This window comes from Methylobacterium sp. J-026 (genome assembly GCF_022829585.1).
Lineage (GTDB): Bacteria > Pseudomonadota > Alphaproteobacteria > Rhizobiales > Beijerinckiaceae > Methylobacterium.
Genome location: NZ_JAKSYC010000117.1, coordinates 1 through 56,214, shown reverse-complemented (window position 1 = coordinate 56,214; position 56,214 = coordinate 1). Strand labels below are relative to the sequence as shown.

At 70.7% G+C, this 56,214-nt stretch carries 51 protein-coding genes, 1 tRNA gene and 1 pseudogene (1 of these 53 only partly in view); 33 read left to right on the top strand and 20 right to left on the bottom strand.

Features of this window, described 5'->3' with window-relative positions; all coding sequences use genetic code 11:
• On the top strand, positions 1-1,016 hold the 3' portion of the coding sequence (locus tag MKK69_RS11550) for an amidase (RefSeq protein WP_243967984.1). Its footprint begins 376 nt before the window's first position; 1,016 of the gene's 1,392 nt are visible here — the last part of the coding sequence; its start codon lies beyond the left edge, outside the window; its stop codon occupies positions 1,014-1,016.
• 106 nt (positions 1,017-1,122) lie between these two features.
• Here MKK69_RS11550 and MKK69_RS11545 read toward each other — a convergent pair whose 3' ends face one another.
• Positions 1,123-1,827: a sigma-70 family RNA polymerase sigma factor gene (locus MKK69_RS11545; RefSeq protein WP_243967983.1), complete on the bottom strand. Its 705-nt coding sequence runs from the start codon at positions 1,825-1,827 to the stop codon at positions 1,123-1,125.
• A 316-nt stretch (positions 1,828-2,143) separates the two neighbouring features.
• Between MKK69_RS11545 and nthA the strand changes: the two genes are divergently transcribed.
• The 3 genes from nthA to MKK69_RS11530 are packed head-to-tail and all read left to right on the top strand — an operon-like array spanning position 2,144 to position 3,767.
• Positions 2,144-2,791: a nitrile hydratase subunit alpha gene (nthA, locus tag MKK69_RS11540; protein WP_243967982.1), complete on the top strand. Its 648-nt coding sequence runs from the start codon at positions 2,144-2,146 to the stop codon at positions 2,789-2,791.
• Positions 2,788-3,447: a nitrile hydratase subunit beta gene (gene nthB / locus MKK69_RS11535; RefSeq protein WP_243967981.1), complete on the top strand. Its 660-nt coding sequence runs from the start codon at positions 2,788-2,790 to the stop codon at positions 3,445-3,447. The genes nthA and nthB overlap by 4 nt, the downstream gene beginning before the upstream one ends.
• Positions 3,444-3,767 (top strand): nitrile hydratase accessory protein, encoded by a 324-nt coding sequence (locus MKK69_RS11530; protein WP_243967979.1) that lies wholly within the window; start codon positions 3,444-3,446, stop codon positions 3,765-3,767. The genes nthB and MKK69_RS11530 overlap by 4 nt, the downstream gene beginning before the upstream one ends.
• On the opposite strand, the gene MKK69_RS11525 is transcribed toward MKK69_RS11530, so the two are convergent.
• Complete coding sequence (locus MKK69_RS11525; protein ID WP_243967977.1) at positions 3,755-4,630, bottom strand: MBL fold metallo-hydrolase; 876 nt, start codon at positions 4,628-4,630, stop codon at positions 3,755-3,757. The two genes, MKK69_RS11530 and MKK69_RS11525, sit on opposite strands and share 13 nt — an antisense overlap.
• A 57-nt stretch (positions 4,631-4,687) precedes the next feature.
• Positions 4,688-5,698 (bottom strand): SDR family oxidoreductase, encoded by a 1,011-nt coding sequence (locus tag MKK69_RS11520; protein WP_243967976.1) that lies wholly within the window; start codon positions 5,696-5,698, stop codon positions 4,688-4,690.
• A gap of 181 nt (positions 5,699-5,879) precedes the next feature.
• Here MKK69_RS11520 and MKK69_RS11515 point away from each other — a divergent pair, with 181 nt between their 5' ends.
• The 5 genes from MKK69_RS11515 (at position 5,880) to MKK69_RS11495 (ending at position 13,525) form a co-directional block, all read left to right on the top strand.
• Positions 5,880-6,131, top strand: coding sequence for a hypothetical protein (locus MKK69_RS11515; protein WP_243967975.1), 252 nt, complete (start codon positions 5,880-5,882; stop codon positions 6,129-6,131).
• A 149-nt stretch (positions 6,132-6,280) separates the two neighbouring features.
• On the top strand, positions 6,281-9,694 hold the full coding sequence (locus MKK69_RS11510; protein ID WP_243967974.1) for an acyl-[ACP]--phospholipid O-acyltransferase: 3,414 nt from the start codon (positions 6,281-6,283) through the stop codon (positions 9,692-9,694).
• 152 nt (positions 9,695-9,846) lie between these two features.
• Positions 9,847-10,062 carry a hypothetical protein gene (locus MKK69_RS11505; protein ID WP_243967973.1) on the top strand — a complete coding sequence of 72 codons (216 nt, stop codon included), beginning with the start codon at positions 9,847-9,849 and terminating at the stop codon, positions 10,060-10,062.
• Positions 10,063-10,152: 90 nt separating this feature from the next.
• The gene (pbpC, locus tag MKK69_RS11500; RefSeq protein ID WP_243967972.1) at positions 10,153-12,339 is read left to right on the top strand and encodes a penicillin-binding protein 1C; all 2,187 of its coding nucleotides are present in this window, start codon (positions 10,153-10,155) and stop codon (positions 12,337-12,339) included.
• Between the two features lie 142 nt (positions 12,340-12,481).
• On the top strand, positions 12,482-13,525 hold the full coding sequence (locus MKK69_RS11495; protein ID WP_243968053.1) for a cytochrome-c peroxidase: 1,044 nt from the start codon (positions 12,482-12,484) through the stop codon (positions 13,523-13,525).
• Between the two features lie 19 nt (positions 13,526-13,544).
• On the opposite strand, the gene MKK69_RS11490 is transcribed toward MKK69_RS11495, so the two are convergent.
• Positions 13,545-13,988 carry a hypothetical protein gene (locus MKK69_RS11490; RefSeq protein ID WP_243967971.1) on the bottom strand — a complete coding sequence of 148 codons (444 nt, stop codon included), beginning with the start codon at positions 13,986-13,988 and terminating at the stop codon, positions 13,545-13,547.
• Positions 13,985-14,818, bottom strand: a complete 834-nt coding sequence (locus MKK69_RS11485) for a hypothetical protein (protein ID WP_243967970.1) — start codon at positions 14,816-14,818, stop codon at positions 13,985-13,987. Before MKK69_RS11485 ends, MKK69_RS11490 begins: the two co-directional genes overlap by 4 nt.
• Positions 14,819-15,873: 1,055 nt before the next feature.
• Here MKK69_RS11485 and MKK69_RS11480 point away from each other — a divergent pair.
• Positions 15,874-16,926 (top strand): hypothetical protein, encoded by a 1,053-nt coding sequence (locus MKK69_RS11480; RefSeq protein WP_243967968.1) that lies wholly within the window; start codon positions 15,874-15,876, stop codon positions 16,924-16,926.
• Between the two features lie 25 nt (positions 16,927-16,951).
• Here MKK69_RS11480 and MKK69_RS11475 read toward each other — a convergent pair whose 3' ends face one another.
• Both MKK69_RS11475 and MKK69_RS11470 read right to left on the bottom strand, forming a co-directional pair.
• The gene (locus tag MKK69_RS11475) at positions 16,952-17,665 is read right to left on the bottom strand and encodes a MarC family protein (RefSeq protein ID WP_243967966.1); all 714 of its coding nucleotides are present in this window, start codon (positions 17,663-17,665) and stop codon (positions 16,952-16,954) included.
• 107 nt (positions 17,666-17,772) lie between these two features.
• A complete protein-coding gene (locus MKK69_RS11470) occupies positions 17,773-18,507 on the bottom strand; it encodes a class I SAM-dependent methyltransferase (protein WP_243967964.1) in 735 nt (244 codons plus the stop codon).
• 140 nt (positions 18,508-18,647) lie between these two features.
• Here MKK69_RS11470 and gloB point away from each other — a divergent pair, with 140 nt between their 5' ends.
• The 11 genes from gloB (at position 18,648) to lpdA (ending at position 31,334) form a co-directional block, all read left to right on the top strand.
• Positions 18,648-19,424: a hydroxyacylglutathione hydrolase gene (gene gloB / locus MKK69_RS11465; RefSeq protein WP_243967962.1), complete on the top strand. Its 777-nt coding sequence runs from the start codon at positions 18,648-18,650 to the stop codon at positions 19,422-19,424.
• Between the two features lie 351 nt (positions 19,425-19,775).
• Positions 19,776-20,351 (top strand): TetR family transcriptional regulator, encoded by a 576-nt coding sequence (locus tag MKK69_RS11460; protein ID WP_243967961.1) that lies wholly within the window; start codon positions 19,776-19,778, stop codon positions 20,349-20,351.
• A 405-nt stretch (positions 20,352-20,756) separates the two neighbouring features.
• A complete protein-coding gene (mdh, locus tag MKK69_RS11455) occupies positions 20,757-21,719 on the top strand; it encodes a malate dehydrogenase (RefSeq protein ID WP_243967960.1) in 963 nt (320 codons plus the stop codon).
• A gap of 114 nt (positions 21,720-21,833) precedes the next feature.
• Positions 21,834-23,030 (top strand): ADP-forming succinate--CoA ligase subunit beta, encoded by a 1,197-nt coding sequence (gene sucC / locus MKK69_RS11450; RefSeq protein ID WP_243967959.1) that lies wholly within the window; start codon positions 21,834-21,836, stop codon positions 23,028-23,030.
• Positions 23,031-23,032: 2 nt separating this feature from the next.
• Positions 23,033-23,917 carry a succinate--CoA ligase subunit alpha gene (gene sucD / locus MKK69_RS11445; protein WP_243967958.1) on the top strand — a complete coding sequence of 295 codons (885 nt, stop codon included), beginning with the start codon at positions 23,033-23,035 and terminating at the stop codon, positions 23,915-23,917.
• 170 nt (positions 23,918-24,087) lie between these two features.
• Complete coding sequence (locus tag MKK69_RS11440; RefSeq protein WP_243967957.1) at positions 24,088-27,078, top strand: 2-oxoglutarate dehydrogenase E1 component; 2,991 nt, start codon at positions 24,088-24,090, stop codon at positions 27,076-27,078.
• 92 nt (positions 27,079-27,170) lie between these two features.
• Complete coding sequence (gene odhB / locus MKK69_RS11435) at positions 27,171-28,505, top strand: 2-oxoglutarate dehydrogenase complex dihydrolipoyllysine-residue succinyltransferase (protein ID WP_243967956.1); 1,335 nt, start codon at positions 27,171-27,173, stop codon at positions 28,503-28,505.
• Positions 28,506-28,549: 44 nt separating this feature from the next.
• Positions 28,550-28,804 (top strand): DUF4160 domain-containing protein, encoded by a 255-nt coding sequence (locus tag MKK69_RS11430; RefSeq protein WP_243967955.1) that lies wholly within the window; start codon positions 28,550-28,552, stop codon positions 28,802-28,804.
• Positions 28,801-29,115 (top strand): DUF2442 domain-containing protein, encoded by a 315-nt coding sequence (locus MKK69_RS11425; RefSeq protein WP_243967954.1) that lies wholly within the window; start codon positions 28,801-28,803, stop codon positions 29,113-29,115. The genes MKK69_RS11430 and MKK69_RS11425 overlap by 4 nt, the downstream gene beginning before the upstream one ends.
• Before the next feature lie 8 nt (positions 29,116-29,123).
• Positions 29,124-29,873 (top strand): SDR family oxidoreductase, encoded by a 750-nt coding sequence (locus tag MKK69_RS11420; protein WP_243967952.1) that lies wholly within the window; start codon positions 29,124-29,126, stop codon positions 29,871-29,873.
• A 60-nt stretch (positions 29,874-29,933) separates the two neighbouring features.
• On the top strand, positions 29,934-31,334 hold the full coding sequence (lpdA, locus tag MKK69_RS11415) for a dihydrolipoyl dehydrogenase (RefSeq protein WP_243967950.1): 1,401 nt from the start codon (positions 29,934-29,936) through the stop codon (positions 31,332-31,334).
• A 197-nt stretch (positions 31,335-31,531) separates the two neighbouring features.
• Here lpdA and MKK69_RS11410 read toward each other — a convergent pair whose 3' ends face one another.
• Together MKK69_RS11410 and MKK69_RS11405 are read right to left on the bottom strand one after the other, a co-directional pair.
• A complete protein-coding gene (locus MKK69_RS11410) occupies positions 31,532-32,407 on the bottom strand; it encodes a response regulator (protein ID WP_243967949.1) in 876 nt (291 codons plus the stop codon).
• Between the two features lie 121 nt (positions 32,408-32,528).
• Positions 32,529-33,512 carry a tyrosine recombinase XerC gene (locus MKK69_RS11405; RefSeq protein ID WP_243967947.1) on the bottom strand — a complete coding sequence of 328 codons (984 nt, stop codon included), beginning with the start codon at positions 33,510-33,512 and terminating at the stop codon, positions 32,529-32,531.
• Between the two features lie 104 nt (positions 33,513-33,616).
• Here MKK69_RS11405 and MKK69_RS11400 point away from each other — a divergent pair, with 104 nt between their 5' ends.
• Complete coding sequence (locus MKK69_RS11400; protein ID WP_243968051.1) at positions 33,617-33,937, top strand: YnfA family protein; 321 nt, start codon at positions 33,617-33,619, stop codon at positions 33,935-33,937.
• A gap of 10 nt (positions 33,938-33,947) precedes the next feature.
• Here the strand turns inward: MKK69_RS11400 and MKK69_RS11395 are convergent, their stop codons facing one another.
• On the bottom strand, positions 33,948-34,520 hold the full coding sequence (locus MKK69_RS11395) for a peroxidase-related enzyme (protein ID WP_243967945.1): 573 nt from the start codon (positions 34,518-34,520) through the stop codon (positions 33,948-33,950).
• An 87-nt stretch (positions 34,521-34,607) separates the two neighbouring features.
• On the opposite strand from MKK69_RS11395, the gene ruvC reads away from it, so the two are divergent.
• Positions 34,608-35,231, top strand: coding sequence for a crossover junction endodeoxyribonuclease RuvC (gene ruvC, locus MKK69_RS11390; protein ID WP_243968050.1), 624 nt, complete (start codon positions 34,608-34,610; stop codon positions 35,229-35,231).
• Between the two features lie 16 nt (positions 35,232-35,247).
• Here ruvC and MKK69_RS11385 read toward each other — a convergent pair.
• A tRNA-Tyr gene (locus MKK69_RS11385) sits at positions 35,248-35,331 on the bottom strand.
• Positions 35,332-35,528: 197 nt separating this feature from the next.
• Here MKK69_RS11385 and MKK69_RS11380 point away from each other — a divergent pair.
• The 3 genes from MKK69_RS11380 (at position 35,529) to MKK69_RS11370 (ending at position 38,805) form a co-directional block, all read left to right on the top strand.
• A complete protein-coding gene (locus MKK69_RS11380; protein WP_279598320.1) occupies positions 35,529-37,379 on the top strand; it encodes a DEAD/DEAH box helicase in 1,851 nt (616 codons plus the stop codon).
• A 91-nt stretch (positions 37,380-37,470) separates the two neighbouring features.
• Complete coding sequence (locus MKK69_RS11375) at positions 37,471-37,794, top strand: hypothetical protein (protein WP_243967940.1); 324 nt, start codon at positions 37,471-37,473, stop codon at positions 37,792-37,794.
• 597 nt (positions 37,795-38,391) lie between these two features.
• Positions 38,392-38,805: a DUF3597 domain-containing protein gene (locus MKK69_RS11370; RefSeq protein ID WP_243967939.1), complete on the top strand. Its 414-nt coding sequence runs from the start codon at positions 38,392-38,394 to the stop codon at positions 38,803-38,805.
• Between the two features lie 243 nt (positions 38,806-39,048).
• Here MKK69_RS11370 and MKK69_RS11365 read toward each other — a convergent pair whose 3' ends face one another.
• Together MKK69_RS11365 and MKK69_RS11360 are read right to left on the bottom strand one after the other, a co-directional pair.
• Entirely contained in the window at positions 39,049-40,134 is a 1,086-nt protein-coding gene (locus MKK69_RS11365) for a polyamine ABC transporter substrate-binding protein (RefSeq protein ID WP_243968049.1), read from the bottom strand.
• A 20-nt stretch (positions 40,135-40,154) separates the two neighbouring features.
• Positions 40,155-40,511 carry a RidA family protein gene (locus MKK69_RS11360; RefSeq protein ID WP_243967938.1) on the bottom strand — a complete coding sequence of 119 codons (357 nt, stop codon included), beginning with the start codon at positions 40,509-40,511 and terminating at the stop codon, positions 40,155-40,157.
• Positions 40,512-40,692: 181 nt separating this feature from the next.
• Between MKK69_RS11360 and MKK69_RS11355 the strand changes: the two genes are divergently transcribed.
• Entirely contained in the window at positions 40,693-40,956 is a 264-nt protein-coding gene (locus MKK69_RS11355; protein ID WP_243967937.1) for a GlsB/YeaQ/YmgE family stress response membrane protein, read from the top strand.
• Between the two features lie 76 nt (positions 40,957-41,032).
• On the opposite strand, the gene MKK69_RS11350 is transcribed toward MKK69_RS11355, so the two are convergent.
• The 3 genes from MKK69_RS11350 to rpsO form a co-directional block, all read right to left on the bottom strand.
• The gene (locus MKK69_RS11350) at positions 41,033-41,254 is read right to left on the bottom strand and encodes a YgaP-like transmembrane domain (RefSeq protein ID WP_243967936.1); all 222 of its coding nucleotides are present in this window, start codon (positions 41,252-41,254) and stop codon (positions 41,033-41,035) included.
• A gap of 380 nt (positions 41,255-41,634) precedes the next feature.
• Positions 41,635-43,854: a polyribonucleotide nucleotidyltransferase gene (gene pnp / locus MKK69_RS11345; protein WP_243967935.1), complete on the bottom strand. Its 2,220-nt coding sequence runs from the start codon at positions 43,852-43,854 to the stop codon at positions 41,635-41,637.
• A 210-nt stretch (positions 43,855-44,064) separates the two neighbouring features.
• On the bottom strand, positions 44,065-44,334 hold the full coding sequence (gene rpsO / locus MKK69_RS11340; protein ID WP_243916762.1) for a 30S ribosomal protein S15: 270 nt from the start codon (positions 44,332-44,334) through the stop codon (positions 44,065-44,067).
• A 262-nt stretch (positions 44,335-44,596) separates the two neighbouring features.
• Between rpsO and MKK69_RS11335 the strand changes: the two genes are divergently transcribed.
• From MKK69_RS11335 to MKK69_RS11325, 3 genes are all read left to right on the top strand, one after another.
• The gene (locus tag MKK69_RS11335; RefSeq protein WP_243967934.1) at positions 44,597-46,597 is read left to right on the top strand and encodes a hypothetical protein; all 2,001 of its coding nucleotides are present in this window, start codon (positions 44,597-44,599) and stop codon (positions 46,595-46,597) included.
• Positions 46,590-47,237 carry a hypothetical protein gene (locus MKK69_RS11330; protein ID WP_243967932.1) on the top strand — a complete coding sequence of 216 codons (648 nt, stop codon included), beginning with the start codon at positions 46,590-46,592 and terminating at the stop codon, positions 47,235-47,237. Before MKK69_RS11335 ends, MKK69_RS11330 begins: the two co-directional genes overlap by 8 nt.
• Before the next feature lie 103 nt (positions 47,238-47,340).
• Positions 47,341-48,735 carry an amino acid permease gene (locus tag MKK69_RS11325; protein ID WP_243967931.1) on the top strand — a complete coding sequence of 465 codons (1,395 nt, stop codon included), beginning with the start codon at positions 47,341-47,343 and terminating at the stop codon, positions 48,733-48,735.
• On the opposite strand, the gene MKK69_RS11320 is transcribed toward MKK69_RS11325, so the two are convergent.
• From MKK69_RS11320 to MKK69_RS11305, 4 genes are all read right to left on the bottom strand, one after another.
• Entirely contained in the window at positions 48,728-49,138 is a 411-nt protein-coding gene (locus tag MKK69_RS11320; RefSeq protein WP_243967930.1) for a flagellar basal body rod protein FlgC, read from the bottom strand. The genes MKK69_RS11325 and MKK69_RS11320 overlap by 8 nt on opposite strands.
• A gap of 116 nt (positions 49,139-49,254) precedes the next feature.
• Positions 49,255-50,115: a formyltransferase family protein gene (locus tag MKK69_RS11315; protein WP_243967929.1), complete on the bottom strand. Its 861-nt coding sequence runs from the start codon at positions 50,113-50,115 to the stop codon at positions 49,255-49,257.
• Complete coding sequence (locus MKK69_RS11310) at positions 50,115-50,882, bottom strand: SDR family NAD(P)-dependent oxidoreductase (protein ID WP_243967928.1); 768 nt, start codon at positions 50,880-50,882, stop codon at positions 50,115-50,117. Before MKK69_RS11310 ends, MKK69_RS11315 begins: the two co-directional genes overlap by 1 nt.
• A gap of 107 nt (positions 50,883-50,989) precedes the next feature.
• Positions 50,990-52,297, bottom strand: coding sequence for a capsule biosynthesis protein (locus tag MKK69_RS11305; protein WP_243967927.1), 1,308 nt, complete (start codon positions 52,295-52,297; stop codon positions 50,990-50,992).
• A 335-nt stretch (positions 52,298-52,632) separates the two neighbouring features.
• On the opposite strand from MKK69_RS11305, the gene MKK69_RS11300 reads away from it, so the two are divergent.
• The 3 genes and pseudogenes from MKK69_RS11300 to MKK69_RS11290 all read left to right on the top strand — a co-directional run.
• Complete coding sequence (locus MKK69_RS11300; protein ID WP_243967926.1) at positions 52,633-54,135, top strand: capsular biosynthesis protein; 1,503 nt, start codon at positions 52,633-52,635, stop codon at positions 54,133-54,135.
• A gap of 195 nt (positions 54,136-54,330) precedes the next feature.
• Positions 54,331-55,821, top strand: coding sequence for an LTA synthase family protein (locus tag MKK69_RS11295; RefSeq protein WP_243967925.1), 1,491 nt, complete (start codon positions 54,331-54,333; stop codon positions 55,819-55,821).
• 192 nt (positions 55,822-56,013) lie between these two features.
• Positions 56,014-56,214, top strand: a pseudogene (locus MKK69_RS11290) (sugar transporter); the annotation flags it as partial.

Here is a 56,214-nt window from a genome sequence, read left to right as displayed (position 1 = left end):
ACACGGTCGAGTTCGCCTATGGCGGCTGGGGCACCAACCCGCATCTCGGCACGCCCTGGAACCCCTGGGACCTTGAGGCGCCGCGCACGCCGGGCGGATCGAGCAGCGGTACCGGCGTGGCGGTGGCCGCCCGGATGGCGCCCTGGGGCCTCGGCACCGATACCGGCGGCTCCGTGCGCCTGCCATCCGCCTTCTGCGGCCTTACCGGACTGAAGGTGACGGTCGGGCGCGTCTCGACCTGGGGGATCGTGCCGCTCTCGACGACGCTCGACTCGCCCGGTCCGCTCGCCCGCACGGTGGAGGATGCCGCGCTCCTCTACGAGGCGATCTCCGGCCCCGATCCCCTGGACCCGACGACCCGCGGCATCCCGCCGGACTCCCCCTGGCCGACGCTCAACCGCGGGGTGCGCGGCCTGCGCCTCGGCCGCATGCCCGCGATCGAACGGGAGGGCGTGGCCCCCGACATGCTCGCCGCCTACGACGCGGCCCTCGATCTGCTGGCCGGGCAGGGGGCCGAAATCGTGGACGTCACCCTGCCGTTCCGGTTCAGCGACTGCGTGGCGATGAGCGGGATCACCAACGCCGAGGCCTACTTCGTCAACGGCGCCCTGGCGGAGGATCCATCCGCGCCCCTCGGCGACGCCGTGCGGGCCCGGATCTTGGCCGGCGCAACGGTTTCGGCCAAGGACTACCTCGCCACGCTCCACCGCCGCGCCGCGATGAAGCAGCTCTACGCCGCCGCCCTGGACGGGATCGACGCCCTGCTGACGCCCACGACGGAATCCGCCGCCGTCCCGCTGGCCGCTGTCGAAGAGGCGCACCTGCCTTCGCGCTTCACCCGGTTCGGCAACCTGCTGGATCTCTGCGCCCTGGCCCTGCCGAACGGCTTCACCGCCGACGAGCTGCCGCTCTCGCTCCAGATCGTCTGCCGCGGCTACGAGGAGGCGATGGCGCTCCGGATCGGGCAGGCCTTCCAGCGGGCGACCGACTGGCATGTGCGCCGGCCGCCGGTGTGAGACGGGCGGGACCTCCGGCCCCGCGTGTCAGCGGCTGGGCAGACCCCAGGCCCCCCGCAAAGTACAGCCCGAAGAATGTGAGATTCGCGAAGAGCCGGGGCGCCGTTCAGGCCGCGGGTGCCTGTCCGGCCACGACACCGCCGAGGGTGCCGAGCAGCGACGACCGGGCCCGGCTGACCCGGCTCTTCACCGTGCCGACCTGGCAGCCGAGCTTGCTCGCCGCCTCCTCGTAGGTGTGACCCTCGGCGCCGACCAGCAGCAGCGCCTGCCGCTGCGCAGCCGGCAGGCCTTCGAGACGCGCCCAGACCACCTTGAGGGTGCTGGCATCCTCCTGATCGGCGAGGCTGGTCATCTGGCCCGCATGCGTCCCGTCGACATCCTCGATCTCGCGCCGGGTCTTGCGCAGGTCCGAGTAGAACTGGTTGCGCAGGATCGTGAACAGCCACGCGGTGAAGTTCGTCCCGGGGCGGAACCGCTGCTGGTTGGCCCAGGCCTTGACGAAGGTCTCCTGGACGAGATCGTCGGCCCGGTTGACATCCCCCGCCAGGGACAGGGCGAAGGTGCGCAACGCCGGCAGCGCCTTGATGATGTCGCTGCGGAAATCGAAGGCCACGGTCTGGCCGTGCGCCGCCACCGCCGCTTCGAAGCGCGCGACGAGGTCGTCGAGCTGTGTCGGCAGCGGCTCCTGCTCGACCAGCTTGAAATAGTCCCGGATCGGCAGGGCGAGGTGCTGGCCGATGGCCGTGGCGTAGCCCGTCGCTCCCCGGGGGCTCTCGGTCTCGGCCGGCGGCGTCACAGCGTCGTCGATCATGAACGTGTCCTGATCCCTGGTACTGGTATACTGGATTCGCTCTAACCTAGGTACCGGTGGAATTATGAACCGTTACCAAACGCTACGGTCAGTATCGGTGGATACGACCAGCACGCCGGCGGGCACGGACATTGGTATTCACCGCCGTTCCGACGGATCGCATCAGGAAAATAATCAGGCGGATCAAAGGATTGTCGCGGCGCCCCGCCGGCGTTTGCGCTTCGATCCCTGCCCCGATGGTGAGCACCGAAACCGCGTTCCGGGGGTGGCAGCGGGACGTCCGAGGGTGCACACTGCACCCTGCGAGGAGGGCGGGATGAGCCATCGACACGCGGATCACGATCACGTGCACCACGGCAGCGACCTCACGCCGATCGAGGCGCGGGTCCGGGCGCTCGAATCCCTGCTGACCGAGAAGGGCTACATCGATCCGGCGGCCCTCGACGCGCTGGTCGAACTCTACGAGACCAAGGTCGGCCCGCATCTGGGCACCCGGGTGGTGGCCAGGGCCTGGGGCGATGCTGCGTTCCGGGCGCGGCTGCTGGCCGACGCAACGCCGGCGATCGCCGAACTCGGCATCGGCGGAAGGGGCGGCGAGCACATGGTGGTGGTCGAGAACACCCCCGGGACCCACAACCTCGTCGTGTGCACCCTCTGCTCCTGCTACCCCTGGCCGGTGCTCGGCCTGCCGCCGGTCTGGTACAAGGCGCCGCCCTATCGGGCCCGGGCGGTGATCGACCCCCGGGGTGTGCTGGCCGAGTTCGGGGTGACGCTGCCGGAGACCACCCGGATCACCGTCTGGGATTCCACCGCCGAGACCCGCTACATGGTCCTGCCGATGCGGCCCGCGGGGACCGAGGGGTTCTCCGAGGCGGCGCTCGCCGCCCTGGTCACCCGCGATTCCATGATCGGCACGGGGCTGCCCGAAGGGATCCCAACCGAACCAGCGGGCAGACCGGCATGAACGGCGCCCAGGATCTCGGCGGCACGCAGGGCTTCGGGCCGGTGGTGCCGGAGCCGGACGAGCCGGTGTTCCACGCCGACTGGGAGCGGCGCGTCTTCGCCATGGCGCTGGCCATGGGCTTCACCGGCGCCTGGACCCTCGACGGCAGCCGGGCCACCCGGGAATCGCTGCCGCCGGCGGAGTACCTGTCGTCGAGCTACTACGCGATCTGGCTGAAGGCCCTGGAGAAGCAGGTCGCCGCCGCCGGCCTGGCCACGCCGGCCGAGATGGCCTCCGGAACGGCCGCGGCGCCCGCCGGGGCCGTCGCCCGGGTCCTGGGCCGCGACGGCCTGGAGGCGCGCTTCCGGGCCGGCTTCCCCAGCAGCCGCGCTGCGGACGCCCCCGCGCGGTTCGCGGTCGGCGCGACCGTCATCGCCCGCAACATGCACCCGACCGGCCATACCCGCCTGCCGCGCTACGTCCGTGGCCGGCGGGGCCGGATCGTCCGCGTCGACGGCGTCTTCGTCTATCCCGACACCAGCGCCCACGGGCTGGGGGAGAACCCGACCTGGCTCTACACGGTCGCCTTCGCCGCGCACGACCTGTGGGGCGAGAGCGGCGACCCGGGCGGCCTGGTCACCGTGGCGGCCTTCGAACCCTATCTGGAGCCCGCGTGAGCGATCCGGCGCCGAGTACCTTCGCGGCCCCCTGGGAGGCGCAGGTCTTTGCCCTGGTGGTCTCCCTGCGGGAGGCCGGGCTGTTCACCTGGTCGGAATGGGCGGACCGCCTGGGCCGGGCGATCCGTCCCGCGGACGCCCCCGAGCAGGCGGCCGATTACGGCGCCTGGCTGGCAACCCTGGAGGCGATCCTGGCTGAGCGCGGCGTGGCGGGCCCCGAGGGCGTCGCGGCGCGGACCGCGGCGTTCCAGCGTGCCGCCGCGGCGACACCCCACGGCCAGCCGATCCGCCTCGAGAACGACCCGCTCTACCGGCCCTGAGACCGGAGCCCGTCGAGGGGCACCGGCGCGGCGTGGGACCGGCCGCTCATGAGCTGGTCGAGCAGCGCCAAGACCTCGGGCCGGCCGCAATTGCGCGCGGGCTCGAAGGGCGTCCAGGTCTGGACGAAGTCGAGCCGCTCGAACACGTCGCGGTAGCGACGCAGCTCGCTCGGGGTCAGCGGCACGCCGCGCACGAAGGCCTTGTGGGCCGAGATCGTGACCGCCCGGCGGAAATCCGCCGGGTCGAGTTCGAACTTCAGCGCGTCGCCGCAGAAGCAGATTTTCCGCGACCTGTCGTACAGGATCGCATGGCCGTCGAAATGGCCGGCGGTACGGTGCAGCTCCAGGCCCGGCAGGGGCTCCAGGAAATCGTCGTAGGGCCAGCTCACCTGCAGGGCTGCGCTCCAGGTGAAGTCGGCCGCCGGCAGGCACAATTCCGGGTCGAACCGGTCCTGGAGCTGCGTCAGCGCCCCGTAGGCATGCGGGTGCGAGGCCGAGAGCACCGCCATACCGCCGAGCCGGGCGATCTGGTCGAGGGCGGCCTCGCTGAAGACCGGGCAGGCCTCGAAGCCCATATTCCCGTGCTCGGTCTGGATCAGGTAGCCGGAGGGGCCGATGCCGGAGACCGGCTCGTTCCAGAAGCGCCACACGCCGGGCTCCAGCTCCTGCCAGTGACAGGGGAACGCGTCCTGCGCCTCCCGGGCGGTCCGGAACCGCCAGCCGTCCTGCGGCACCACGTGACGGGCGTCGAGGCACATCGGGCAGGCCGCCGGCGTCTCGAAATGGCGCTGCCAGAACCCGCAATTGTCGCAGGTATAGGCGGGGAGCTTCAGGGCCCCCGCGAAGGGCAGATAGCCGGGCATCGACGCGAACCTTTCTCGGGGCGGCTCATCTAGCAGTCAGCGCGCGCGAATGCAGCCTCACGACCGGTCCGGCAGACGGCGTGCCGAGCGGGCGGCGTGGACGGTGCCGGCGAGCCCGATCAGCGCGAGCCCGGCGAGGCCCCCGACCACGAGGTCGCGGGTGCGGCTCGTGCAGAACTCGGTCCGGCTCCCCTTGGTCCGCCCCGAGAACCGGCCGTCGATCCCGACAGCGCCCGGGACGGCCTCGTAGAGGTTGCCCTCCATGTCGGAAATGGTCTCGTCGGAGAGCTGCGCCGACCACATGGAGGCCGCCTTGCGGTCGGCGAAGGCCGGCGCCAGGGCCTGGGCGGCGGCCATCATCATCGAAGAGCGCCCGACCCAGACCTCCCGGCGCGGGTGCTCAACCGCGTACAGGATCGCCTCGGCGCAGAGCCGCGGATCGAAGATCGGGTCCGGGGCGTATTGCCGGTGCCCGGTGTGGTTGCGCGCCCAATTGAACTGGGGCGTGTTCACGGCCGGCAGGTAGACCACGCTGAGGCTGACATCGACCTTGCCGTGGATCAGCTCGCAGCGCAGGGCGTCGGTGAAACCCGACACCGCGAACTTCGCCGCGCAATAGGGGGCCTGCAGCGGCGCCGCCCGGATCGCGAGGCCGGACGAGACCTGGATGATCGCGCCGCGGTTGCGCCGCTTCATGAAGCGCAGGGCGGCGAGCGTTCCGTAGACCTGGCTGAGATAGGTGGTCTCGGTCACCCGGCGGTACTCGTCCGGGGTGATCTCGTCGGCCGGGCTGACCACGGTCGACATGGCGTTGTTCACCCAGGCGCGGATCGGGCCGAGTTCGGTCTCCACCCGCCGGGCGGCGGCGTCGACCGCGTCCGGATCGGCGACGTCGGCGCCGATCGCCAGAACCGGTCGGCCGTAAGCGGCGAGGGCCCGTTCCGCCGCGGCAAGACGGCCCGGATCGCGGGCGATCACCGCCACCGACCATCCCCGGGCGGCGAAGCGATGCGCCGTCGCGAGCCCGATCCCGGCCGTGCCGCCGGTAACGACCGCAACCCGTGCCATACTGACCTCATCACCACCGAACGATCGAACCGGCAACACGGGGCAGCGCGCTCGGTTGCGCCGCGGTACCGGGCCGCAACGTCACGGGGGCATCGATTTCCGATCCGGGGACGCAACGTCCGAGTCCGGCCGCTGTTGACTGCGTGTATTGCGTCATGCCGAACCACCGAGGGTCGAAGCCATGCGCACCGGACGACGCTTCTCCCTTCCGATCGATCCCTGGCCGCAGGCCTCCCTGGCCGAGCGGACCGCCGTCGGAATGGTCCTGACCTTCCTGCTGCTCCCGCCGGCCTGCGTGGCGGGCGCCGCGCTCGTCGTCGGCACGGCGCTCGCGGCGCATATCCACTGGTCCTACGACCTCGGCGCCTCCCTGCGCGCCTTCGTCGGCCGGCACACCGGGGCCGTCCTCGGGCGACACGGCCGCAAGACCTGACGGACGGTCCCACCGCGTATCGCATCGGGCCGGGTGCCGGCCCACACGGCGCGAGGGCGCGCAGGCCGGGTTCGCTGTGCGTTCCCCTCGGTCCGATTTGACCTGACCGTCCCTGGTGGGCCAGTCAGGTTCGGAACCGAGAGACCGCCATGTTCCGTACCCTGATGACTGCGCGGCGCTTCGCGCCGCTGTTCTGGTGCCAGTTCTTCTCGGCGTTCAACGACAATTTTCTGAAGAACGCGCTCGCCTTCCTGATCCTGTTCGGGATCGGCGGCGAGGCGGACGCCCATGCGGGCGTCCTGGTGACGCTGGCGAGCGCCGTGTTCATCGGGCCGTTCTTCATCCTGTCGGGCCTCGGCGGCCAATGGGCCGACCGCTACGACAAGGCGCTGATGGCGCGGCGGCTCAAGTTCGCCGAGATCTTCGCGGCCGGCACCGCCGTGCTCGGCTTCCTGCTGCATTCCGTGCCGATCCTGTTCGTGGCGCTCGGCCTGTTCGGGACGATCGCGGCCCTGTTCGGCCCGATCAAGTACGGGATCCTGCCCGATCACCTGCGCCGCGAGGAGCTGCCGGCCGGCAACGCCCTGGTGGAGGCCGCGACCTTCCTGGCGATCCTGCTCGGGACGATCGCCGCCGGGGCGGCCTCGGCTCTGGGCGGATCCGGCCTGCTGTTCGGCGCCCTGGTGATGGGCTTCGCCGTCCTGTGCTGGCTCTCGGCCCGGATGATCCCGGCGACCGGGGAGGGGGCGCCGGACCTGCATGTCGACCGCAACATCGCCCGCTCGACCGCCTCGCTGCTGAGGGACCTCTGGGCCGACACGCGCCTGTGGCGCGGCTCGCTCACGGTGAGCTGGTTCTGGCTCGTGGGCGTGGTGGTGCTGTCGCTGCTGCCCGTGCTGGTGCGCGGCGCCTTCAACGGCACCGAGACGGTGATCACGCTGCTGCTCGCCCTGTTCTCGATCGGCATCGCCCTGGGCTCGGGGCTCGCCTCGTGGCTCGCCAGCGGCCGGATCGTGCTGCTGCCGACCCCGGTCGGCGCGGTGCTGATGGGCCTGTTCGGCCTCGACCTCGCCTGGACGATCGGGCACCTGCCCCCGCCCCCCGCGGATGCCATCGGACCGATCGACTTCCTGCGGACCGGCGAAGGCCTGCGCACCGGCCTCGGCTTCCTCGGCCTCGCGGTGTCGGGCGGCCTCTACATCGTCCCGTCCTTCGCGGCCGTGCAGGCCTGGGCGGAGAAGGCGATGCGCGCGCGCATCATCGGCGCGGTCAACGTCGTAACGGCGGCCTTCATGGTGGCCGGGACCCTGGCGCTGGCGGCCTTGCAGGCTGCGGGCCTCTCGATCGCCAGCCTGCTCGCGGTGGTGGGCGTGCTGAACCTCGTCGTCGGCGCGATCGTGTTCGCGACGCTGCCGACGAGCCCGTTCCGCGACGCCCTGTCGATCCTGTTCCGGGCCTTCTACCGGCTAGAGGTCCGCGGGCTCGACAACGTCGCGGCGGCCGGTCCGAACTGCATCCTGGCGCTCAACCACGTCTCGTTCCTCGACGCGCCGCTGGCCCTGTCGCTCCTCGATCAGGAGCCGGTCTTCGCGGTCGACAGCGGGATCGCGCAGCGCTGGTGGGTGCGGCCGTTCCTGCACGTCACCAAGGCGATGCCCCTCGACCCGACCCGGCCGCTGGCCACGCGGACGCTGATCAACGCCGTCAAGAGGGGCGAGACCCTGATCATCTTCCCCGAGGGCCGGCTCACCGTCACCGGCAGCCTGATGAAGGTCTATGACGGCGCCGGGCTGATCGCCGACAAGGCGGGGGCGATGGTGGTGCCCGTGAAGATCGACGGGCTGGAGCGCACCGCCTTCTCGCGCCTGTCGCGCCGGCAGGTCAGCCGCCGCTGGTGGCCCAAAGTGACCGTCACGGTGATGCCCCCGGTGCGCCTGACGGTGGACCCGGCGCTCAAGGGCAAGGCCCGGCGCCAGGCGGCCGGCGCGGCACTCTACGGGATCATGTCGGAACTGCTGTTCCGCACCGCCGACATCGACCGCGGCCTGATGGCGGCGCTGATCGAGGCGGGCGAGCGCCACGGCTGGCGCCGCAACGCCGTGGAGGATCCGGTCACCGGCCGCCTGACCTACGGCCGGCTGGTCCTCGGCGCGAACGTGCTCGGCCGCAAGCTCATGCCGCTCGCGCCCGAGGGCGGCCGGATCGGCGTGATGCTGCCGAACGCCAACGGCGCGGCGGTGACGCTGTTCGCGCTGGCCTCCGCGGGCCGGGTTCCGGCGATGATCAACTTTTCGGCCGGGCCGGCCAACGTGCTCTCCGCCTGCCGGGCGGCGCAGGTCGACAGGATCCTGACCTCCCGGGCCTTCATCGAGAAGGGAAGGCTCGGCAGCCTCGTCGAGGCGATCAAGGGCCAGGTCGCGCTGGTCTACCTGGAGGACGTGCGGGCGACCATCACCACGCCGGACAAGATCCGCGCCCTGCTGGCCGGCCGGAAACCCCTGGTGCCGCGCGCGGGCGAGGATCCGGCCGCGGTGCTGTTCACCTCGGGCAGCGAGGGCACGCCGAAGGGCGTGGTGCTCGCCAACCGCTGCATGCTGGCCAACGTCGCGCAGGTGGCGGCCCGGATCGATTTCGGCCCGATGGACAAGGTGTTCAACGTCCTGCCGGTGTTCCACGCCTTCGGCCTCACGGCCGGGCTGGTCCTGCCCCTGGTCTCGGGGGTGCCGGTCTATCTCTACCCGTCGCCGCTGCATTACCGGATCGTGCCGGAACTGATCTACGGCTCGAACAGCACCGTGCTGTTCGGGACCGACACGTTCCTGACCGGCTACGCCCGGGCGGCCCACGCCTACGACCTGCGCTCGCTCCGCTACGTCGTGGCCGGCGCCGAGGCGGTGAAGGAGACGACCCGGAGGACCTGGGCGGAGAAATTCGGCCTGCGCATCCTGGAGGGCTACGGCGTCACCGAATGCGGGCCGGTGGTGGCGCTCAACACGCCGATGTTCAACCGCTTCGGCACGGTCGGCCGGATCCTGCCCGGCATCGAGACCCGCTTGGAGCCGGTGCCCGGGATCGACGAGGGCGGCCGCCTCTCCCTGCGCGGGCCCAACATCATGCTCGGCTACCTGCGGGCGGACAAACCCGGCGTGCTGGAGCCCCCGCCGGGGGGCTGGCACGACACCGGCGACATCGTGGCGATCGACGCGGCGGGCTTCGTCACGATCAAGGGCCGGGCCAAGCGATTCGCCAAGGTCGCCGGCGAGATGATCTCGCTCGCCGCCATCGAGGCGCTCGCCGCCGAGCGCTGGCCGGACCGGGCGAGCGCCGTCGCGGCGGTGCCGGACCCGCGCAAGGGCGAGCGCCTGATCCTGTTCACCGAGGAGAAGGGCGCCACCCGGGCCGACTTCCAGAGCTTCGCCAAGGGCCGCGGCGCCTCGGACGTGGCGATCCCGGCCGAGGTGGTGGTGCTGGACGCGATCCCGCTGCTCGGCAGCGGCAAGGTCGACCACGTGGCCGTCGCCAAACTCGCCCTGGAGCGGGCGAAGGAAACCGCCGCCGCCTGAGAGCGGCCTCGCCCGGCCCGCATCATCCAAACAGGGGATGCGGGGCCCCCGGCGTTCCGCTCGTATCACGTATGCAGTTCCGACTCGCTCCACCGACGCAATCGCGTCGTCGGAGCGGATATCGTCGGCGGTCGCATCGAGAGGGGCAGATCATGGCGAAGGACAGGCGCATTCCGGCTTGGCTGGCCAGGCGGACCTATTTCAAGCGCATCGAGCGCTGGTCGAAGCCCGGAAAGCCCCGCCCGGCCCTCCCGACGCACGAGACCGAGGTGCTCGCGCTTCCATCCAACGTGGTGCCCTTCCCGGTTCGGCTGGATCGGCCGGATCGTCCCGACCTCCCGGATCGGCGCAGCGTCAGCATGGCGTAGACCTCCACCGTCTCCGGACCGGGCTTGTCCGCGGCGCGGGAATTGGGAATCCTGCGCGCTGGCCCAGCGGGTCCGGAACCTGGAGGACACGTGCCGCAGGACAGGCCCGATCCCGGCGGAGGCGCGCCGTGGCCCCGGCGCTCGGGGGCGCGCCTCGGCCTCGCCGCGGTGGTCGGGCTCAGCCTCCTCGCGACCGGCATCGGCGTGGTCTGGACCTATGCCATCGGGCTGCCGCCCCTGGACCTCACGGCCGCGGCGGCGCGCTCGACCGTGGTGCTCGACCGATCCGGCACGCTGCTGCGCCCCTTCGCGACCGCGGACGGGCGCTGGCGGCTGCCGGTCACCGCGGACGCGGTCGATCCGCGCTTCCGGGACATGCTGCTCGCCTACGAGGACCGGCGCTTCGCCAGCCATCACGGCATCGATCCGGTAGCCGTTCTGCGCGCCGCGTATCAGTGGCTGACGCGCGGGCGCATCGTGTCCGGCGGCTCGACCCTGTCGATGCAGGTGGCGCGCCTGGTCGAGCCGCGGCGCGCCCGCTCTCTCGACGCGAAGTTCCGCCAGATGATCCGGGCGGTCGCGCTGGAGCGGCAGCTCGAGAAGCCCCGCCTGTTCGAGCTGTACCTCGCGCTGGCCCCCTATGGCGGATCCATCGAGGGCGTGCGGGCCGCGAGCCTCGCCTATTTCGGGCGGGAACCGATGCGCCTGACCGCGGCGCAGGCCGCCCTCCTGGTCGCCCTGCCGCAATCCCCCGAGACCCGCCGGCCGGACCGGTTCCCCGGGCGTGCCCGCGCCGCCCGCGACCGCGTCTTGGACATCGCCAGCGCCCGGGGCGTGCTCACCGCATCGGAGGCCGAGGCCGCCAAGGCCGAGCCCGTGCCGACGGTGCGAAAACCCTTCCCGATGCTCGCTGCGCATGCCGCCGAGGAGGCCGCGGCGGCCGATCCCGCCGCCCCGGTGATCCGCCTCGCCATCGACGGGCGCCTGCAGGAGCGGCTGGAGGCGCTCGCCGCCGAGCGTGCGTCCGCGGCCGGCCCGGACCTCTCGGCCGCGATCCTCGTCCTCGACAATCGCTCCGGGCACGTCCTCGCCCAGGTCGGCAGCGCCGGCTACCTGGACGCGTCGCGGCGCGGCGCCATCGACATGACCCTGGCGGTCCGCTCCCCCGGCTCCGCCCTCAAGCCGTTCGTCTACGCCATGGCCTTCGCGGACGGGCTGGCACATCCCGAGACGCTGCTGGAGGATCGCCCCCGGCGGTTCTCGGCGAGCTATGCCCCGGAGAATTTCGACCTGACCTTCCAGGGCACGGTCACGGCCCGGCGGGCCCTGCAGCTGTCGCTCAACGTGCCGGCCGTCGAGCTGATGGAAGCGGTCGGTCCCGCGCGGTTCATCGCGCGGCTGCGCGCGGCTGGTGCCGGGATCCAGCTCCCGCGCGAGGCGGCGCCGGGCCTTCCGGTGGCGCTGGGCGGGCTCGGCATCACGCTCACGGACCTCGCGCGCCTCTATGCGGGGCTCGCCCGGGGCGGCACGCTGCCGGACCTCCAACGCCGGCTCGCGCCGGACGTGACGGCTCCGAGCCCGTGTCCCGAGGCGCCCGCCTGTGCCGGGCCGACCGCCCGGGCGGCGGAGGGCCCCGGGCACCGGATCGCCGAGCCCGTGGCCGCCTGGTACGTCGCCGATATCCTGCGCGGGACGCCGCCGCCGGAGAACGCCCTTCCGGACTGCATCGCCTACAAGACCGGCACTTCCTACGGCTACCGCGACGCCTGGGCGGCCGGGTTCGACCGCCGCGTGACGGTGGTGGTCTGGGTGGGGCGGCCGGACGGCGCCGCCGTTCCGGGCCTCGTCGGCCGGACCGTGGCGGGGCCGATCCTGTTCGACGCCTTCGCGCGCCTCGGGATCGAGCCCGAGCCGGTTCCGCGCCCGCAGGACGCGGTGGCGGCCGGGCCCGGCGGCCTGCCGCCGCCGCTCCGGCGCCTTGGTCCGGAGACGGCCGACGCCCAGGGTCCGGCCCTGCGCATCGCCTATCCCCCCGACGGTGCCCGGATCGACGTCGGGCTGGGGACGGATTCGCAGGGCGACGCTGCGGGGCGGCCGGGGCTCGCCCTGAAGGCGCTCGGCGGCGTGCCGCCGCTGACCTGGCTGGTCGACGGTCAGCCGGTCCTGCAGACGCTGCGGCGCCGCGCCGAGTGGTTTCCAGGAGGGGCCGGCTTTGCGCGGATCTCGGTCCTGGATTCGACCGGCGCGAGCGACAGCGTTGCGATCCGCGTCGAATAGCCGGACCTCATCGACATCGTCACGGAAGCTTGGCCGTTCCAAAGTTTTTCATGCAAAAACAAATGCCCGGGCCGATTTATTCATGCGGAGATTCATACGTCATCAACGAAGGGCGGTTTAATCATGCCCCGAGAGGTCGATGATGGCGTGGAAGGTCGGCGCCGCGGTCGCGGTGGTTCTCGGGTTCGTCGGCGTCGGGGCCGGCAGCGGCAGCGGTCCCGATCCGCGTCGCTCCGGCTGGCGCGACGGCTATCGGCCGCCCGCCGAAATCCCGTTCCCGGCCGAGAATCCGTATACGGCCGCCCGGGCCGAGCTCGGCCGACGCTTGTTCTTCGACCCGATCCTGTCCGGCGACCGGACCCGATCCTGCGCGACCTGCCACGTCCCGGACCTCGCCTGGGCCGATGGGCGCGCCCGGGCGGCGACGCGTCAGCAGGGCGATATGGACCTGCGCACGCCGACGCTCGTCAACGTCGCCTGGCAGGATGGGCCCCTCGGCTGGGACGGCAAGTTCCCCACGCTCGAATCGGTCTCCGCGATGCCGATCACGGCGCCGGGCAACATGAACCTGCCGATGGCCGAGGCCCTGACGCGGCTCTCCGGCGATCCGGACTACGTGGCGGCCTTCGCCGGCGCCTTCGCGGATCCGGCAATCACCCGCGAACGGCTGGAGGCGGTGCTCGCCACCTTCGAGCGCCTGATCGTGACCGCCCCGACACCCTTCGACCGGTGGATCGCCGGCCAGGAGGACGCGATCGGCGATCCGGCCAAGCGCGGGTTCGACCTGTTCAACGGCCGGGCCGGCTGCGCCAGCTGTCATTCCGGCTGGTCGTTCACCGACAACTCGTTCCACGACATCGGGGTCGGATCGGGAGCCGATATCGGGCGCGGACGCTTCAAGCCGACATCGGTCGCCCTGCAATACGCGTTCAAGACGCCGACCCTGCGGGAGATCGGGCAGCGCGGCCCCTACATGCACGACGGCTCGGTACCGAACCTGGAGGCCGTGATCGATCTCTACGACCGGGGCGGGATCGAACGCCCGAGCCGCGCCCGAGCGATCAAACCGCTCCATCTTACCGGCGCGGAGCGGGCCGATCTCCTGGCGTTCCTGGCGACGCTGTCGGCCCGCACGGAGCGCGACCTCATGACCGCGTCCTTCGCGGCCCACCCGCCGGCGCCCTGACATCGCGGCGAACCGGGTCTCAGCGGCCGATCTCGGATCCGCGCTGGCCGCGGCCCGGGCTCCGCTGCTCGCAGGCCTCCAGCGCGGCGGCGAGGCGCGTCTCGTTGGCGGCGGCGCCGTTGGACAGGGTCACGACCGTCCCCAGGGTCCAGGCGCCGGCGAATAGGCCGAGGGCCACCACACCCAGCAGCACGTAGGCCATCAGCCTGTTGCGGCGCAGATCGCCCTTGAGCTGCTGGATCAGGTCCCGGTTGTCTTCGGCGAGCGTGTTCCGCGCGACCACCAACTCGTTGTACATGTTGGTGATGGCGTTGGTCGACATGTACACCAGGAGCAAGTGGACAACGAAGTCGTCGTCCGTCGTGGTGTTCAGGGCGGCCGCGATCCGCACGGCGAGCTGACGCTCCCAGGGCTGGAGATCGCGGCCGTGGACCGACCGGTAGAACCGCTCGAGGTTGGTCACGGCCGGAGCGCATCCCGCCAGGCCGTATGGAAGTTGCGCCGAAGGCGGCGGCCCTCCACGCGCAGGCGCATGGGCGCCGTGTTCGCCAGGAACTGCCAGGTCATGTGCTGCACCCGCAGCGCCTCGATCAGGCGCTCTCCGATCCGCTCGATCTCGATGACGCGGAAGTTCGGCTGCTTGCGCAGAGCCTTCACGAGGTCCGACGATTCGAGATAGTCGAAGTTGGTCGCCTGCGCGGTGTTCTTCGCCAGGATCGCCCGGTCGCACTCGATCAGCATCGGACGGAGTTCCTTGAGAACCTCCAGGGCGGTCGGATCGACGGCGCCGGCCGCCACGACGACGCTGAGGCGGATATTCGCCTCCCGGCAGCTCTCGACGATGATCTCGGCGCAGCGCCGGGTCGTCTCGGTGTCGCCGGCCGGGAAATCGACCACCACGAAGCGCTCCGCGGTCTCGATCACGTGCTCGATCATGTCCTGGCACAGGGTCGGGTCGACGCGGCCGATGCTGTCCTCCGCGCGCAGGCGCTGCTTGACGCAGGAGATGCTGGTCCGCCGTGGCAGGAAATTGTCGCTGCCGGGGCTGGTCTCCTGCATCAGTGCGGTGTGGAAGTGCCGGTTGGCCGGGTCGGTGTCGATCGCCAGGACCGGGCCGACCTCGGCGCAGAGATCGGCGACCTGAAGCGCGATGGTGGTCTTGCCGAGCCCGCCCTTGCCGCCCAGGCAGAGGACCAGGACTTTCGCCGCCGAGCCCAGAAGGTCGCGCTGGATCTCCTGGATCTCGTCCGGGCTGTACCAGGCCGGAACCTTGATCTGCGTATCGTCGCTCATGGATAACTCCTTGCTGATGGGGCAGGGCGGCCTCCGCGCGCCGGGGCGCCGGGGACCGGTCCTGCGGGGATGTCAGGATTGAAGCGATGCGCCCGGGCCCGCGGGCCGCCTGCGCGGGGTCGAGCGGGTCATGCGGGCCTCCCGGGCCGCGCCCGAGGCGGCCATCGCAGCTCTCGATGATTCGCCCCGCGGGCCGGCGGGGGAGGGACGAGCCGCCCTATGCCGGTCACCGGGAGGTCGCCGACGGGAGCCGGGCGGGGGATCCGGCCGGGCAATGGCGCTGCAATGGGCTGTCGCGCGGCCTTCACGGGCCACGCGATGCGCCGGGCGTCGAAATGGCGTCCCTCCGCGCGGCGTGCACAGGATCGCTCCGCCCCTGTCGACAGCGGCCCGGCCGGAGGTTTTAACCCGCGCAAGTTTATCTGGCCCAAGTTCATCTCGCCAACGTTTAAGTCCGGCCAAGATCCCGTATAAGGCCGCATACCCTGCGAGCTCCGTGATCCCGTCTCAGAAGGCTTTTTCCCGCTACAGCCTAAACATTAACGAATCAATCTCAGCCTTTATTTGCTGCTTATTACTAAAACTTAGCCGACATAAGCGTCTGAAAACACAACTTGCCCGCCCAAAGATTGAAATGATTCACAAAAAATGTCTGAATATTGTACGAATAGTCATGTTGAAGTTGCGGTAGCGCGCGGCCGAGCGCCCGGACCGGGGCGGACTTAATCGGATCCGCGGTCGCGGGGCGTCTCTGAGGCGGACGATGGCCGGGCCTCGGACGCCGCCGGCACGATCAAGCGGTCACGTGGGGAGCCGACGAGCGGGACAGCCCGGACCGGCGCCGGGACTTCGGGGGGTCCGGTGCGAGCCCCCAGACGCGCCATCGCCGCCGCTCCGACGCACGGGGCAGCGATGGCGGAATGCGAAGCTACCTAAGCAGAATCCACAGCGTTAACCGTCCACTCACATTCGTTAACAAACCATTGGCTAAAATCCGACGGAGATATTTAAGTAGTCCGGTAACCACGGTGTCGTTGCGCAGCGACGAGGGCTCAATGCCAGCATCCAGAAAAACGTCGCGATCGGTCGCCTGCGCCCTCGGCCTCTCGGGGCCCCTGACCCTCGCCGCGACGGGTGCAGCCGAGGCCCATGTCAAATGGTTCTGCGCCTACGACGTGGCCGGGCAGCCGCAGGGTCTCGAGCAGGTGCTCTGTCTGAATTTCGAGTGGCTGACCGGGCTCGCCCTTCTCTGCCTCATGTTCGGATGCCTGGCCGAGGGCACGCCCCTCGGGGGCGCCCTGCTCAACGCCCTCGACCGCGTGACCACGCGGATCCGCATCGACACCGAGCTCCTGGTCCGCGCCACGCTGGGTTTCTTCCTGGTCTCGCTCTTCGACCTCGGCGGCATCATCCTGACCCCGGAGCTGAAGACCGACGTGGCCTGGATCCCTTGGCTTCAGCTCGCGCTGGCGGCCTGCCTGATCTGGCGCCGGACGATGCCGATCACCGGGCTGGGCCTCGTCTTCCTGTTCAGCTACGCCACCGCGCAATATGGGCTCTTCCACCTTGCGGATTATCCGATCTTCCTGGGCATCGCCGCCTACCTGATCGCGCAGGGACTCGGCCTAAAACCCTTCGGGATCCGCCCCCTGGACATCGTGCGCTGGTCCGCCGCGATCACCCTGATGTGGGCGTCCATCGAGAAGTGGGCCTATCCGGAATGGTCGGCGCCGCTGCTCGCCGCCAAGCCGCAGATGACCATGGGCGCGACCCCCGAACTGTTCATGCAGGCCGCCGGCGTCATCGAGTTCACCCTGGCCTTCGCCCTGGCCTGGACGCCCCTGGTCCGGCGCAGCGCAGCCATCATCCTGGCGGCGATCTTCGTCTCGGCGATCGTCGAGTTCGGCAAGGTGGACGCGATCGGCCATTCCGGGATCATCGTGGTGCTCCTGGCGATCGCCGCCGACGATGTCCGGGTCCCGGTGCGCGTGCGGCAGGTACTCCTGGCGCCGGCCTGGTACGGCGCGGCGCTCGCGGCCTTCCTGTTCCTCTACTACGTGGGCCACGCCGCCCTGTTCGGCGGGCTCGGCACGATGCCGGTGATCTGACAGGCGCCCCTCGTGACGCCCGGCCTCATCGCGCCGACAGCAGCGGTCCGAGCACGTCGGCGAGGCCGTTGAGCAGGATCTGCGTGCCGACGCACAGCAGCAGGAAGGCGAACAGGCGCCCGGTCACCCGGGCGCGGGCCGGGCCGAGGAGCGCCACCACCCGGTCGGCCGAGGCGTAGAGGAGGGCCACCGCCCCGGCGACCACGAGGGCCGCCAGCGTCACGCCGAGATAGAAGCCGAGGCGCTCGGCATAGGGCCCGGGCCGGTTCGCCCCCAGGGTGATCGCGACCGCGATCGTGCCCGGTCCGGTGGTGAACGGCAGGGTCAACGGGAAGAAGGCGATCTCCGAGAGAACGCCCGGCCCCTGCTCCGCCGGGGACCCCGGGGCGGCCGCGCCGCGCCCCCCCGAGCCCGACGCCTCGGCCTGCTTGCGCGCCTCCCGCGCCTCCGGCCGATTGAGCTGGGTCCAGGCCGACGACATCACCACCAGGCCGCCGGCGACGCGCAGGGCCCCCAGGGTCACGCCGAAGAAGTTGAGGATCGGCGTGCCGGCCCAGAGGGCGCCGAGCATCACCAGCGCGGCGTAGACGCCGATCCGGCGCGACAGCAGCACCCGCTCGGCGTGGCTGTAGATGCTGGTCACCTGCGCGAAGATGAAGGCGCCGCCGATCGGGTTCACGATCGCGATCAGCCCCGAGAGGGCGAGCAGGAACTGCTGGAGGGTGAAATCGATGCTCATCCGGACCCGTCCGCGTTGCGCGTCCTCCTAAAGCATCGGCCCGAAGGCTGGCCACCGGCTTTGCACCGACGACGACAGCCACGACAGGCATCGCCGCGGCGCCGGGATCAACCCGGGGCGGGCGCCGGGACCAGGACCCGGGCCGGGGCGAGGCGGCGGGCGCGCCGGACCTGACGCACCGTGATCGGCCGGTAGAGCTGCTTCGTCGCGTCGACCACGTGCAATCCGGCGAAGGGCAGGGACAGGCTGGTACCGATCCACTCCCAGGCCGGGCCGGTGCGCAGCATCGGCCGCGAGCGCACCGGCGGCATGTACAGCGTCTCGGCCCAGCTCACCGGCGAGAACAGGGTATCGCGCATCAGCCGCCCGAGCTGCGAGCGGCTGTAGGGCTGGCCATGGCCGAAGGGTGTCGCCTCGCGCCGCGCCCAGACGCCGCGCCGGTTCGGCACCACCAGGATCATCCGCCCGCCCGGGGTGAGGGTGCGCCACACCTCCTGAAGCAGCTCCGTGGGGCTCTCGACCGCCTCCAGGGCATGAATCAGGAGGATCCGGTCGACGGCGGATTCGGGCAGCGGCATCATGGTCGGATCGGCCAGCGCCGTGCAGGATCGGCCGCTCGCAGGCCAGTTCACGACACCCTGGCTCGTCGGCATGAAGGCGAGGGTGCGCTCGGCGATGCAGTGGACCGGGCTCAGATACGGCGTGGCGTAGCCGATCCCGAGCACCCGCAGGCCCGAGACCGAGCCGAGGAACTCGTGGAGCGTGCGGCCGACCACGCGATGCGTCGTGCGGCCCAGGGGGCTGGCGTAGAAGGCCCGCAAGCCGTTGACGTCGAGACGCATGGAGAAGCAGGTTACCGAACCGGGAACGGGTGCCGTACTCAATGGTGACCCGGACCGCGCGCGGCAAGCGTGAACGGAACCCGGCCGCTCGGCCACCTGTTCACGGCGACAGCGTTTGCGCCCCGAGGAGATCCCGTCCGATGGCCGCCGAGACCGAGATCCGCACCTTCCTGTGCCGCAGCGACAATATCGGCGTCCTGATTCGCGACCCCGCCACCGGGGCCTGCGCGGCGATCGACGTGCCCGAGGCCGGTCCGGTCCTGAAGGCGCTCGATGAGACCGGATGGCGGCTCACCGACATCCTCGTGACCCACCGGCACGGCGACCACGTCGAGGGCATCCCGGCGGTGAAGCGGGCCACCGGCGCCCGAGTCGTGGCCCCCGCCAAGGCCGGCGATGCGGTCCCGCTGGTGGATGTCGCCGTCCGGGAGGGCGACACGGTACGGGTCGGCGGTCTGGAAGCCCGGGTCTGGGAGACGCCGGGCCACTGCGCCGATCATGTCACCTACTGGTTCGCCGAGGCCGGCATCGTCTGCGCCGGCGACACGCTGTTCACCCTCGGCTGCGGCCGGGTCATGGAGAGCCCGCCCGAGACCCTCTACCGGTCGCTGCGCCGCTTCGACGACCTGCCCGGCAGCGCGCAGGTCTACAGCGGTCACGACTACGTACTCGCCAACGCCCGCTTCGCGCTGGCGGCCGACCCGGACAATTCGGATCTGAAGGCCCGATACGCCGAGGCCGAGCGGGCGAAAACGGAGGGCCGCTTCCTCATCCCGTCGACCATGGAAGCGGAACGGGCGACCAATCCCTTCCTGCGCAGCGCAGTCCCGGCCCTCGCCAAGGCCGTCGATATGCCACCCGAAAGCGACCCTGAAACCGTGTTTGTCGCTTTAAGAGCGTGGAAGAACCGCTTCTGAGGCAGGTGATAACGAGAAAAATTTGTTGCCTTCTCAAGGCAAACTGACACATAGGTGTGTTTAAGCGGTCTTAATCCGCTGAGGTAACCGGGCTCCCGGGGGGAAGCCGTAACGTCAACGCGAAGCGCCGGGACGCTTCAGCCGGTATGATGGGGGTCCGTCTCGCCCTACCACCTGTCCACTTCCCGCCTTCCGCTTCCATTCCTCAAGCCAGAATCGGACGGATGTAAGGAGGAGGCGCTCAGCGCCAAGGCCAAACTCTCCGTCGCCGATGTCGCCGAGTCCGGCCCCCTTCGGGAGGGTGCCGACGCGACTCCGGGAACCCGCCCCCGCGCGCCGGTCGCGGCCGACGTGCGGCTCCTGGGCATCGCCACCGAGCACCTCTCGCGGCTCGGCCCCAAACGCGTGACCGTCGTGGCCGTGGCCGCCGAGGCGGGCATGACCCACGCCAACGTCTACCGCTACTTCCCGTCGAAGGACGCGCTCCTCGACGCGGTGGCGGGGCGATGGCTCCGCGAAGTCGAGGCGCGGCTCGCTGGCATCGCCGACGCACCCGACCCCGCCGACGACAAGATCGAGCGCCTGCTCACGGCTTTGGCCACGGTCCAGCGGGACGCGCTGGTCGACGAGCCGAACCTCTTCGCCGTCCATCTCGACGCCACCGTGTCGGCCCGGCCCATCGCCCGGCGGCACCGCGTGCGCCTGCGCAGCCTGGTGGAGCGCGTGGTCGAGGAGGGGATCACCTCGGGGATCTTCTCGGCCCGCGACCGGGAGCGGGCGATCGCCTACATCTTCGACGCCAGCTACCGCTTCACCCATCCCCTGGCGATCCAGCACGATGCCGAAGTGCCCCGCGACCTGATCGAGGCGCGGTTCGGGGCGGTGATCCATGCGATCCAGCGGGTGCTGCGCTCCGGCATTCTCTGACGCCGGCGGCGGAATTCCGAAACGGCAGGAGGGCCCGGACGACGCGTCCGGGCCCTTCGCGTCTGCGCCGGGCCCTCGTTGGAACCGCGCCGGGGCAACCGCTGAAATGACAGCCCTTTGGATCTGTCATTCACGCTTCGCGCACCCTCACGGCCAGTGTGCACTGCACCTAAAACCTTCGCGACGTTGAGGTTTCGTCGCGCCGGCCGGGGACATCCCCGGGCGGCTCGCCCGCCTGATAGGCCTCTCGCACGCCCCGCATCGGGTTGAAGCGCCGGTGCTTTTCGGCCACACAGCCGCGCAGATTTCAGAGCGGCGAATCCGGCCCCGTTCCCTGGCGGACGGGCGGTCCGGGCCTCGCGCGGAAGATCACCGAACTCGACACGCAGCGGAGACGAATCCGACATGGCTCGCAACAAGATCGCGCTCATCGGTGCCGGCCAGATCGGCGGCACCCTGGCTCTTCTCGCAGGCCTCAAGGATCTCGGCGACGTCGTGCTGTTCGACATCGTCGACGGCGTGCCGCAGGGCAAGGCGCTCGACATCGCAGAGGCGGCCCCGGTCGAGGGCTTCGACGCCAGCTACGCGGGCGCCAGCGACTATGCGGCCATCAAGGGCGCCGACGTGGTGATCGTCACCGCGGGCGTGCCGCGCAAGCCCGGCATGAGCCGCGACGACCTGATCGGCATCAACCTCAAGGTGATGCAGGCCGTGGGCGAGGGCATCAAGAGCTACGCCCCGGACGCCTTCGTGATCTGCATCACCAATCCCCTCGACGCGATGGTCTGGGCGCTGCAGAAGTTCTCGGGCCTGCCCACCAACAAGATCGTCGGCATGGCCGGCGTGCTCGACTCGGCCCGCTTCCGCCATTTCCTCGCGGAAGAGTTCAAGGTCTCGGTGGAGGACGTCACCGCCTTCGTGCTCGGCGGCCACGGCGACGACATGGTCCCGCTCACCCGCTACTCCACGGTCGCGGGCGTGCCGCTGACCGATCTCGTCAAGCTCGGCTGGACCACCCAGGAGAAGCTCGACGCCATGGTCGACCGGACCCGCAAGGGCGGCGGCGAGATCGTCAACCTGCTTAAGACCGGCTCGGCCTTCTACGCACCGGCCGCCTCCGCCATCGCCATGGCCGAGAGCTACCTGCGCGACAAGAAGCGGGTCCTGCCCTGCGCCGCCTATCTCGACGGCCAGTACGGCGTGAACGGCATGTTCATCGGCGTGCCGATCGTGATCGGTGCCGGCGGCGTCGAGCGCGTCCTGGAGGTCACCTTCGACCCGGCCGAGAAGGCGATGTTCGACAAGTCCGTCGCCTCGGTGACCGGCCTGATCGAGGCCTGCAAGGGCGTCGACAGCTCGCTGGCGTAGTTCTGAGCGAATAGCGAATAGGGAGTAGCGAATAGGGCCCCGGCGGTCTGCTCGCTCCACTCGAACTATTCGCTACTCGCTATTCCCTATTCGCTCCTCCCCCACGAGGTCCCGATGAACATCCACGAATACCAGGCCAAGGCCGTGCTGAAGGAGTTCGGCCTGCCCGTCTCCCGCGGCGTGCCGATCTTCAATCCGTCGGAGGCCGAGGCCGCCGCCAAGGAACTCGGCGGCCCGGTCTGGGTGGTGAAGAGCCAGATCCACGCGGGCGGGCGCGGCAAGGGCACGTTCAAGGGCGCCCCCGAGGGCGCCAAGGGCGGGGTGCGCGTCACCAAATCGATCGACGAGGTCAAGCAATATGCCGGCGAGATGCTCGGCCAGACCCTGGTGACGATCCAGACCGGCCCGGCCGGCAAGCAGGTCAACCGCCTCTACATCGAGGAAGGCGCCCAGATCGCCGAAGAGTTCTACATCTCGATGCTGGTCGACCGCGTCACCGGCGGCGTCGCCTTCGTCGTCTCGACCGAGGGTGGCATGGATATCGAGGCGGTCGCCCACGACACGCCCGAGAAGATCCACACGATCGCCGTCGATCCGGCCACCGGCGTCATGCCCCATCACGGCCGCGCGGTCGCCAAGGCGCTGGGCCTCACCGGCGCCCAGGCCAAGGAAGCGGCCTCGCTGACGGAAAAACTCTACGCGGCGTTCGTGTCCAAGGACATGAGCATGCTGGAGATCAATCCGCTGGTGCTCACCGCCGACGGCCACCTGAAGTGCCTCGACGCCAAGATCTCGTTCGACTCGAACGCGCTCTACAAGCACGCCGACATCGTCGCGCTGCGGGATGAGACCGAGGAGGACGCCAAGGAGATCGAGGCGTCGAAATACGACCTCGCCTACATCGCACTGGACGGCACGATCGGCTGCATGGTCAACGGCGCCGGGCTGGCAATGGCGACGCTCGACATCATCAAGCTCTATGGCGAGAGCCCGGCGAACTTCCTGGATGTCGGCGGCGGCGCCTCGGAAGAGAAGGTCACGGCGGCGTTCAAGATCATCACCGCCGATCCGCAGGTGAAGGGGATCCTCGTCAACATCTTCGGCGGGATCATGAAGTGCGACGTGATCGCCAACGGTGTGATCGCGGCCGTGAAGGCGGTGGGCCTTCAGGTGCCGCTGGTGGTGCGCCTCGAAGGCACCAACGTCGAGGAGGGCAAGGCGATCATCCGGAACTCCGGCCTGAACGTGATCCCGGCGGACGACCTCGACGACGCCGCGCAGAAGATCGTCGCCGCCGTGAAGGGAGCCTGACCATGTCGGTGATGATCGACGCCAACACCAAGGTCATCTGCCAGGGCTTCACCGGCAAGAACGGGACCTTCCATTCCGAGCAGGCCCTCAGTTACGGGACCAAGATGGTCGGCGGCACCAGCCCCGGCAAAGGCGGCTCGACCCATCTCGGCCTGCCGGTGTTCGACACGGTGGCCGAGGCCCGCGAGGCCACGGGCGCCGACGCCTCGGTGGTCTACGTGCCGCCGCCGGGCGCCGCCGACGCGATCTGCGAGGCGATCAGCGCCGAGATCCCACTGATCGTCTGCATCACGGAGGGCATTCCGGTGCTCGACATGGTGCGGGTCAAGCGGGCGCTGACCGGCTCGAAGTCGCGCCTCGTCGGGCCGAACTGCCCCGGCATCGTCACGGCGGGCGAATCGAAGATCGGCATCATGCCGGCCAACATCTTCCGGCCGGGCTCGGTCGGCATCGTCTCGCGCTCGGGCACGCTGACCTACGAGGCGGTGTTCCAGACCACGAATGCCGGCCTCGGCCAGACCACGGCGGTCGGCATCGGCGGCGATCCGGTGAAGGGCACCGAGTTCATCGACGTGCTGGAGCTGTTCCTGGCCGATCCGAAGACAGAGTCGATCGTGATGATCGGCGAGATCGGCGGCTCGGCCGAGGAGGAGGCGGCGCAGTTCCTGCGTGACGAGGCCAAGCGCGGGCGCAGCAAGCCGATGGTCGGCTTCATCGCCGGCCGCACGGCGCCTCCGGGCCGGCGCATGGGCCATGCCGGCGCGATCATCTCGGGTGGCAAGGGCGGCGCCGAGGACAAGATCGCCGCCATGGAGGCGGCGGGCATCCGCGTCTCGCCGTCGCCCGCCCGGCTGGGCTCGACCCTGGTCGAGGTTCTGAAGGGCTGAGGCCGCGCGCCTGCGTTGCGGCCCTCGCAGGGCCGCGCCTCCCATATGGGAGATACCGAGTGCGACACAGCGGGGCGGTTTCCCGCCCCGTTTCGGTTTGAGGCGATCCGCGCCGCTGACGGAGAGCCGGGAGGGCAGGGACGCTGCCCGCGCGACAGGATGGACGGACCATGGCACGCCAGGACGTGAACGAAGCGCTCCTCGAAACCTCGTTCCTCTACGGCGCCAACGCCGCCTATATCGAGGAGTTGCAGGCGGCCTACGCCCGCAACCCCGCCTCGGTGGATCCGGAGTGGCAGACGTTCTTCAAGGGCTTGGGCGAGGACGAGACCCTCGTCGAGAAGAACGCGGCAGGCGCCTCCTGGGAGAAGCCGAACTGGCCGGTGCCGCTCAACGGCGAGCTCGTCTCGGCGCTGGACGGCAATTGGGGCGCCCTGGAGAAGGCGGTCGGCGACCGGATCGTGGCCCGCGACGCCAAGGAGCCGAAGCCCGGCAAGCCGCAGGACAGCGTCGCCGCGACCACCGGCGTCTCCGTCGAGCAGGCCGCCAAGGATTCGGTCCGGGCGATCATGCTGATCCGCTCCTACCGCATGCGCGGCCACCTGCACGCCAAGCTCGATCCCCTCGGGCTGGCGCCGCGCGGCGACCACGAGGAACTGCATCCGCAGCATTACGGATTCAGCGAGGAGACCGATTGGGACCGCCCGATCTTCCTCGACAACGTGCTCGGCCTCCAGTTCGGGACGATCCGGGAGATCGTCGACATCCTGGAACGGACCTACTGCCAGACGCTCGGCGTCGAGTTCATGCACATCTCCGATCCCGCCGAGAAGGCGTGGATCCAGGAGCGCATCGAGGGCAAGGACAAGGAGATTTCCTTCACGCCGGAAGGCCGTCGCGCGATCCTGAACAAATTGATCGAGGCCGAGGGCTTCGAAAAGTTCCTGGACCTCAAGTACACCGGCACCAAGCGCTTCGGGCTCGACGGCGGCGAGTCGATGATCCCCGCGATGGAGCAGATCATCAAGCGCGGCGGCGCCCTCGGGGTGCGCGAGATCGTGCTCGGCATGGCCCATCGCGGCCGCCTCAACGTGCTGACCAACGTGATGGCCAAGCCGTTCCGCGCGGTCTTCCACGAGTTCAAGGGCGGCTCGGCGTCCCCGGCCGAGGTCGAGGGCTCGGGCGACGTGAAGTACCACCTGGGCGCCTCCTCGGACCGCGCCTTCGACGGCAACAACGTCCACCTGTCGCTGACCGCCAACCCGTCGCACCTGGAGATCGTCGATCCCGTGGTGCTCGGGAAGGTGCGCGCCAAGCAGGACCAGTGGGCCAAGCCCCATATCGAGCGCCGCACGGTGCTGCCGCTCCTGATCCACGGCGACGCCGCCTTCGCCGGCCAGGGCGTGGTGGCCGAGTGCCTCGGCCTGTCGGGGCTGAAGGGCCACCGCACCGGCGGTTCGATCCACTTCATCATCAACAACCAGATCGGATTCACCACCGATCCGCGCTTCTCGCGCTCCTCGCCCTATCCGTCCGACGTCGCCAAGATGGTCGAGGCGCCGATCTTCCACTGCAACGGCGACGATCCGGAGGCCGTCACCTTCGCCGCGAAGGTCGCGGTCGAGTACCGGCAGAAGTTCGGCAAGCCGGTCGTGATCGACATGCTGTGCTACCGCCGCTTCGGCCACAACGAGGGCGACGAGCCGGCCTTCACCCAGCCGAAGATGTACCAGCGGATCCGCAAGCATCCGTCGGTGCTGGAGAATTACGGCCGCCGGCTGGTCGAGAACGACTCCGTCACCCAGGAGGCGCTCGACGCCCGCAAGTCCGAGTTCCGGCAGCTCCTCGACACCGAGCTGGACGTCGCCAACAACTACAAGGCGAATAAGGCCGATTGGCTCGACGGCCGCTGGTCCGGCGTCAAGGCCGTGCACGAGGACGTGGACGATCCCCGCCGGGGCCGCACCGCCGTGCCGGCCGAGACCCTGCAGGAGATCGGCCGCAGGATCACGCAGGTCCCCCCCGGCTTCCATCTGCACCGCACGATCCAGCGGTTCATGGACAACCGCGCCAAGTCGGTGGAGACCGGAACCGGCCTCGATTGGGCGACCGCGGAGGCCCTGGCCTTCGGGGCGACGCTGCTCGACGGCAACCGGGTCCGGCTGTCCGGCCAGGATGTCGAGCGCGGCACCTTCTCGCAGCGTCACGCGGTGGTGATCGATCAGGAGAACGAGCAGCGCTACACGCCGCTCAACGGCATCCGCGAGGGCCAGGCCTCCATCGAGATCATCAACTCGATGCTCTCCGAGGAGGCGGTGCTGGGCTTCGAGTACGGCTACTCCCTGGCCGAGCCGAACGCCCTGGTCCTGTGGGAGGCGCAGTTCGGCGACTTCGCCAACGGTGCCCAGGTGGTGATCGACCAGTTCATCGCCAGCGGCGAGCGCAAGTGGCTGCGCATGTCCGGCCTCGTGCTGCTGCTGCCGCACGGCTACGAGGGACAGGGGCCCGAACACTCCTCCGCCCGCCTGGAGCGCTACCTGCAGGCCTGCGCCGAGGACAATATGCAGGTCGCCAACGTCACAACCCCGGCGAACTACTTCCACATCCTGCGCCGGCAGCTGAAGCGGGACTTCCGCAAGCCGCTGATCCTGATGACCCCGAAGTCCCTGCTGCGCCACAAGCGCGCCGTCTCGACGCTGGATCGCCTGGCGGAGGGCTCGACCTTCCACCGGGTCCTCTGGGACGATGCCGAGGAGGAGGGCGCTCCTAACAAGCTCGTGCGCGACGACAAGATCCGCCGCGTCGTGCTGTGCTCCGGCAAGGTTTATTACGACCTGCTGGAGGAGCGGGAGAAGCGCGGCCTCAACGACATCTACCTGATGCGCGTCGAGCAGCTCTACCCGTTCCCGCTCAAGGCGCTGGCCACCGAGATGGGCCGCTTCCGCAACGCGGACGTCATCTGGTGCCAGGAGGAGCCCAAGAACATGGGCGCCTGGGCCTTTGTCGAGCCTTACCTCGAATGGGTGCTCGGCCAGGCCGGCTCCGCGGTGAAGCGCGCCCGCTACGTCGGTCGCCCGGCCTCGGCCTCCACCGCGGTGGGCCAGATGTCGAAGCACCAGGCGCAGCTCCAGGCCTTCCTCAACGAGGCCCTGGCGGTCTGATCGTTCGGGACCCGGCGGCGACCCCTCCGGGCCGCCGCCTCATTCTCCAGGCCGTCCGGCACGGCCCAACCGATCCGGAAGTGCGAAACGACATGGCTACCGACATCCTCGTCCCGACGCTCGGCGAATCCGTGAGCGAGGCCACGATCGGCCGCTGGTTCAAGAAGCCCGGCGACACGGTCGCGGCCGACGAGCCGATCGTGGAACTCGAGACCGACAAGGTCACCCTGGAGGTCAACGCCCCGGCGGCGGGCCAGCTCGGCGAGATCCTGGCCAAGGACGGCGAGACCGTGGAGCCCGGCGCCCTGCTCGGCTCGATCGTCGAGGCCGGCGCAGCGGCCGGCGGCGGCAAGAAGGCGGCGGCCCCGAAAGCGGTCGCCGAGACCAAGACGGAGAGCCGGAGCGAGGCCCCGAAGGCCGAAACGGGCAAGGCTGACTCGGGCAAGGCCGAGGCTCCGGCGCAGGAATCGTCGGCCGGCTACGGCAACCACGGCGCCGCGGCGTCCCCCGCGGCCCAGCAGCGCCCGACCGGCGACAACGGCCCGGCGGTGGCCAAGCTCGCCCGCGAGTCGGGTGTCGACCCGTCGGGCGTGAACGGCTCGGGCAAGGACGGCCGCGTCACGAAGGGCGACATGCTCGGCGCCCTGGCCAAGGGTCCGGCCCCGGCCGCCCCCGCCAAGGAGGCCCGCCCGGCCCTGCCGCGTGCGCCCTCGGCGCCGGACGATGCGTCGCGCGAGGAGCGCGTGCGCATGACGAAGCTGCGCCAGACCATCGCGCGCCGCCTCAAGGACGCCCAGGACACGGCGGCGATGTTGACGACGTTCAACGACGTCGACATGTCGGCCGTGATGGCGATGCGCAGCCAGTACAAGGACATCTTCGAGAAGAAGCACGGCACGAAGCTCGGCTTCATGGGCTTCTTCACCAAGGCGGTGATCGGCGCCCTCAGGGACGTGCCGGCGGTCAATGCCGAGATCGACGGGCAGGATCTCGTCTACAAGAACTACTACCACATCGGCATCGCGGTCGGGACCGATAAGGGCCTGGTCGTGCCGGTGGTGCGGAACGCCGACGACCTGTCCATCGCCGGGATCGAGAAGACGATCTCCGGCTTCGGCAAGAAGGCCCGGGACGGCAAGCTCTCCATCGAGGACATGCAGGGCGGCACCTTCACGATTACCAACGGCGGCATCTACGGCTCGCTGATGTCGACCCCGATCCTCAACGCCCCGCAATCGGGCATCCTCGGCATGCACCGCATCGAGGAGCGCCCGGTGGTCCGCGCCGGCAAGATCGAGGCGCGGCCGATGATGTACCTCGCCCTGTCGTACGACCATCGCATCGTCGACGGTAAGGAGGCCGTGACCTTCCTGGTGCGGGTGAAGGAAGCGCTGGAGGATCCGGCCCGGCTCGTGCTGGATCTGTAAGGGCGCAACCGCGATCGCGGCATCGATCGGAAGAAGGCTGATCGATGCCGGCCATCGCGATCGTCGAGGGCGTTCGGATCGTGATATTTCTCAACGATCATCTTCCTCCGCATCTGCACGCGCTGTTCGCCGGCCAAGAAGCCAAGCTTTCGATTGCCACGGGAGAAGTCCTCAGCGGGAAACTGCCGCGCGCGAAACTCAAGACGATCCAGACGTGGCTGGGTGCCAACCGCGAAGAAGTCGCCTACATCTGGCGAGAGATCCGGGCCGGACGCTACAGCGGAGGGATGATCGCGTGACGACACATCGGATCGCCACCGTGGAGGCTCTGGACTACCCAACACTCCGTATCACGTTCGACGACGGTCTCGGAGGCATCGTCGACCTGTCGGATCTGATCGCCGACGGACCCGTCTTCGCGCCGCTGAAGGACGAAGCGTATTTCCGGACGGTTGCGGTCGGTGAGCACGGCTGGACCTTCGGCTGGAACCTCGATGTCGAGGGCGAGGAAATTGATTTCTGTCCCGACGCGACGCGGATCCGGATCGAGACCCAGATCGTGGAGGATCTGGCGAGCCGGTTCGAGACGCGACGCGTTGCAGCCGCATGAGTGAGCCGATGAACGGACCAAAGGTCGCCATCGTCACCGGCGGCAGCCGCGGCATCGGGCGGGCGGTGTCGCTGCTCCTGGCGGAGCGCGGCTACGCGGTCTGCCTGAGCTACGTGGCGGATGCCGCCGCGGCCCGGGCGGTGGTGGAGGCGATCACCGCAAAAGGCGGCCGAGCGCTGGCGGTGCGCGGCGACGTCGGCGACGAGGCCGACGTGATCGCACTGTTCCAGGCCGCCGACGGACTCGGCCGGCTCGCCGCGCTCGTCAACAACGCCGGCGTGGTCGACGTGAAGTCGGATGTTGCCGACATGAGCGCGGCCCGGCTGCAGCGGATGATGCAGACCAACGTGGTCGGCAGCTTCCTGTGCGCCCGCGAGGCGGTGCGGCGGATGTCGACCAAGCGCGGCGGGGCCGGAGGCGCCATCGTCAACCTGTCCTCGGTGGCGGCGCGGCTCGGCGGCCCCGGCCAGTTCGTGGACTACGCCGCCTCCAAGGGGGCCATCGACTCGCTGACGATCGGGCTCGCCCGGGAGGTGGCCGGGGAGGGCATCCGCGTGAACGCGGTCGCGCCCGGCATCATCGCCACCGAGATCCACGCCAGCGGCGGCGAGCCTGACCGGGTGGCGCGCCTCGGCCCGGGCGTGCCGATGGGCCGGGCCGGCACCGCCGAGGAGGTGGCCGCGCCGATCGCGTGGCTGCTCTCGGAGGAGGCCGCCTACACCACGGGCGCCATCCTCGACATCGGCGGCGGCCGCTGATCCCGACCTGACACTCCCTGCCCGTCCTGACGCGGCACGACCGAGCGGAAGCGAACGCACATGTCCTACGATCTCGTCGTCATCGGCACCGGCCCGGGCGGCTACGTCTGCGCGATCCGCGCGGCCCAACTCGGCCTGCGCACCGCCGTGGTCGAGAAGCGCGCGACCCACGGCGGCACCTGCCTCAATGTCGGTTGCATCCCGTCCAAGGCGCTGCTCCACGCCTCCGAGGCCTTCGAGGAGGCGAGCAAGCATTTCCCCGATCTCGGCATCGAGGTCAGCGGCGTGAAGCTCGATCTCAAGAAGATGATGGCCTTCAAAGCCGAGGGCGTGGCCGGGAACACCAAGGGCGTCGAGTTCCTGCTGAAGAAGAACAAGGTCGACACCTTCCACGGCACCGGCCGGATCGCCGGCGCCGGCCGGGTCGAGGTGGTCTCCGAGGATGGCGGCAACCAGATGCTCGAGACCAAGAGCATCGTCATCGCCACCGGCTCGGACGTGACGCGGCTGCCGGGCGTGACCATCGACGAGAAGGTCGTGGTCTCCTCCACGGGCGCCCTGGAGCTGGACCGGGTGCCGAAGAAGCTTCTGGTGATCGGCGCCGGGGTGATCGGGCTGGAGCTGGGCTCGGTCTGGCGCCGGCTCGGCTCGGAGGTCACCGTGGTCGAATACCTCGACCGGGTGCTGCCGGGCATGGACGGCGAGGTTGGCAAGCAGTTCCAGCGGATCCTGACCAAGCAGGGCATCGACTTCCGGCTCTCCACCAAGGTGACCGGCGTCGAGGTCGGCAAGAAGGGCGTGGGCGTCACCGTCGAGCCGGCCGCGGGCGGCACGGCCGAGACGCTGCAGGCGGACGTGGTCCTCGTGGCGATCGGCCGGGTGCCCTACACCGAGGGTCTCGGCCTCGAAACGGTCGGCGTCCAGCGGGACGAGAAGGGCCGGATCCTCACGGATGCCCATTACGCCACCAACGTCACCGGCATCTACGCGATCGGCGACGTGATCGCCGGACCGATGCTCGCCCACAAGGCCGAGGACGAGGGGGTCGCCATCGCGGAAATGCTGGCCGGCCAGTCCGGCCACGTCAATTACGGGGTGATTCCCAACGTGGTCTACACGTTCCCGGAGGTGGCCTCGGTGGGCAAGACCGAGGAGGAGCTGAAGAAGGACGGCATCGCCTACAACGCCGGCAAATTCCCGTTCACGGCCAACGGCCGCGCCAAGGCGAACGGCACGACGGAGGGCTTCGTGAAGGTACTGGCCGACGCCCAGACCGACCGGGTGCTCGGGGTCCACATCGTCGGGGCGGATGCCGGCAACCTGATCGCCGAGGTCGCGGTGGCGATGGAGTTCGGCGCCTCCTCGGAGGATATCGCCCGAACCTGCCACGCGCACCCGACGCTCACCGAGGCGGTAAAGGAAGCCGCGCTCGCGGTGAACAAGCGCGCGATCCACGTCTGAGCGGGCGTTCGTCGCCCGGGATTCCCCGGGAACGGGCGACGGCCGGATCGGTCGAGACCGGGCTCGCGCGCTCCCCCCTCCCTTGCGGGGAGGGGAGGCGAGCGGCGCGTGGTGCGCGGCTCATCCACCGACACTGCGCGAACGCGGTCCGCGCACGGGGCAAAATTGCCCCGCCCCGTCCTGCTGTGTCGGCCCGTTCAGGCGATCTTGCGCCGGGGATTCGGCAGGTCCGCGATCCGCAGCAATGCGCTCGGCGCAGGCGGCGCGGTCAGGGCATTGAGGAGATACGGCCGGCGCAGGCCGAGGGCGTTGTGCAGGGCGAGGTCGATGTCGCGGGCGTAGAACGGCATCCGCAGCACGGCATCGACGCCGAAGTAACGGCCGGCCTGCGCGACCGATTCCGGCTCGGAGGTGGTCAGCAGGGTGATCCGCGTCGCGAGACCGAGCGGCTGGATCTGGCAGGCGAGTTCGAGCCCGTCGATGCCGGCGAGCTTCACGTCGATGAAGGCGAAATCGTAGGCCGCGAGCTTCAGCTGCTTGAGGGCATGGCGGCCGTCATCCGTCTCGTCGAGGGTGATGGCGAACCCGCTCCGGGCGACCACGCGGCTGATGGCCGAGCGCCCGGCCGGCGTCGAGCAGGCGAGCAGCGCCCGCGTCGGCGTACGGCGGCGGGCATCCGCGTGAAGCAGCTGCTCGATATGGCTCGGGTCCAGGGGCGTCTTGAGGACCTCGTAGGCGCCGAGACTCGTGGCGATCTCCTGCCATTGCGCCAGCACGCGATTCGCGACCAGCACCAGGCAGGGCGGCTCCGCGCCCGCCCGCCGCGCCACAGCGACCGCCTCGGGTCCGCTCAGATCCTCCAGCTCGAGGCCGACGAAGGCGAGGGTCGGGCGGTGCCGGAGCAGGATGTCGCAGAGCGCCTGCCCCGAGGTCGCCTCGTCGATCACGGCGGCGGGATCGAAGCGGCGCACGACGTTGCAGAGTGCCGCACGGCGACCCGCGTCACAATCCGCGATCACGACCCGTGCGGGCGTCAGCCCCCCCTCAAGCTCCATGACGTCCGTCCAAGCCATCCCAGTCCGTATCCGTCAGAGTGGCTGCAGATGGTGACAAAGCTCTTAAAGAAATCGACTGTTCACTCGTTCGAACGGATAAGCTGTCAATTCAGACCAAAAGCGGCTCGGAATTCCTTGCCTATAATAATCTATGTGAGCGGCCGGCCCTCGGATGAGCCGCCGCGTAGGCACTCATCAGCCGGGCCGCGTCGACCTGGGTGTAGAGCTGCGTGGTCGAGAGGGAGGCGTGACCGAGGAGTTCCTGGATGGCGCGCAGCTCCCCCTGGCGGGCGAGGAGATGCGTGGCGAAGGAGTGCCGCAGGGCGTGCGGCGTCGCGCTGTCGGGCAGGCCGAGGGCGCCCCGGGCGCGGGCGACGGCATATTGGATGATCCGCGGCGACAGCGGGCCGCCCCGGGCGCCGACGAACAGCGGCCCGTCCGGCGCCAGGGGCAGCGGGCAGACGGCGAGATAATCGGCCACGGCCTGCGCGACCACGGGCAGGATCGGCACCATGCGCTCCTTGCCGCCCTTGCCGAGCACGGTGACCTGATCGGTGCCCGGCAGCGGCGCGTCCCGACGCGTGAGGCCGAGGGCCTCGGAGATACGCAGCCCCGCACCGTAGAGGAGCGCCAGCACGGCGGCATCCCGCGCCAGAACCCAGGGCTCGCGCTCCTCACCGGCACGGATCTCCGTCCCGGTGAGCGCCACCGCGGCGGCGACCGGCAGGGGACGCGGCAGCCGGCGCGGCACCTTGGGCGAACGCACGCCGCCCAGCGCCGAGACCGTGCCGTACCCCTCGCGTTCGAGGTAGCGCCCGAAGGACCGCAGGCCGGCGAGCATCCGCATCAACGAGCGCCCCGAGACCGCGTCGGCCCGGCGCGCGGCCATGAAGGCGCGGAGGTCGCGCACCTTCAGGGCCAGGAGCATCGGGATCGTCGGCGTACCCTGGCGCGTCGCGAGGTGGCGGAGGAACTGGCGCAGGTCGCGCTCATAGGCCTCGACGGTATTGGGCGACATCCGCCGCTCGCGCGCCAGCCCGTCGATCCAGGCCAGAACGACGGCGCGCAGGCGCGCATCGCCCGGGATCAGCAGGAGGTCGTCGGTGGTGGCATCGGCGCTCATGGGTCCAATCGACCGGTTCCCCCTTGCCGGACGCTTAACGCGCGCCGCGATCCACGCCCGACGTCACGGCGCTCGCCGCGCCCCGAGCCCTATGCCAAGCCCCGATCATGACGTTCCTCACCTATGCCGGCGCCGCCCTCGCGGAAATCGCCGGATGCTTCGCGTTCTGGTCCTGGCTCCGGCTCGGACGGTCCGCCTGGTGGGCGCTGCCGGGCCTGGCCGCGCTCGCGGCCTTCGCCGTCCTGCTGACCCGGGTGGACAGCCCGGCGGCGGGGCGCGCCTTCGCGGCCTATGGCGGGGTCTACGTGGCCGCCTCGGTCCTGTGGCTGTGGCTGGCGGAGGGCCAGCGGCCGGATCGATGGGACCTCGCGGGCGGCGCAATCTGCCTCGCCGGGACGGCGATCATCCTGCTGGGCCGCCGGTGATCGGCCGGGTTCAGCGGCCCATCCCGTAGAACTCGGCGTTCGGGCGCAGATCCGCCACGCTGGCGATCCGGTTCGACAGGGCGAACAGGGCGGTGATCGCCGCGATGTCCCAGATGTCGTCCTGGCTGAACCCGTGCCCGGCGAGCGCGGCATGGTCCTGCGCGTCGATGGTCTGCGCGGCCGTCGCGACCTTGATGGCGAAGTCGAGCATCGCCCGCTGCCGCGGCGTGATCTCGGCCTTGGCATAGTTGATCGCGATCTGGTCGGCGATCCGCGCATCCTTGGCCCGGACCCGCAGGATCGCCCCGTGGGCCGCGACGCAGTAGAGGCAATCGTTGGCCGCGCTGGTGGCCACCACGATCATCTCGCGCTCGGCCTTGGTGAGGCCGCCGGGCCGGTCCATCAGCGCGTCGTGATAGGCCATGAAGGCGCGGAACTCGTCCGGACGATGGGCGAGCGCCAGGAAGACGTTGGGCACGAAGCCCGCCTTCTCCTGCACGAGGGCGATCCGGGCGCGCAGATCCTCCGGCATGTCGGAGAGATTCGGCACCGGGAAGCGGCTGATCGGCGTGTCCGCAGGCATCGATCGTCCCTTGGTGAAACCAGGCGTTCACGATACGTACGGCAGCCTCGGGCCGTTCGTCGAGCCGTGGAGCCCATGATCAGCCCTGTGAACAGTTCCGTCCGTATCCTCGGCATCGATCCCGGCCTCCGGCGCACGGGCTGGGGCGTCATCACCGCGCAGGGCACCAAGCTCACCTACGGCGATTGCGGCGTCGTCACCTCGGACGGCGACCTGCCGCTGGCCCTGCGGTTGCGCGAACTGTTCGAGGGGGTCGGGCGCGTGGTCGAGGCGGTGCGGCCCGACGAGGTCGCCGTGGAGGAGACCTTCGTCAACAAGGACGCGCAGGCGACGCTCAAGCTCGGTCATGCCCGGGCCGTGTCGCTCCTGGTGCCGGCGCTCGCCGGGCTACCGGTGTTCGAATACGCCGCCAACCTGATCAAGAAGACCGTGGCGGGCTCCGGCCACGCCGAGAAGGTCCAGATCCAGGCGATGGTGCGCTTCCTGCTGCCCAAGGCCGAGTTCCGCGTCGCCGACGCCGCCGACGCGCTGGCCATCGCAATCACCCATGCCAGTCACCGGGACGCGCACGCGCTCCGGAGGGCGCATCTGCCCGCGGGCAAGCGCCGGAGCCTGACAGGCCAGGCGGCCGCGGGGCAGGGGCTCGAAGGGAAGGGTTTCTCCGCCGCCGCAGCCGCGCGCATCGAGGCGGCGCTGGCGAAACAGGGCTGACGGGATCGGGAAATCTTGGTGGGGGAAGTAGGACTCGAACCTACGAAGCTTACGCAGCGGATTTACAGTCCGCCCCCTTTGCCGCTCGGGACATTCCCCCAAGGCGGGTTTCTCGCCCGCGGCGCCCTTATGGTGAGGGGCTCGCCAGGTGTCAACGCTTGTCGTGCGCCGATCCGCCGAACCCGGTGCATCCGGCCGCCCGGCGCGAAGGAAACGCGAACGTTCCGCGACCGAAGGGATTCACAAAGGAATCGGGATCGGCCACGGTGCGCGGATGTCGCCCTGCTTCGCCGGCCATTGACCCGCCCCGCCCCGTCCCTGCGGTCCCACCAGCGCACGCTGATGGCCCTGGTCGACGCCATGGCGCGCGGCGAGGCGGCCCATATCCAAAAAATCCTCGCGGCGGTGACGCCCGGCGGCGGCAAGTCGCTGCTGCCGGTGATCGCCGCGCAGAGCCTGATCGCGGCCGGCCTGGTCGAGCGCGTCGTCTGGGTGGTGCCGCGGGATTCCCTGCGCCTGCAGGCCGAGGAGGCCTTCGCCGATCCGCTCTGGCGCAGCGTCTTCGGACACGCCCTCAGCGTGCGCGCGGCCGATAACGAGCGCGACCCGGCCCGCGGGCTCTCGGGCTACATCACCACCTATCAGGCGGTCGCCGCCGCACCGGCACTGCATCTCGCGGAGGCCAAGGCGCACCGCACCCTCTTGGTGATCGACGAGGTCCACCACCTGCCGGTGCCCGGCCGGCCGGGGGCGGAGACGGCCGACGCGGAGGATGCGGAGGCGGGGGCCTGGTCCCGGGCGATGCTGCCGGTGATGGAGGCGGCCGCGATCAGTCTCTATCTGTCCGGGACATTGGAGCGGGCGGACGGGCGCCGGATCCTGGGGCTGCCCTATCACCCCGCCGCGCCGGGCCGCGGGCCCGAACTCAACCTGGAAGCGCCCGGGCTCGCGGTGATCGGCTATTCCCGGACGCAGGCGCTGAGCGAGCGGGCGGTGCTGCCGGTCACCTTCGGGGCCATCGACGGCGAGGCGAGCTGGCTGGAGGGTGGCCGGATCTCCGGCGACGCGCCCCGGGTCGGGCCGCACCGGCTGGGCGCCGGATCGGTGCGGGTGACCACGCGGCCGGCCCTGTTCACGGCCCTGCGGACCGGTTTTGCCCGGGATCTCCTGAGCGAGGCGTTCTTCGCCACCAAACGCCTCCGGGCCCGCCGCCGGGCCGAGCACCGCCTCGCGCCGGGCGAGCCGGCGCGGGGCCTCGGCAAGCTCCTCGTGGTGGCGCCGGATCAGGCGAGCGCGCGCGCCTATCTGACGACCCTGCGCGGCTGGATGCCGGCGGGGCAGGGGGAGCGCGACGTCCGGCTGGCCACCTCCGGCCAGGGCGACGCCCACGCGGCCCTGGCGGCGTTCCGCCTGACCCCCGAACCCGCCGTGCTGGTGACGGTGGCGATGGCCTACGAAGGGCTCGACGCCCCCGAGGTCGCGGTGGTGGCGGCGCTCACCCATATCCGCTCGCGGCCCTGGCTCGAACAGATGCTGGCGCGGGCGACCCGGGTCGATCCGCATGCCGGCGCCTACGACACCCAGCAGGCGCTGATCTTCCACCCCGACGACCCGCTCTTCGCCCGTTTCCGCCTGGAGCTCGAGACCGAGCAGGGCAGCGCCGCCCGGCCCCGGCGCGAGCGCCCGGCGAGCGCCCTGGTCCCGGAACGGACCCCCTGGCGCGACGAGGATCCGGGCGGAATCACCCCCCTGGAGAGCAACGCCATCGGGCTCCGCTACGCCCTGCTGCGCCCGCGCCTCGTCGAGGCTGTCCCGACGGCGCCCGCCCCCGAACTGCCCTCGATCACCGAGCGCACCCTGCGGCAGAGGCTCGCCGCCGCGGTAGCCGCGCAGGCGGTGGAGGACGAGGCGTCCCTGCGGGTGCCCCGCGGCGGCAATCTCGCGCATCGCTACAACGCCGTGCTGAAACGCGTGCTCGGCAAGGGCCGCGCGACCATGACCCTGCCCGAACTGGAGGCCGCGCTGAGCTGGCTTGAACGCAACCGCCTGTCGGACCATCTCGACCGTCTCGACGGCGATGCCCGCTACGCGTGGTCCGCCCGCCAGCGCCGGGGCCCCTGGCCGCCGGCACGCGCCGCCGGCCGATAGGGCGCTCGCCGCCGAGGTGGGCACCGGGCCGGTGTGAGCCCGCGCGGCGGATCAGGGGCTTGGAGCCGCCGCAGGACGCGAGGAGAATGTCGTGACCGAGACCCTGCCCGCCGCCTTCTCGGCGACCCTGATCGACGCCGCGCCCCCGGCGTCTTGGCCGGCCCCGTTGGCCGCGCTCTGGTGGCTGGCCCGGGATCCGTCCGGATCGGGTTCGACGGCCTGGGAGCGGGCACACGCCCTGGTGCAGGAGGCGCCGGGTCGTGATGCGGCCTGGGTTCACGCTCATCTCCACCGGATCGAGGGCGATGCGGAGAATGCCCGCTACTGGTACGGCCGCGCAGGCCGACCGGAATCGCGCGGGACCTGGGCGGAGGAACGGGCCGCCATGGCCACTGCGCTGTTCGACCCGGCCTGATCCGCCACGTCGCGAGGGATCGAAATCCGGTCCGACGCCGTTCCTGCCGGGCGTCGAACGCACACCCGCATCTTATAGGCGAGTCGGATTTTCTTGATCTACTACAAGTTTAATCTTGTTTGATTGATCCCGCGACCTGAACGCTTCAGGCGTTCATCACCGCGACCTCCCTCGTCTCACAACGTCAGATCAAACTTTTCTTCGACAGAACACGCTTGCGGGATCGAACGCCCATAATTCGGCCAATCCTGAATAACTACGTTCTTTTTTCGCTGGCATAGCGGCGAAAACTGACTATGGGTACGCGCATCGATTCCGAAATCAGGGGAACACGCTGGTCGCCGTGATGAGCTTGGCTTGTTTGATCTGCGGCGTGTGTCTCGCCGCCGTCTCGCTGCGCGTTCCCGCCCGCTCTGCCACGTTGGAGCGCTGGAGCGGCGTCTGTCTCGTGCTCGGTCTCGGCCTGCTCGGCGTCGCGCTCCACGGCGCCCGCGGTTAGGATGCGTCGCCGGGGCCGATTCTCGGAACGCCCCGCGCCACCGCCAGTTTAACGCCCGCCCGACGCCTCAGTCGGGCTGTGATCATCGGAGCGGACTCATGAGCCTCCTCGGCAGCATCGTCGGCAAAATCCTCCACCCCTTCGGCGGCGGGAGCGCGGATGCGGCACCCGCACCCACGGCGGGCTCGGGCGGATCGGCCGGCTCGAGCAATCCGTCCACGCCCTCGACGGCGGGCGCTCCCGGCGGCGGCGAGCCGGTGGACGTGGCGGCGGTTCTCACCGGCCTCGCGGAGAAGAACTCGCAGACGCTCGACTGGCGCCACTCCATCGTCGACCTGATGAAGCTGCTCGACCTCGATTCAGGCCTTGCCTCGCGTAAGCAACTCGCCGACGAGTTGCACTACACCGGCGACAAGGACGACTCGGCCGCGATGAACATCTGGCTGCACAAGCAGGTCATGCAGAAGCTTGCCGAGAACGGCGGCAAGGTTCCGGACGACCTCAAGCACTAGGACTGCCCCGCGACCGTCGAACGTAAGCCCCGGCACGGCGCGCTGCCGGGGCTCCCACTGGCCTGTGGACCCGTTCTGTAGCCCGGCCTCGGCCTTATCCTGAGGTGTCCGAGGCAGCGGGTCTCGAAGAAGCTCCCCAGAGTCCAGGGCGATCCCTCGATCCCTCCTTCGAGGTCTCCGCTCCGCTGCGGAATCTCTTGACGGGGGGGCAGACCGGATCCCTCATCCCCCCGACGTCCCCGCTCAGCGTCCCGTGCGAACCCGCGTCCAGAGCCGCGTGACGAAACGCTGCGTGCGGTCGTCCCAGGCGGTATTGATCGACAGGCGCTGCATCGTCGCCTCGTCCGGGTAGATACCGGGATTGTTCAGGATCTCCGGCTTCACGAAGCGCTTCGCCGCGAGGTTGCCACTGGCATAGGCCACGAAGTTGGTGTTGGCCGCAGCCACCTCCGGCCGCATCATGTAGTCGATGAAGGCGAGCGCCTCGGCCGGGTGGGCGGCGTCCTTCGGGATCGCGAAGGTGTCGAACCACATCAGCGCCCCCTCCTTGGGCACCACGTAGGCGATCTCGATCCCGTTCTTGGCCTCCTCCGCCCGGCGCTTGGCCTGCATCACGTCGCCCGAGTAGCCGACCGCCACGCAGATGTCGCCGTTGGCCAGGGCCTGGATATACTCGGAGGAGTGGAACTTCCGCACGGTGCCGCGCACCTTGTAGAGGGCATCCGTCACCAGGGTCAGGTCGTCCCAGCGCTTGGAATCGGCCTTGGCCCCGAAGGCCGGGAGCATGCTGGGGATCAGGTCCTCGGGGGAATCGAGCATCATGATCCCGCATTCCTTGAGCCTGTTGGCGGAGGCGGGATTGAGGACGAGGCTCCAGGAGTTCAGCGCCGCGCCGGCGCCCAGGCGCTCGCGCAGGGCGGCGACGTTGTAGCCGATGCCCGTGGTGCCCCACATGTAGTCGACCGCGTAAGCGTTGCCCGGGTCGTAGACCGCGAGGCGGCTGCTGACCTCCGGCCAGAGGTTGCCGAGGTTCTTGAGCTTGGTCTTGTCGAGGGGCAGGAAGGCGCCGGCCCGGATCAGCCGTTGCAGGTACGGCCCGGACGGCACGACGATGTCGTAGCCGGACCGCCCCGCCAGCAGCTTGGTCTCCAGGATCTCGTTGTTGTCGTAGGTGTCGTAGACGACCTTGATGCCGGTCTCGCGGGTGAAGGCGTCGAGCACCGTCGGGTCGATATAGTCGGACCAGTTGTAGATGTTGACGACCCGCTCTTCCGCGGCCGAAGCAGCGGCGCCGAGGGCAGCCAACAGGGCGGCCGCGACGGCCGCCAGAACAGTGCGGCGGGGGCCGGTCACCGGCTCCTCGCGGCCACGACCACGATCTCGACGAGGTATTCGGGGCCGGCGAGCTTCGCCTCGACCGTGGCGCGGGCCGGGGGGTTCTCCGGCGAGACCCAGGCGTCCCAGGCGGCGTTCATCTCCGCGAAGGTCGCCATGTCGGCGAGGTAGACGGTGGCTGAGAGGATGCGCGCCTTGTCGCTCCCGGCCACGGCCAGCAGCCGGTCGATCTCCACCAGGATCTGCTGGGTCTGGATCGTCACGCCGGTGCCGACCGTATCGGCGGCCACCTGCCCGGCGAGGTAGACCATGTCGCCGAAGGCGACGGCCTGCGACATCCGCTTGCCCGGCTCGATCCGCTGAACATCCATACCCGTCTCCACCACCTCGGAACCGGCGTATCTGCCGCGGCCCCGGGGCAGCCGTAAAGGGCGGCGCGTCCGCGCGCCGCGGGAACGGGCGGAAATTCGACGTCCCGTCACCGGGTGCGGGCAACCGTCGCGGGCCGCGGCGCGTTCTGCCGGCATCGTCAATCACGCACTGGGGTTTGTCATGGGTATCCTCTGGACCATCGTCATCGGCTTCCTGGCCGGCATCATCGCCAAGTTCGTCATGCCGGGGCCGAATGAGCCGTCGGGCTTCATCCTGACCACGATTCTCGGCATCGTCGGCGCCTTCGTGGCGACCTTCATCGGCCAGGCGGTCGGCTGGTACGGCCCCAATCAGGGCGCGGGCTTCATCGGGGCCATCGTGGGCGCCGTGGTGGTGCTGTTCATCTACGGCCTGATCGCGAGCCGGCGCAGCACCACGATCTAAGTGTTTCAGGACGCATGAAACGAGAGGGGCGCCCCGCGGGGCGCCCCTTTTTTGTGGCTCGGAGGCCAGCGGCCGCTCAGAGATGCTCGGAGGCGGCCTTCACGGCGCAATGGCCGGTCGCCCCGCGCACCGCGAGGCCGACACCGACGACCAGGGCCAGCAGGCTCAGAAACTTGTTGGGCCGCGGCTGCGCGGCTGCGGCGGCGATCCCGAGGCCCAGGGCCACCGAGACGGCGCGTTCCGTCGTCGACAGGTTCGGCTGCCCACTGAAGATATCGTGCATCATGTCGTTGGCCATAGAAAAATCCCTGCGTTGAGGTCGCCGGGCGAACGCGGAGGGGCCGGTCGCGTTCCCGCCGCCATCCGAACGGATTGCCGCCCACGGCAGGGGTACCGCCGGGCCGACATTCCCTCCGTGGCGGCGGATCGCCCGGAGGCGGGGACATGACGGCGGCATCGCGCCGCGGTTACGGGCTGAAGCGTCTGGGCGACAGAACCCTGCTCCCCCGGCGCGGCAGCGACGGGCTCCCGGTTCAGCGCGGTGTCGGCGACAGGGCGCGCCTGGACCGATCCACCGCGCCCGCGCCGACGGAGCGGCGCAAAGAAAAAGGCGCGGCCCCGGAGGACCGCGCCCGTTATTGACGTCCCGCGCCGGCCGGGGCCGGTTCGGGGCGCGGCTTACTCGCCCGCCTCGCGGCGGCGCTCGCCGCGGTGGCGGCCGCCCTCGCGGGGCTCGCGCGGCTCGTCGCCGCGCTCGGGCCGGTCGGCGTCGCGCTGGGCCTTCACCTTCTCGGTGATGTCCTCGCCGGTCTGCTGGTCGACGACCTTCATGGACAGGCGGATCTTGCCGCGGTCGTCCTGGCCGAGGAACTTCACCTTGACCTTGTCGCCTTCCTTGACGACGTCCTGCACCTTGGCGACCCGGTTCGCGGCGAGTTCCGAGATGTGGACCAGGCCGTCCTTGGCGCCGAAGAAGTTCACGAAGGCGCCGAACTCCATGCACTTCACGATCGTGCCGTCGTAGATCACGCCGATCTCCGGCTCCGCCACGATCGAGCGGATCCAGTTGTAGGCCGCCTTGATCGCCTTGCCGTCGGCGGAGGCGATCTTGACGATGCCGGTATCCTCGATGTTGATCTTGGCGCCGGTCTTCTCGACGATCTCGCGGATCACCTTGCCGCCGGTGCCGATCACGTCGCGGATCTTATCTGTCGGGATCTGCATCGTCTCGATGCGCGGCGCGTACTCGCCGAGTTCCGGACGGGCGGCCGTCAGGGCCTTGGCCATCTCGGCGAGGATGTGGGCACGCCCGTCCTTCGCCTGGTCGAGGGCGACCCGCATGATCTCCTCGGTGATGCCGGCGATCTTGATGTCCATCTGGAGCGAGGTCACGCCCTCGTCCGTGCCGGCCACCTTGAAGTCCATGTCGCCGAGGTGATCCTCGTCGCCCAGGATGTCGGACAGGACCGCGAAGCGCTCACCCTCGAGGATGAGGCCCATGGCGATGCCCGCCACCGGACGGCGCAGGGGCACGCCGGCATCCATCAGCGACAGCGAGCCGCCGCAGACCGAGGCCATCGAGGACGAGCCGTTGGACTCCGTGATCTCCGACACGACGCGGATCGTGTAGGGGAACTCGTGGGCCGGCGGCAGCACCGGGCGGATCGCCCGCCAGGCGAGCTTGCCATGACCGATCTCGCGACGGCCCGGGGAGCCCATCCGGCCGGTCTCGCCGACGCTATAGGGAGGGAAGTTGTAGTGGAGCAGGAAGCGCTCCTTGTAGGTGCCTTCCAGCGCGTCGATGAACTGCTCGTCCTCGCCGGTGCCGAGCGTTGCCACCACGAGCGCCTGGGTCTCGCCGCGGGTGAACAAAGCCGAGCCGTGGGCGCGGGGCAGCACGCCGACCTCGGAGAGGATCGGGCGGACCGTCTTCACGTCGCGGCCGTCGATGCGGGCGCCGCTGTCCAGGATGTTCCAGCGGACCACCTTCGACTGGGCCTCCTTGAAGGCGGCCTTGACCTTCTCGGCCGGGAATTTTTCCGCGCCCTCCGGGCAGAGGGCGGCCATCACCTTCGCCTTCACGGCGTCGACGGCGGCGTAGCGCTCCTGCTTGACGGTCTTGGTGTAGGCGGCGCGGAGTTCGGCCTCGCAGACCTCCAGCACCGCCGTCTCGACGTCGGCGTTCTCGGGGGCCCTGAAGTCGCGCGGCTCCTTGGCGGCCTTCTCGGCCAGGCGGACGATCGCCTCGATCACTGGCTGGAAGTGCTTGTGGCCGAACATCACGGCGCCGAGCATCACGTCCTCGGAGAGCTCCTTGGCCTCCGACTCGACCATCAGCACCGCGTCCTGCGTGCCGGCGACCACGAGGTCGAGGGCCGATTCCTCCTTGGTCTCGGTGACCGACGGGTTCAGCCGGTAGCTGCCGTTGATGTAGCCGACCCGGGCGCCGCCGATCGGGCCCATGAACGGGACGCCCGACAGGGTCAGCGCCGCGGAGGCCGCGACCATCGCGACGATGTCGGGATCGTTCTCGAGGTCGTGGGTCAGGACGGTGACGACCACCTGGGTGTCGTTGCGCCAGCCCTGGACGAAGAGCGGACGGATCGGGCGGTCGATCAGGCGGGAGACCAGGGTCTCCTTCTCGGAGGGCCGGCCCTCGCGCTTGAAGTAGCCGCCGGGGATGCGGCCGGCCGCGTAGGCGCGCTCCTGGTAGTTCACGGTGAGCGGCATGAAGTCGATGCCCGCCTTCGGCTCCTTCGTGGCGACCACGGTGGCGAGCACCGAAGTGTCGCCGTAGGTGGCGACCACGGCGCCGTCGGCCTGACGGGCGACCTTGCCGGTCTCCAGCACGAGCTTGCGGTCACCCCACATCAGCTCTTCGCGTTGAACGTCGAACATTCTTGATCTCTTCCTTGCCTGCGGCGAGCCCAAGCCCGGCGCCGCCCGGGGGCAAGACGGCGAGACACTTCCACGGCGAAGTGTCTCGCGATCCTGCCCCGATGCCGGCGCCTCGAAGCGGCCCGCTTGTGGGGCGGCCGGACCCATTCCGGCAGCCCCCGATGGTGAAACGCGGCCCCGGGCCGGGCCCGGAACCGCGCGAAACGTGCCTTAGCGGCGGATGCCGAGACGCTCGATGAGGGCGCGGTAGCGGGCCTCGTCCTTGCGCTTGACGTAGTCGAGCAGCGAGCGGCGCTGCGAGACCATCTTCAGGAGGCCGCGCCGGGAATGGTTGTCCTTGGCGTGGGTCTTGAAGTGGCCGGTGAGGTTGGCGATCCGCTCGGTGAGGATCGCCACCTGGACCTCGGGGGACCCGGTGTCCTTGGCGTCCTTGCGGTGTTCCTTGATAAGCGCGGTCTTGCGCTCTGCCGTGATCGACATCGCATGCCTTTCGGGTTGTGCTGGTCGGATGCGGCGCCCCAAACGGGCGCGCGCGGGCTCGGCGTTCGGCCGGTGCCGGGATGTCGTCCAGCACGGTCACAGCGCCAAGCGGCTCAAGCCCCGCCCGGTCACCCGGGTCGAAGCTGCCGGATCCATACACGAAACTGCCAGTTATGCCAGCCCCGGGCCCGATCGCGGGTCCCCGAGGAAACGGTTAACGCCCCGGTGCTAAGCGGGAGCCCGCACGAAACGCGGCCCGGCAATGAACGGCACCCTCTCGGATGCGTGCGGTGTCCTGCTCGCGACGCTGCTCGGCGTTCCCCTCGTGGTCCTGCCGGGCTACGCGCTCGGCGCGATCACCGGCATCCTCGGCTTCCGCACGCTCGCGACCGGCGACCGGCTCCTCTGCGCGGCGCTCCTCGGCATCGGGCTCCTGCCCGCCCTCGACGGGCTGCTGATCCAGGCGGCCGACGTGCCGGTGGCAGCCCTGGCGAACGCGGCGCTCGGGCTCGCCGCCCTGAGACCGGCCCTCCGGGACCTGCGCGGTCCGGTCGACCGGGGGGCCCTGGCCCTCGCCGCGCTCTGGCTCGGGATCGTGGCCTATGCGCTGATCGACATCGACACCGGCGTCGCCCTCTACCAGCCGATCACGGTCATCGACCTCGTCAAGCACGCCGCCCTGACCCGGGGGATCGTCGAGCACGGCCTGCCGCCGGCGGATCCGTTCTTCGCCCGCCCGGAGCGGGCCGGCTACTATTACGGGTTCTACACGCTGACCGCCCTGGTGGACTGGGCCGGGGACCACCTCGTCGACGGGCGCACCGCCTTCGCGGGACTCGCCTTCTGGACCGGCATCGCGCTCCTCGGCCTGCTGGACCGGCTCCTCGCCGCCACTGGGCTCGTCGGGGACGTCCCGCCCCGGCTCCTGCGCCGGGCCGTGCTGGTGCTCCTGCCGGCGGGCGGCCTCAACATCCTGCTGGTCGCCTTCAACCGGGCGACCTCGGGATACTGGATCCCCATCCCGGAATGGCTGAACGAGCAGGTCGTGAACTGGCCGACCTCCCTGGTCTGGGTGCCGCATCACGTCGCCGCCGCCCTGGCGGGATGGCTCGGCCTCCTGGCGCTCGCCGAGATCGCCGACCGGGCGGAGCCGGATCGGCGCGCGCAGAGTGCCGGCATCGTCACCGCGGGAACGGCCTTCGCGGCCTGCGCGGCGCTGTCGGTCTGGGTCTGCTTGGGCACGGTGGCGGCGGCCGGGATCTGGCTGGGGCTGCTCGCCGTCGAGCGCCGCTGGCGCGCCGCGGCCCGGCTCGCGGCGGCCGGGCTGCTCGGCGCGGTCCTGGCCGCGCCCTACCTACTCGGCCTCCTGGCCAACCGGGCCGATACCGGCGGCACGATCCAGTTCGCGGTCCGACGCTTCGGCCCCGTGGAGCCGCTTTTCGACGAACCGACCCTTGCCCTGCTCCGGCCGATCCTGTTGCCGGTCAACTACTACGTCGCGCTAGGGGTCTTCGCGGGGGGCGCGCTCCTGTTCTGGCGGATCGTCCCGCGGCGCGAGGCCCATGCCCGCGAGGCGGGCCGGCTGCTGACGATCGGCGCGGTGTCGAGCCTGCTGCTCGGCGGATTCCTGCGCTCGGCGATCCTCTACAACGACCTCGGCGCCCGGGTGGTCCTGCTCGCGCAGGTGGCGGCGCTGGGCTGGACCGTCGTAGCCCTGACCCGGACCCGCGACGGCACCCGGCTCAGACTCGCGGGATCGCTCGGCGCGCTCCTGCTCCTCGGCTACGCCACGACGCTCTACGGCTTTGCCGGGATGCGCGCCTATCCGGCCGCCGGCCATCCCAGGTTCGCCTTCCTCAACGGCCGCCCCGACATCGACCGAGCCCTGCGCTCGGCCTATGCCTGGGCCGGCACGCACCTGCCCCAGGACCTGGTCCTGCAGGCCTCGCCGATCCCGGCGCGGGTGTTCGCTTTCGGCCTCTACGGCGGCCAGCCGGTGGCGGTGGCCGACCGCGAGGCGCGCCTGTTCGGCGCGGCCCCCGGGGCGGTCGCGGCGCGGCTCGCTACGGTCTCCCCGATCTTCGGCGCGACCCTGACCGGCGCGGAGGTGCGCCGCCGGGCCGCCGAGGCCGGCATCGGCGCGCTGGTGGTCACCGCGGCGGACGCCGCCTGGAACGCGCCGGACTCCTGGATCCGGCGCACACGAGCCGCCTATGCGGCGCCCCTCGTGCGGATCCTGCGCGTCGAGGACCTCGATGATTGAGGCTCCCACGCGCGCCGGCCGGATCCTGCGCTGGCTCGGCGCCCAGGCGCTGCTGCACGCGGGCGCGCTCGCCCTCGGCTTCGGCGGCTTCGTGATGCTGTTTCAGACCGAGCTCTGCACCGGCATGACGATCCTGTTCTACCGGGGCCTCGTCCTGCTGCTCGCGGCCTTCCTGATCACCCTCGTGGCGACGGCATCCCTCGCCGGCCTCGGCCGGACCTGGGGCCTGCGCCGCCGCGACGCGCTGGGGGCCTGCGCGCTGTCGCTGTCCCTGAACCTGAGCGTCCTCGTGGTCCTCCCGGTCACGGTCGACCGCTCGATCAGCGTGTTCCTGCTCGGACAGATGGCGGCCCATCCCGACGAGAGCTTCGATGCGGAGCGGGCCCGGACGCTGTTCGAGGCAATCTATCTCGGGGAGTTCCGCCAGATGGAGCGGCGCCTGGCCGAGCAGACGGCCTCGGGCAACCTGGCGCCCACGGCGGACGGGTACGTCATCACCCCGCAGGGCCGCGCCTTCATCCGCTTCGCCGGCCTCGTCGCCCGGGCCTTCCGGACCGATACAAGGCTGGTCGAGCCGGTGCCGACGCCCGAAACCGCGCCCGCACAGCGGTGGAGCCTGCGTCGGGACCGGCCCGAGTGACGGGCGCGACGGCGGGGTCCGGTTCGACCGGCCGCGGGACGTGCATCTTGCTCCGGCGCGCAGCAGGGTCGATCAGGGGGCGATCAACGTGGATACGCGCGCGATGGCGGAACCGGCCGTGACGGGGCAGGGCAGCGACGCGTCCGGAGCGGACCGGACGCTGGCCCGGACTCTCACCGCGCCGGGGCTCGTCGCGATCGGCCTCGGCGCCACGATCGGCGCGGGCATCTTCGTGCTGACCGGGACGGCGGCGGCGCAATATGCCGGCCCCGCGCTGAGCCTGTCCTTCGTGATCGGCGGGATCGCCTGCGGCTTCGTCGGCCTGTGCTACGCCGAGCTGGCGGCCATGATCCCGGAGGCGGGTTCCACCTACACCTACACCCGGGCGAGCCTGGGTGCGTTTCCCGCCTGGATCATCGGCTGGGACCTCGTGCTCGAATTCGCCGTGGCGGCCGCGACCGTGGCGGTCGGTTGGTCGGGCTACGCACAGTCGCTCGCGGCGGATTTCGGCCTGCGGCTGCCGCCGTCCCTGGCCGGCGCCCCCGGCGACGGCGGCCTCGTTAACCTGCCGGCGGTCGCCATCGTCCTGCTGCTCACCGGCCTGCTGACGCGCGCCACCCGGGAGGCCTCCCTGGTGACCGGGCTGCTGGTGGCCTGCAAGGTGGCGATCATCCTGGCCTTCGTGGCCGTCGGCGCGGTCCATCTCCGGCCGGAACTCTGGCACCCCTTCGTCCCGGACAATGCCGGCGCCTTCGGCGCCTATGGCTGGAGCGGCGTGTTCCGCGGGGCCGCGGTGGTGTTCTTCGCCTTCGTGGGGTTCGAGACGGTGGCCACCGCTGCGGGCGAGTGCCGGGCGCCGCAGCGCGACGCGCCGGTGGGGCTGATCGGCTCGCTCCTGATCACCACTGTGCTGTACGTGGCGATGGCCGCCGTGCTCACCGGCCTCGTCCCCTACCGCGACCTGGACGTCGCCGATCCGGTGGCCAAGGCGGTCGACGCCATCGGGCTGTCCGCCTTCGCCACGGCGGTCAAGGTCGGTGCCCTGATCGGTCTGACCACCTCGGCGCTGACCGCCCTCTACGGGCAGGGCCGGATCTTCTTCGCCATGGCCCGGGACGGGTTCCTCCCGAAGATGTTCTGCCGGGTCCATCCGGTGACCCGGGCGCCGGTGGCCAGCCAGCTGGTGATCGGCCTGTTCACGGCCGCGGTGGCGGGACTCGTGCCGATCGACGTCCTGGGCGAGATCGTCAGCATCGGCACGCTCCTGGCGTTCTGCCTCGTCTGCGCCACGGTGCTGATCCTGCGCCGGACCGATCCGGACCGGCCGCGCCCGTTCCGCGTCCCGGCGGCGACGCTGACGGCCGGGCTCGGCATCCTGTCCTGCGTCGCGCTGATGGCCTCGCTGCCGGCCGAGACCTGGATCCGCCTGGCGATCTGGCTCGCGATCGGGCTCGCCGTCTATGCCGGCTACGGCCGGCACCACGTCCGGATCAACTGAGGAGATTGATGGTCGCCTGCGTCAACCCGTCGAGGATGCCCGAGGCGCTGAGGTTGGCCTCGTAGTTCCGGACCACCGTCTGCAGATCGGCCGTCTCCGTTGCGGCATTCACGTTGGGCAGGCGGATATAGCCCCGGCTGTCGGCGGCGGCGCTGGATGGGTCGTAGCGGGTACGGAACGCGCTGGTGTCGCGCACGACGCGGCCCACCGGATCGCGCGGGCTGTCGGCGACGACGGGCGTGAACACCGCGATCTTGCGGGCGTAGGGCACCCCGCCGGGCGTTTCGGCGGCCGAATCGGCGTTGGCGAGGTTCTCGGAGATCGTGCGGATCCGGCCGCTCTGCACCTGCCGGCCGGCGGCCAGCGCGTCGGAGGCCGAATGGAGGGCGCTGGTATCCGGCATGCGAGGGCCTGGTCGGGCGTCGGGGAAACCGTCACCGTTTCTTTGACGAACAGGCTTAACCGCCGGTTAAGCGCCTCCCGGAACGGCCGCCGCGACGTCGTGCACCGCGGCGGCCCTCACGGCGCCTTGCCGGAGAGGCTCAGCGCCTCCCGGAGATCCCGCCCGTCGGTCAGCCGCAGGTTCCGGCGGCGCAGGGCGGCCAGCATCGTGCGATCGGGGAACGGGCAATAGGGTAGAACTTCGGCGGTCCGGCCCTCCGGCAGGGCGCCGGTGCGGGCGACGGCGTCGAGCAGCCGGTCCAGCATCCCGCGCCCGTGGGCGTGGAGCGCCACGGCCGCCCTCGTGGCGGTGGTGCCGGGGGGCAGGGGCACCGCCTCCTGGTCGAGGATCGCCCCGGTATCGATGGCGGCGGCCAGGCGGTGGAGAGTCATGCCGAAGCTGCCCGGACCCTCCGCCAGGGCGTGGATCGTCGGCACCGGGCCGCGGTGGCGCGGCAGCAGGCCGGGATGGCCGTTGATGCCCCCGAGCCGCGCCAGCCCGATGGTCTCGGGCTTCAGGATCTGGTCGAAATGGTAGGTGAGGATCAGGTCGGGGGCCGTGTCCCGTAGGGTCTGCGCCACGGCGGGGCCGTTGACGTCGTCGACCGTCAGGGTCGGGATGCCGAGGCGCCGGCACAGGGTCTTGAGCGGCGTCGATTCCGGCGCGTCACCGCTGCCGGCCACCGCCTGGGTCAGGGGTGCCAGCGGGCGCAGCAGATCGGGCAGGCCGAAATTGACCGCCAGATAGGGCAGGATCCCGGGGCCCGAGCGGGCGAGGTGCCGCCGGACCTGCCCGGTCAGGCCGCCGCTCGACGGCCGCTCGGCATTGGAGAGGCCCACCAAGGCGATGTCGGCCCGATGATCGGCGACGAGCCGGCGCACCACGCGGGCGTTCGGCAGCGCCTCCAGGACGAACAGCGCGATCCGGGGGCGGCCCATCAGCGGCGCTTCCGCCGCTGGAACCGGAACGCGTAGAGCCCGGCCCTGCGGACGCTCTCCGGCAGGAGCAGCACAGTGCGCGCCAGAGCCGTGAGGATGAACGGGAAGGCGATCACGTCGCGGTTGGCCGTGATGCCCTTGGCGATGCGCACGGCCGCTTCCTCGGCGCTGATCTCCAGGGGCCGCCAGCCCTTCAGCTCGCCGCCCATCGGCGTCTTCACGTAGCCGGGCGTCACGACGTTGACCTTCACGCCCCGCGGCCCGACCTTCTGGCGCAGGGCCAGGCCGTGGGCGACGAGCGCCGCCTTGGCGCCGCTATAGGCCGGGGCGTCCTGGAGCGGCGCATAGGCCGCCAGGGACGACATCAGGACGATCTGCCCCTGGCCGCGCCGGAGCATCAGCGTCAGGCTGGGCAGCACCACGTTGAGCGAGCCGGTGTAGTTGATGTCCGCGGTCTCGAAGGCCACGTCCTCGGACTCGACCTGCCCCTCCTGATTGCCGCCGTTCACCGCGGCGTTGGCAACGACCAGATCGAGGGGTGCGGCGGCATCCGCCCGGTGCACGAGCGCCACCGTGGCGGCCCGGTCTCGGGTATCGAGGCGTGCGGTCTCGACGGCGGCGCCGCTGGCGCGGCAATCCCGGGCGACGATCTCGAGGCGCTCGGCGTTGCGGCCGACGATGATGAGGCTCACGCCGGTCCGGGCGTAATGGCGCGCCAGCGCGGCGCCGATGCCGCTCGACGCGCCGGTGATCAGGATACGGGGCATGCGGCGGGTTACGCTGCCCGGCGTGGAAAGATCAAGGCCTCGCCGGACTCACCGGCCGTGAAAGCCGTGTCCGAGGCCGAGACGGACCCCGACGGCCAGGAGCACGATCAGTAGACCGGCGCGAGCTCGCCGTTCCGGTCGGCCGCCTCGCGGATCGCCCGCGCCGCCGCCAGCATCGAATCGGGCAGGGCGGATTCCATGCGCGGCACGGAGCCGGCCACGGCCCGGTCGATGGCCTCCTTGGAGAAGAAGCCGCCATTGACCTGCGTCCTGTGCAGGACGACCCGGCGGAAATCGGCCATCAGGCCCATGTCGGGCGGTGTCGGGTTCTTCCAGAATCCGTCCAGATCGCCCTGATGGGTCAGCTCGGCCATGTTGTAGATCGCGGTGCCGACCGCGTGGGTCGGGCACCCCATCTCCAGGGACAGCATGCCCACCGTCGAGTTGACGATCACCACGCCGCGGGCCCCCTTGATCAGGGCCGGCAGGTCGCCGCCGTCGATGAAATCGAGCCGGTCGCTGACGCCATGCCGCCGGGCCGAGTCCCGGGCGAACCGGCGCCAGTTGATCAGGCCGCTGTCCAGCGGATGCAGCTTCACCAGAAGCCGGGTCGGCGCCGCGGAGGCGTCCGCGAAGGACTTGATCACCCGGTCCATGAAGCCCTCGACGCCGAGGAACGGCGAGTGGACCCGGATCTGGTAATCGCTGTCGAGCTGGAGCGGCAGCAGGAAGTAGTCGCAGCCGACCGCGCGGTAGATCTCGTCGCAGCGCGCCGCCTCGCGGCGGGTATGGGCGCGGCGGGCGAACTTCTTGATCCAGCCCGCGTACTCGGCGGCGATATGGGTCGGCCGGTGGCTGCGGAAATGCGGGAAGAGGTAGGGGAACAGGATGTTGGCGAGGTTGTAGCCGACGTCCCAGACGCTCCGGCGCGCCATGTCGCCCGTGGAGGGCATCGCCCGTCCGGGCTGGGGCAGCCGCCGCGCCAGGGCGCGGATCGCGTCGGCCGTCCGGGGCAGGGACGAGAAGCCGTTCACGCCGCCGAGCTCGCAGGTGATCCAGTTCGGGCGGATATAGCCCTCCTCGAACACGTGGACCCGCAGGCCGCGGTATTCGGCGATCATCCGGGCGGCCTTGTGGAACGGCCGGCAGTCGCCGAACAGCACGATGTCGGTCACGCCCTCGCGGGTCAGATAGGCCTCGAGGTACTCCCCCCAGGCCTCGCGGCGGCCGCGGTAATTGTCCGCCGCACCGGTCCAGAACAGCCAGTCGCCGGGGCAGAGATTGATGCGCCGGACCTCATGGCCCCGGGCGCGCAGCGCCTTCCCGAGATCGGAGAAGAACGGCGTGGCAATTCCTTGCAGGAACAGGAAGGTCGCGGGGCGGTTCCGGACTGCGTCGAGGGCGGGTTGTTGCATTCCGCGGCGCTTCTATCCTTGACCCTGTGACCGGCTGAACCGCACCGGCGAGAGACCCTGAGGTGGCACGGCGCCCGGCGGCCCCGCAATCCGAGGCCGTGCCGCAGCACGGCTTTTCCGCACCCGCGTGACCCGTCTGCAACGGTCGCACGGCAGCGGCGCCGCCTGGATTGAGCGGGCAATCACGGCGACGGTATGTCCGAATCCTTTCAAGGAGGTGGCGCCCGCGCGACGGACCTTGGGTTGTCCCCGAAATCCCACACCATCCCATGCCGGCGAAAATGCGCTACAGGCGGGCGGAGCCCTTCGATCGCGCGGAGCCGGACGCCCAGACCATGCCCCTTGAACCGACCCCGTCGCTCTACGCGACCGGCCGGACGATCCGCCGGCTCCGGGCCGAGATCGAGGCCGCGACGGGCCTCGCCTTCGCGCGGGCGCATCCCGGCGCGGCCGGCGCTGTCTGGGGTGCTGGGAGCCTGGCCGGCCGGATGCTGGCGCTCGCCGGCCGCCGCCGCCTCGTGGTCGCCCCCGGCCCGCTGCTGAGCCCCTACGACGATCCGGAGCGCGGGTTCTCGTCCCTGCGGATCAGCCTCGACGGCAAGCCGTTCGGCGGGGAGGGGGGAATTCACTACCTCGATCCCTGGACCCGGGCACCGGTCGGCCGCGCCGCCTGCGCGGAGCGGGTGGCATGGCTCGCCGCGCGCTTCTCCGAGAACGACCGGCGGGTGGTCTATGTCGGGATGTCGCGCTGGAAGCGGCCGGCCCTCGACGTGCTCGCGGCCGGGCCCGCCGGTCGGCCGGTCCACACCATGACCACCGAGGCCGCGATCGCCGCGGGGCGGCGCCACCGCGGCCGGATCCTCGCCTGGGCGACCCGGGCGCCGGGCCGTCTGGAGGAGGCCTGCGCCGGGGCCGGGCTGCCCCTAGCCCGGGTGGAGGACGGGTTCCTGCGCTCCGTCGGCCTCGGCGCAAGCCTCCAGCCCGGCGCCTCCATCGTGGTGGACGATCTGGGCATCTATTACGACCCGCGCCGGGAGAGCCGCCTGCAGCGCCTGCTGGCGGAGTCGGACTTCACCCCGGACCTCGTTGCCCGGGCCCGGCGCCTGCGCGAGGAGGTCGTGGCGCGCCGGCTCAGCAAATACAATGTCGGCCTCGACGCGGCGGCGCTCGACTGGCCCGCCGGCCGGCGGATCGTGCTGGTGCCCGGGCAGGTGGAGGACGACGCCTCGGTGCGCCACGGCTCCCCCCTGGTCCGCTCGAACCGGGCGCTGCTGGAGGCGGCGCGGCGGCGCAACCCGGACGCGTTCCTGCTCTACAAGCCGCATCCCGACGTGGAGGCGGGCTTCCGCCCGGGCCTCATCCCGGAGGCGGAGGCGCGGACCCTCGCCGACCGGATCGTGGCCGGGATCAGCATCGTCGATCTGCTCGACCGGGTGCATCACGTCGAGACCATGACGTCGCTCGCCGGGTTCGAGGCGCTGATCCGCGGGCTCAGCGTGGCGACGCATGGCCGGCCGTTCTACGCGGGCTGGGGGCTGTCGGAGGATCTCGCGCCGGGGGCCGATCGCGGGCGCAGGCTCGGCCTCGACGAGCTGGTCGCCGGCGCGATGATCCTCTATCCGCGCTATCTCGATCCCGTGGCGATGAAGCCGTGCAGCCCGGAGCAGCTCCTGGATCGCCTCAGCGCGGCCCGGGAGACGGCCCCGCGCAGCGCGCTCTCCATCGGCCGCACCGCCCATCTGGTGATGCGGGCCCGCTACGGGCTGCTCAACCCGCTGGTGCGGGCGCTGCGCAGCCGCCGCGGCGTGGGCCGCGAGGCCGGGGGCGGCCCGGGATAGGGCGTGACGTGCCCGCGACATCAAAGCGATAGCGCGGGCTTCTAACCTCGGCGGCCAGCCGTTCGCCCCGGGGCCGGCCCCGATCCCGCTGGATCAGGAACGGCCCGCAACACCTTGCTCCCGCGCGCTCTTCACCGCCGGACCCGCCCGGTCCCGGCCATGAGGATGCCCGCTCAAACGTCGAGTGCCCGAGTCTTGACGACGTTCCTCACCGCCACCGGCCTCGCCCTCGCGCTCTGCCTCCTCCTGGAGGTCGTCGTGGGCGATTCGATCACCCGGGCGAGCCTCGCCCCGCGCGACCTCGCCCTGCGCCTCACCGGCTATCTGCTGATCCTGCTGTTCTGGTTCGCCTTCTCCTGGCGTCCCTGGCTCGCCGGGTTGACCTGCCTGATCTCGGTCGCGGCGCTCGTCTACGTGAGCCGGGCCAAGCGCTCGGTGATCGGCGAGCCGCTGCTGTTCAGCGATTTCGCCCTGCTGCCGCAGGTGCCGCGCCATCCCCAGCTCTACTACATCCCGCCCCTGTGGGATCCGCGGGTCTGCGTTCCCGCCCTCCTCACCCTCGCCGCCACCGTGATCTGGTACCGCACCGAGCCGAGCGTGCTGCCGGCCGCCACCCTCCCGCGGATCCTGGCGCTGATCGGCCTGCCGCTGCTGCTCGGGCTGCTGGTCCGAGCCGCGCCGCACCCGCCCCTCGCCCGGCTGATCGCCCGCTGGTTCCCCCGCCCCGATCTGGAGGCGGACGTGGCCCGGGTCGGCCTGCCGGCGAGCCTCCTCGGCTACACCGCCCGGGCGCTGGCGGGGAGCGAGCCGGCGCCCCCGGCGCCCGCGCTGCCCCCGGGGCCGGGGGACGACGTCGTGGTGGTGATCCAGCTCGAATCGTTCATCGACCCGGAGCGCCTGGGCGGAGCGCCGTTGCCGGCGATGGCCCTGTTCCGCAGCCGGGCCGCCCAGTACGGCCGGCTCGAGGTCCCCGCCCACGGCGCCTACACGATGCGCAGCGAGCACGCCGTGCTCACCGGCCGCCCGTCCGACAGCCTCGGCTTCGGCCGGTACGACCCCTACACCTCCCGCAGCGGCGACGAGCCGACGAGCCTCGCGCGGCTCGCCCGCGGCCGGGGCTACGGGACCCTGTTCCTGCACCCGTTCCACCGGGACTTCTTCCGCCGGGCGCAGGTGATGGAAGCCTTCGGCTTCACCGAGCAGGTGATGGAAGAGGCCTTCCGGGACGCGCCGCGGGTGGGACCCTATGTCGGCGACGTCGCCCTGGGCGAACGCCTCCTGGCGGAGGTCCGGGCGCGGCCGACGCCCCTGTTCCTGTTCTGCGTGACCATGGAGAACCACGGACCGTGGAAGCCCGGGCGCCTGCCGGGGATCGATGATCCACAGGCGCAATACCTCCATCACGTGGCCCATACCGGGCAGATGGTGGAGGCAATCGTGGCCGGGCTCGACCGGCTGGCCGGGGAGCGGGGCCAGACCATGACGCTCTGCGTGTTCGGTGACCACGCCCCCTCGCTGCCGAGCTGCAAGCCCGGCTTCGGCGGTCGGACGACCGAATACGCCCTGTTTCGCTTCGGCCACCCGGCTGCGCCGGCGCGCCGGATCGACCTCGCGGCGGACGCCCTCGGGCGCGCGCTGCGCGGGGCCCTCGCCCGCATGCCTGCGGACAGCCCCGCCGGGACGTGATATGGTCAAGCTTGCCGCTGGGCCGCGCGGCAGTGCCACGCTGGTGACGCATTACCGGCGGTATAGCACGGCCGTCCGCCACGCGGTTTCCGCCCTGGCACGACCGTTAAAGCGATCGCAGCGTTTTGCGGTCAATCTGAACGTCCGGTTCGGGCCAGCGATGGTGCGGAACCGGCTGGAGAAAACTCTGTGATGCTGCGTAAGACGGCGCGCACCGCCCTGATGGCCGCCCTGGCGGCCGGATCTGCCGGCGGCTGCACGTACCTGCCCGCGGCGGGTCCGACGGCGAGCGCGATCCAGGCGGGCGCGGAGGTGGCCACCCCGGATGGCGGGATGCTGGCGCGCTACGAGATCATCGACGTCACCCCCGCGGTGGTCGAGGCCCTGCGCGGA

Excerpts from the sequence above, each read along its gene's own strand:
- MKK69_RS11520 (WP_243967976.1), bottom strand. The coding sequence starts at position 5,698 with ATGGCACGGGTTGCGGTCGTTACCGGCGGCACGGCCGGGATCGGGCTC.
- MKK69_RS11440 (WP_243967957.1), top strand. The coding sequence starts at position 24,088 with ATGGCACGCCAGGACGTGAACGAAGCGCTCCTCGAAACCTCGTTCCTC.
- MKK69_RS11480 (WP_243967968.1), top strand. The coding sequence starts at position 15,874 with ATGCCAGCATCCAGAAAAACGTCGCGATCGGTCGCCTGCGCCCTCGGC.
- MKK69_RS11470 (WP_243967964.1), bottom strand. The coding sequence starts at position 18,507 with ATGCGTCTCGACGTCAACGGCTTGCGGGCCTTCTACGCCAGCCCCCTG.
- MKK69_RS11310 (WP_243967928.1), bottom strand. The coding sequence starts at position 50,882 with ATGCCCCGTATCCTGATCACCGGCGCGTCGAGCGGCATCGGCGCCGCG.
- rpsO (WP_243916762.1), bottom strand. The coding sequence starts at position 44,334 with ATGTCGATCACGGCAGAGCGCAAGACCGCGCTTATCAAGGAACACCGC.
- MKK69_RS11420 (WP_243967952.1), top strand. The coding sequence starts at position 29,124 with ATGAACGGACCAAAGGTCGCCATCGTCACCGGCGGCAGCCGCGGCATC.
- MKK69_RS11485 (WP_243967970.1), bottom strand. The coding sequence starts at position 14,818 with ATGAGCGACGATACGCAGATCAAGGTTCCGGCCTGGTACAGCCCGGAC.
- MKK69_RS11505 (WP_243967973.1), top strand. The coding sequence starts at position 9,847 with ATGGCGAAGGACAGGCGCATTCCGGCTTGGCTGGCCAGGCGGACCTAT.
- nthA (WP_243967982.1), top strand. The coding sequence starts at position 2,144 with ATGAGCCATCGACACGCGGATCACGATCACGTGCACCACGGCAGCGAC.
- MKK69_RS11300 (WP_243967926.1), top strand. The coding sequence starts at position 52,633 with ATGCCCCTTGAACCGACCCCGTCGCTCTACGCGACCGGCCGGACGATC.
- MKK69_RS11350 (WP_243967936.1), bottom strand. The coding sequence starts at position 41,254 with ATGGCCAACGACATGATGCACGATATCTTCAGTGGGCAGCCGAACCTG.
- MKK69_RS11320 (WP_243967930.1), bottom strand. The coding sequence starts at position 49,138 with ATGCCGGATACCAGCGCCCTCCATTCGGCCTCCGACGCGCTGGCCGCC.
- MKK69_RS11355 (WP_243967937.1), top strand. The coding sequence starts at position 40,693 with ATGGGTATCCTCTGGACCATCGTCATCGGCTTCCTGGCCGGCATCATC.
- MKK69_RS11430 (WP_243967955.1), top strand. The coding sequence starts at position 28,550 with ATGCCGGCCATCGCGATCGTCGAGGGCGTTCGGATCGTGATATTTCTC.
- odhB (WP_243967956.1), top strand. The coding sequence starts at position 27,171 with ATGGCTACCGACATCCTCGTCCCGACGCTCGGCGAATCCGTGAGCGAG.
- MKK69_RS11475 (WP_243967966.1), bottom strand. The coding sequence starts at position 17,665 with ATGAGCATCGATTTCACCCTCCAGCAGTTCCTGCTCGCCCTCTCGGGG.
- mdh (WP_243967960.1), top strand. The coding sequence starts at position 20,757 with ATGGCTCGCAACAAGATCGCGCTCATCGGTGCCGGCCAGATCGGCGGC.
- MKK69_RS11510 (WP_243967974.1), top strand. The coding sequence starts at position 6,281 with ATGTTCCGTACCCTGATGACTGCGCGGCGCTTCGCGCCGCTGTTCTGG.
- nthB (WP_243967981.1), top strand. The coding sequence starts at position 2,788 with ATGAACGGCGCCCAGGATCTCGGCGGCACGCAGGGCTTCGGGCCGGTG.
- MKK69_RS11305 (WP_243967927.1), bottom strand. The coding sequence starts at position 52,297 with ATGCAACAACCCGCCCTCGACGCAGTCCGGAACCGCCCCGCGACCTTC.
- pnp (WP_243967935.1), bottom strand. The coding sequence starts at position 43,854 with ATGTTCGACGTTCAACGCGAAGAGCTGATGTGGGGTGACCGCAAGCTC.
- MKK69_RS11370 (WP_243967939.1), top strand. The coding sequence starts at position 38,392 with ATGAGCCTCCTCGGCAGCATCGTCGGCAAAATCCTCCACCCCTTCGGC.
- MKK69_RS11335 (WP_243967934.1), top strand. The coding sequence starts at position 44,597 with ATGAACGGCACCCTCTCGGATGCGTGCGGTGTCCTGCTCGCGACGCTG.
- MKK69_RS11410 (WP_243967949.1), bottom strand. The coding sequence starts at position 32,407 with ATGGCTTGGACGGACGTCATGGAGCTTGAGGGGGGGCTGACGCCCGCA.
- MKK69_RS11405 (WP_243967947.1), bottom strand. The coding sequence starts at position 33,512 with ATGAGCGCCGATGCCACCACCGACGACCTCCTGCTGATCCCGGGCGAT.
- MKK69_RS11525 (WP_243967977.1), bottom strand. The coding sequence starts at position 4,630 with ATGCCCGGCTATCTGCCCTTCGCGGGGGCCCTGAAGCTCCCCGCCTAT.
- MKK69_RS11495 (WP_243968053.1), top strand. The coding sequence starts at position 12,482 with ATGGCGTGGAAGGTCGGCGCCGCGGTCGCGGTGGTTCTCGGGTTCGTC.
- MKK69_RS11395 (WP_243967945.1), bottom strand. The coding sequence starts at position 34,520 with ATGCCTGCGGACACGCCGATCAGCCGCTTCCCGGTGCCGAATCTCTCC.
- MKK69_RS11315 (WP_243967929.1), bottom strand. The coding sequence starts at position 50,115 with ATGGGCCGCCCCCGGATCGCGCTGTTCGTCCTGGAGGCGCTGCCGAAC.
- sucC (WP_243967959.1), top strand. The coding sequence starts at position 21,834 with ATGAACATCCACGAATACCAGGCCAAGGCCGTGCTGAAGGAGTTCGGC.
- sucD (WP_243967958.1), top strand. The coding sequence starts at position 23,033 with ATGTCGGTGATGATCGACGCCAACACCAAGGTCATCTGCCAGGGCTTC.
- MKK69_RS11515 (WP_243967975.1), top strand. The coding sequence starts at position 5,880 with ATGCGCACCGGACGACGCTTCTCCCTTCCGATCGATCCCTGGCCGCAG.
- gloB (WP_243967962.1), top strand. The coding sequence starts at position 18,648 with ATGGCCGCCGAGACCGAGATCCGCACCTTCCTGTGCCGCAGCGACAAT.
- lpdA (WP_243967950.1), top strand. The coding sequence starts at position 29,934 with ATGTCCTACGATCTCGTCGTCATCGGCACCGGCCCGGGCGGCTACGTC.
- MKK69_RS11360 (WP_243967938.1), bottom strand. The coding sequence starts at position 40,511 with ATGGATGTTCAGCGGATCGAGCCGGGCAAGCGGATGTCGCAGGCCGTC.
- MKK69_RS11545 (WP_243967983.1), bottom strand. The coding sequence starts at position 1,827 with ATGATCGACGACGCTGTGACGCCGCCGGCCGAGACCGAGAGCCCCCGG.
- MKK69_RS11325 (WP_243967931.1), top strand. The coding sequence starts at position 47,341 with ATGGCGGAACCGGCCGTGACGGGGCAGGGCAGCGACGCGTCCGGAGCG.
- MKK69_RS11330 (WP_243967932.1), top strand. The coding sequence starts at position 46,590 with ATGATTGAGGCTCCCACGCGCGCCGGCCGGATCCTGCGCTGGCTCGGC.